Annotated in this window: 56 protein-coding genes, 1 pseudogene and 1 riboswitch (2 of these 58 cut by a window edge); of the genes and pseudogenes, 36 read left to right on the top strand and 21 right to left on the bottom strand. The window is 61.8% G+C overall.

The genetic code is table 11. The features are described 5' to 3' along the window. The 8 genes from RL_RS32200 to RL_RS32165 all read left to right on the top strand — a co-directional run. Nucleotides 1-697 carry the 3' portion of a LysR family transcriptional regulator gene (locus RL_RS32200; RefSeq protein ID WP_011655217.1) on the top strand. 278 nt of this gene lie to the left of the window's left edge, so the window shows 697 of its 975 coding nt (coding positions 279-975); the start codon falls outside the window, past its left edge; the stop codon is at nucleotides 695-697. 37 nt (nucleotides 698-734) lie between these two features. Continuing rightward, nucleotides 735-1,640, top strand: coding sequence for a LysR family transcriptional regulator (locus tag RL_RS32195; protein WP_011655216.1), 906 nt, complete (start codon nucleotides 735-737; stop codon nucleotides 1,638-1,640). Nucleotides 1,641-1,818: 178 nt separating this feature from the next. After that, entirely contained in the window at nucleotides 1,819-2,763 is a 945-nt protein-coding gene (locus RL_RS32190; protein WP_011655215.1) for an ABC transporter permease, read from the top strand. Then, entirely contained in the window at nucleotides 2,760-3,578 is an 819-nt protein-coding gene (locus tag RL_RS32185; protein ID WP_011655214.1) for an ABC transporter permease, read from the top strand. Before RL_RS32190 ends, RL_RS32185 begins: the two co-directional genes overlap by 4 nt. Next, nucleotides 3,575-5,203, top strand: coding sequence for an ABC transporter ATP-binding protein (locus RL_RS32180; RefSeq protein ID WP_011655213.1), 1,629 nt, complete (start codon nucleotides 3,575-3,577; stop codon nucleotides 5,201-5,203). Before RL_RS32185 ends, RL_RS32180 begins: the two co-directional genes overlap by 4 nt. Before the next feature lies 1 nt (nucleotide 5,204). Continuing rightward, nucleotides 5,205-6,068: a serine hydrolase gene (locus RL_RS32175; protein ID WP_011655212.1), complete on the top strand. Its 864-nt coding sequence runs from the start codon at nucleotides 5,205-5,207 to the stop codon at nucleotides 6,066-6,068. A 24-nt stretch (nucleotides 6,069-6,092) separates the two neighbouring features. Beyond that, nucleotides 6,093-7,637: an ABC transporter substrate-binding protein gene (locus RL_RS32170; RefSeq protein WP_011655211.1), complete on the top strand. Its 1,545-nt coding sequence runs from the start codon at nucleotides 6,093-6,095 to the stop codon at nucleotides 7,635-7,637. A gap of 132 nt (nucleotides 7,638-7,769) precedes the next feature. Beyond that, nucleotides 7,770-9,218, top strand: coding sequence for a M20 family metallopeptidase (locus tag RL_RS32165; protein WP_041936929.1), 1,449 nt, complete (start codon nucleotides 7,770-7,772; stop codon nucleotides 9,216-9,218). A gap of 117 nt (nucleotides 9,219-9,335) precedes the next feature. Here the strand turns inward: RL_RS32165 and RL_RS32160 are convergent, their stop codons facing one another. Then, entirely contained in the window at nucleotides 9,336-9,776 is a 441-nt protein-coding gene (locus RL_RS32160) for a DMT family transporter (RefSeq protein WP_011655209.1), read from the bottom strand. Next, nucleotides 9,773-10,255, bottom strand: a complete 483-nt coding sequence (locus RL_RS32155) for a DMT family transporter (protein WP_011655208.1) — start codon at nucleotides 10,253-10,255, stop codon at nucleotides 9,773-9,775. Before RL_RS32155 ends, RL_RS32160 begins: the two co-directional genes overlap by 4 nt. A 289-nt stretch (nucleotides 10,256-10,544) precedes the next feature. On the opposite strand from RL_RS32155, the gene mug reads away from it, so the two are divergent. The 4 genes from mug (at nucleotide 10,545) to RL_RS32135 (ending at nucleotide 14,135) form a co-directional block, all read left to right on the top strand. Next, complete coding sequence (gene mug, locus RL_RS32150; RefSeq protein ID WP_041936928.1) at nucleotides 10,545-11,102, top strand: G/U mismatch-specific DNA glycosylase; 558 nt, start codon at nucleotides 10,545-10,547, stop codon at nucleotides 11,100-11,102. A 52-nt stretch (nucleotides 11,103-11,154) separates the two neighbouring features. Beyond that, the gene (locus RL_RS32145; protein ID WP_041936927.1) at nucleotides 11,155-12,915 is read left to right on the top strand and encodes an MOSC and FAD-binding oxidoreductase domain-containing protein; all 1,761 of its coding nucleotides are present in this window, start codon (nucleotides 11,155-11,157) and stop codon (nucleotides 12,913-12,915) included. Between the two features lie 95 nt (nucleotides 12,916-13,010). Further along, nucleotides 13,011-13,856 carry a pirin family protein gene (locus tag RL_RS32140; protein ID WP_041936926.1) on the top strand — a complete coding sequence of 282 codons (846 nt, stop codon included), beginning with the start codon at nucleotides 13,011-13,013 and terminating at the stop codon, nucleotides 13,854-13,856. A gap of 60 nt (nucleotides 13,857-13,916) precedes the next feature. Then, nucleotides 13,917-14,135 (top strand): hypothetical protein, encoded by a 219-nt coding sequence (locus RL_RS32135; RefSeq protein WP_003547964.1) that lies wholly within the window; start codon nucleotides 13,917-13,919, stop codon nucleotides 14,133-14,135. 247 nt (nucleotides 14,136-14,382) lie between these two features. Here the strand turns inward: RL_RS32135 and RL_RS32125 are convergent, their stop codons facing one another. The 4 genes and pseudogenes from RL_RS32125 to RL_RS40915 all read right to left on the bottom strand — a co-directional run. Continuing rightward, complete coding sequence (locus RL_RS32125; RefSeq protein ID WP_011655204.1) at nucleotides 14,383-14,793, bottom strand: TIGR02588 family protein; 411 nt, start codon at nucleotides 14,791-14,793, stop codon at nucleotides 14,383-14,385. Between the two features lie 6 nt (nucleotides 14,794-14,799). Continuing rightward, on the bottom strand, nucleotides 14,800-15,726 hold the full coding sequence (locus tag RL_RS32120; protein WP_011655203.1) for a TIGR02587 family membrane protein: 927 nt from the start codon (nucleotides 15,724-15,726) through the stop codon (nucleotides 14,800-14,802). Nucleotides 15,727-15,839: 113 nt separating this feature from the next. After that, on the bottom strand, nucleotides 15,840-16,727 hold the full coding sequence (locus tag RL_RS32115; protein WP_041936923.1) for a DUF1206 domain-containing protein: 888 nt from the start codon (nucleotides 16,725-16,727) through the stop codon (nucleotides 15,840-15,842). A gap of 179 nt (nucleotides 16,728-16,906) precedes the next feature. Then, nucleotides 16,907-17,090: pseudogene (locus tag RL_RS40915) on the bottom strand (GNAT family N-acetyltransferase); the annotation flags it as partial. Nucleotides 17,091-17,175: 85 nt separating this feature from the next. On the opposite strand from RL_RS40915, the gene RL_RS32110 reads away from it, so the two are divergent. Next, complete coding sequence (locus RL_RS32110; RefSeq protein WP_011655201.1) at nucleotides 17,176-17,490, top strand: helix-turn-helix domain-containing protein; 315 nt, start codon at nucleotides 17,176-17,178, stop codon at nucleotides 17,488-17,490. 16 nt (nucleotides 17,491-17,506) lie between these two features. On the opposite strand, the gene RL_RS32105 is transcribed toward RL_RS32110, so the two are convergent. The 4 genes from RL_RS32105 to RL_RS32090 form a co-directional block, all read right to left on the bottom strand. After that, on the bottom strand, nucleotides 17,507-17,881 hold the full coding sequence (locus RL_RS32105; protein WP_041936922.1) for a type II toxin-antitoxin system RelE/ParE family toxin: 375 nt from the start codon (nucleotides 17,879-17,881) through the stop codon (nucleotides 17,507-17,509). A 21-nt stretch (nucleotides 17,882-17,902) separates the two neighbouring features. Further along, complete coding sequence (locus tag RL_RS32100) at nucleotides 17,903-18,424, bottom strand: GNAT family N-acetyltransferase (RefSeq protein WP_011655199.1); 522 nt, start codon at nucleotides 18,422-18,424, stop codon at nucleotides 17,903-17,905. A 19-nt stretch (nucleotides 18,425-18,443) separates the two neighbouring features. After that, nucleotides 18,444-19,262, bottom strand: coding sequence for a bifunctional allantoicase/(S)-ureidoglycine aminohydrolase (locus tag RL_RS32095; RefSeq protein WP_011655198.1), 819 nt, complete (start codon nucleotides 19,260-19,262; stop codon nucleotides 18,444-18,446). A gap of 115 nt (nucleotides 19,263-19,377) precedes the next feature. Further along, on the bottom strand, nucleotides 19,378-20,031 hold the full coding sequence (locus tag RL_RS32090) for a glutathione S-transferase (RefSeq protein WP_011655197.1): 654 nt from the start codon (nucleotides 20,029-20,031) through the stop codon (nucleotides 19,378-19,380). Between the two features lie 122 nt (nucleotides 20,032-20,153). Between RL_RS32090 and RL_RS32085 the strand changes: the two genes are divergently transcribed. After that, a complete protein-coding gene (locus RL_RS32085; RefSeq protein WP_028741824.1) occupies nucleotides 20,154-21,368 on the top strand; it encodes a polyhydroxyalkanoate depolymerase in 1,215 nt (404 codons plus the stop codon). A 31-nt stretch (nucleotides 21,369-21,399) separates the two neighbouring features. On the opposite strand, the gene RL_RS32080 is transcribed toward RL_RS32085, so the two are convergent. From RL_RS32080 to RL_RS32055, 6 genes are all read right to left on the bottom strand, one after another. Further along, nucleotides 21,400-23,235, bottom strand: coding sequence for an ABC transporter ATP-binding protein (locus RL_RS32080; protein WP_011655195.1), 1,836 nt, complete (start codon nucleotides 23,233-23,235; stop codon nucleotides 21,400-21,402). A 35-nt stretch (nucleotides 23,236-23,270) separates the two neighbouring features. Further along, complete coding sequence (locus RL_RS32075; RefSeq protein WP_011655194.1) at nucleotides 23,271-24,467, bottom strand: aminotransferase class V-fold PLP-dependent enzyme; 1,197 nt, start codon at nucleotides 24,465-24,467, stop codon at nucleotides 23,271-23,273. Between the two features lie 68 nt (nucleotides 24,468-24,535). Then, nucleotides 24,536-25,048, bottom strand: coding sequence for a RidA family protein (locus tag RL_RS32070; protein WP_011655193.1), 513 nt, complete (start codon nucleotides 25,046-25,048; stop codon nucleotides 24,536-24,538). Nucleotides 25,049-25,098: 50 nt separating this feature from the next. Further along, nucleotides 25,099-25,968 carry an ABC transporter permease gene (locus RL_RS32065; RefSeq protein WP_011655192.1) on the bottom strand — a complete coding sequence of 290 codons (870 nt, stop codon included), beginning with the start codon at nucleotides 25,966-25,968 and terminating at the stop codon, nucleotides 25,099-25,101. Next, nucleotides 25,968-26,909: an ABC transporter permease gene (locus tag RL_RS32060; RefSeq protein ID WP_011655191.1), complete on the bottom strand. Its 942-nt coding sequence runs from the start codon at nucleotides 26,907-26,909 to the stop codon at nucleotides 25,968-25,970. The genes RL_RS32065 and RL_RS32060 overlap by 1 nt, the downstream gene beginning before the upstream one ends. Nucleotides 26,910-26,989: 80 nt before the next feature. Further along, nucleotides 26,990-28,516: an ABC transporter substrate-binding protein gene (locus RL_RS32055; RefSeq protein ID WP_028741822.1), complete on the bottom strand. Its 1,527-nt coding sequence runs from the start codon at nucleotides 28,514-28,516 to the stop codon at nucleotides 26,990-26,992. Between the two features lie 225 nt (nucleotides 28,517-28,741). Here RL_RS32055 and RL_RS32050 point away from each other — a divergent pair, with 225 nt between their 5' ends. From RL_RS32050 to RL_RS31950, 21 genes are all read left to right on the top strand, one after another. After that, entirely contained in the window at nucleotides 28,742-29,326 is a 585-nt protein-coding gene (locus RL_RS32050; RefSeq protein WP_011655189.1) for a DUF1349 domain-containing protein, read from the top strand. A 224-nt stretch (nucleotides 29,327-29,550) separates the two neighbouring features. After that, complete coding sequence (locus RL_RS32045; RefSeq protein WP_011655188.1) at nucleotides 29,551-30,684, top strand: transporter substrate-binding protein; 1,134 nt, start codon at nucleotides 29,551-29,553, stop codon at nucleotides 30,682-30,684. Then, nucleotides 30,681-31,262 (top strand): ANTAR domain-containing response regulator, encoded by a 582-nt coding sequence (locus RL_RS32040; protein WP_011655187.1) that lies wholly within the window; start codon nucleotides 30,681-30,683, stop codon nucleotides 31,260-31,262. The genes RL_RS32045 and RL_RS32040 overlap by 4 nt, the downstream gene beginning before the upstream one ends. Further along, complete coding sequence (locus RL_RS32035) at nucleotides 31,262-32,110, top strand: ABC transporter permease (protein ID WP_011655186.1); 849 nt, start codon at nucleotides 31,262-31,264, stop codon at nucleotides 32,108-32,110. Before RL_RS32040 ends, RL_RS32035 begins: the two co-directional genes overlap by 1 nt. After that, complete coding sequence (locus tag RL_RS32030; RefSeq protein ID WP_011655185.1) at nucleotides 32,110-33,030, top strand: ABC transporter permease; 921 nt, start codon at nucleotides 32,110-32,112, stop codon at nucleotides 33,028-33,030. Before RL_RS32035 ends, RL_RS32030 begins: the two co-directional genes overlap by 1 nt. A gap of 25 nt (nucleotides 33,031-33,055) precedes the next feature. Next, the gene (locus RL_RS32025; protein ID WP_011655184.1) at nucleotides 33,056-34,675 is read left to right on the top strand and encodes an ABC transporter substrate-binding protein; all 1,620 of its coding nucleotides are present in this window, start codon (nucleotides 33,056-33,058) and stop codon (nucleotides 34,673-34,675) included. A 67-nt stretch (nucleotides 34,676-34,742) separates the two neighbouring features. Then, nucleotides 34,743-35,687 (top strand): acetamidase/formamidase family protein, encoded by a 945-nt coding sequence (locus RL_RS32020; RefSeq protein ID WP_011655183.1) that lies wholly within the window; start codon nucleotides 34,743-34,745, stop codon nucleotides 35,685-35,687. Then, nucleotides 35,684-37,372 (top strand): ABC transporter ATP-binding protein, encoded by a 1,689-nt coding sequence (locus RL_RS32015; protein ID WP_011655182.1) that lies wholly within the window; start codon nucleotides 35,684-35,686, stop codon nucleotides 37,370-37,372. Before RL_RS32020 ends, RL_RS32015 begins: the two co-directional genes overlap by 4 nt. Before the next feature lie 134 nt (nucleotides 37,373-37,506). After that, nucleotides 37,507-39,183, top strand: coding sequence for a S8 family peptidase (locus tag RL_RS32010; RefSeq protein ID WP_011655181.1), 1,677 nt, complete (start codon nucleotides 37,507-37,509; stop codon nucleotides 39,181-39,183). Between the two features lie 9 nt (nucleotides 39,184-39,192). After that, nucleotides 39,193-40,521, top strand: coding sequence for a hypothetical protein (locus RL_RS32005; RefSeq protein WP_011655180.1), 1,329 nt, complete (start codon nucleotides 39,193-39,195; stop codon nucleotides 40,519-40,521). Nucleotides 40,522-40,612: 91 nt separating this feature from the next. Further along, nucleotides 40,613-40,709: riboswitch (TPP riboswitch) on the top strand. Nucleotides 40,710-40,759: 50 nt separating this feature from the next. Further along, nucleotides 40,760-41,563 carry a hydroxyethylthiazole kinase gene (thiM, locus tag RL_RS32000; protein WP_011655179.1) on the top strand — a complete coding sequence of 268 codons (804 nt, stop codon included), beginning with the start codon at nucleotides 40,760-40,762 and terminating at the stop codon, nucleotides 41,561-41,563. Continuing rightward, entirely contained in the window at nucleotides 41,560-42,195 is a 636-nt protein-coding gene (thiE, locus tag RL_RS31995) for a thiamine phosphate synthase (RefSeq protein WP_011655178.1), read from the top strand. Before thiM ends, thiE begins: the two co-directional genes overlap by 4 nt. After that, nucleotides 42,192-43,001 (top strand): bifunctional hydroxymethylpyrimidine kinase/phosphomethylpyrimidine kinase, encoded by an 810-nt coding sequence (gene thiD, locus RL_RS31990; protein WP_011655177.1) that lies wholly within the window; start codon nucleotides 42,192-42,194, stop codon nucleotides 42,999-43,001. The genes thiE and thiD overlap by 4 nt, the downstream gene beginning before the upstream one ends. A gap of 218 nt (nucleotides 43,002-43,219) precedes the next feature. Then, nucleotides 43,220-43,699: a GNAT family N-acetyltransferase gene (locus RL_RS31985; protein ID WP_041936921.1), complete on the top strand. Its 480-nt coding sequence runs from the start codon at nucleotides 43,220-43,222 to the stop codon at nucleotides 43,697-43,699. A gap of 24 nt (nucleotides 43,700-43,723) precedes the next feature. Continuing rightward, entirely contained in the window at nucleotides 43,724-44,746 is a 1,023-nt protein-coding gene (locus RL_RS31980; protein WP_011655175.1) for a glycoside hydrolase family 3 N-terminal domain-containing protein, read from the top strand. 42 nt (nucleotides 44,747-44,788) lie between these two features. Next, nucleotides 44,789-46,435: an ABC transporter substrate-binding protein gene (locus RL_RS31975; RefSeq protein WP_011655174.1), complete on the top strand. Its 1,647-nt coding sequence runs from the start codon at nucleotides 44,789-44,791 to the stop codon at nucleotides 46,433-46,435. Between the two features lie 55 nt (nucleotides 46,436-46,490). Further along, nucleotides 46,491-47,468, top strand: coding sequence for an ABC transporter permease (locus RL_RS31970; protein ID WP_011655173.1), 978 nt, complete (start codon nucleotides 46,491-46,493; stop codon nucleotides 47,466-47,468). A 1-nt stretch (nucleotide 47,469) separates the two neighbouring features. After that, entirely contained in the window at nucleotides 47,470-48,348 is an 879-nt protein-coding gene (locus tag RL_RS31965; protein WP_011655172.1) for an ABC transporter permease, read from the top strand. Then, a complete protein-coding gene (locus tag RL_RS31960; RefSeq protein ID WP_011655171.1) occupies nucleotides 48,345-49,148 on the top strand; it encodes an ABC transporter ATP-binding protein in 804 nt (267 codons plus the stop codon). Before RL_RS31965 ends, RL_RS31960 begins: the two co-directional genes overlap by 4 nt. Next, complete coding sequence (locus tag RL_RS31955; protein ID WP_011655170.1) at nucleotides 49,145-50,044, top strand: ABC transporter ATP-binding protein; 900 nt, start codon at nucleotides 49,145-49,147, stop codon at nucleotides 50,042-50,044. The genes RL_RS31960 and RL_RS31955 overlap by 4 nt, the downstream gene beginning before the upstream one ends. A 70-nt stretch (nucleotides 50,045-50,114) precedes the next feature. Continuing rightward, a complete protein-coding gene (locus tag RL_RS31950; RefSeq protein WP_011655169.1) occupies nucleotides 50,115-50,795 on the top strand; it encodes a spermidine synthase in 681 nt (226 codons plus the stop codon). Between the two features lie 3 nt (nucleotides 50,796-50,798). Here the strand turns inward: RL_RS31950 and RL_RS31945 are convergent, their stop codons facing one another. The 3 genes from RL_RS31945 to RL_RS31935 all read right to left on the bottom strand — a co-directional run bounded on the left by RL_RS31945 (nucleotide 50,799) and on the right by RL_RS31935 (nucleotide 52,917). After that, on the bottom strand, nucleotides 50,799-51,590 hold the full coding sequence (locus tag RL_RS31945) for an HpcH/HpaI aldolase family protein (protein WP_011655168.1): 792 nt from the start codon (nucleotides 51,588-51,590) through the stop codon (nucleotides 50,799-50,801). A 97-nt stretch (nucleotides 51,591-51,687) separates the two neighbouring features. After that, a complete protein-coding gene (locus RL_RS31940; RefSeq protein ID WP_028741808.1) occupies nucleotides 51,688-51,891 on the bottom strand; it encodes a hypothetical protein in 204 nt (67 codons plus the stop codon). 120 nt (nucleotides 51,892-52,011) lie between these two features. Beyond that, complete coding sequence (locus tag RL_RS31935) at nucleotides 52,012-52,917, bottom strand: choline sulfate utilization transcriptional regulator (protein WP_011655166.1); 906 nt, start codon at nucleotides 52,915-52,917, stop codon at nucleotides 52,012-52,014. Nucleotides 52,918-53,059: 142 nt separating this feature from the next. Between RL_RS31935 and betC the strand changes: the two genes are divergently transcribed. Continuing rightward, nucleotides 53,060-54,568, top strand: coding sequence for a choline-sulfatase (betC, locus tag RL_RS31930; protein WP_011655165.1), 1,509 nt, complete (start codon nucleotides 53,060-53,062; stop codon nucleotides 54,566-54,568). Between the two features lie 131 nt (nucleotides 54,569-54,699). Here betC and RL_RS31925 read toward each other — a convergent pair whose 3' ends face one another. Continuing rightward, nucleotides 54,700-55,560 (bottom strand): sugar phosphate isomerase/epimerase family protein, encoded by an 861-nt coding sequence (locus RL_RS31925; RefSeq protein WP_011655164.1) that lies wholly within the window; start codon nucleotides 55,558-55,560, stop codon nucleotides 54,700-54,702. A gap of 64 nt (nucleotides 55,561-55,624) precedes the next feature. Beyond that, nucleotides 55,625-56,594 carry the 3' portion of an amidase gene (locus RL_RS31920; RefSeq protein WP_011655163.1) on the bottom strand. The gene runs 401 nt beyond the window's last position, so only the last 970 of its 1,371 coding nucleotides appear in the window; the start codon falls outside the window, past its right edge; the stop codon is at nucleotides 55,625-55,627.

Here is a 56,594-nt window from a genome sequence, read left to right as displayed (position 1 = left end):
GCAGCTCGGCCCGGAAATTCGTGCCATTTCCGACCGGCTACGCGCCTTGAAAACGGCGGCGATGGAGCTCGAGAGCGGTCGATCGCGCGAGATCATGCTGCGGCTCGCCTTTCCCTCCAGTCTTTCCTCGACGCGCATTCCGAAGCTGGTGAAGAACTTTCTCGCGGCGAATGGTCCGATGCGCGTCGAAGTCGCATCCGGCAGCTATCTGGCAATTGAACGGATGGTGGCCGACGGCGAGGCCGATCTCGGCTTCGCACGCCTGCCGCTGATGAGCCCGGGATTGAAACAGGAGAAGATCCTGTCGTCGCGGGTCATTTGCGCCCTGCACAGTGATCATCCCAAGTCTGGCAGCCGCCAATTGTCGGTCGGCGAGCTGAAGGGGCAGGATCTGATCATGCTGAACAGGGAGCGGCCGGTTCGTCATGAGCTGGAGGCGTTGTTCTACAAGGCCGGCATCCGGCAACGCCCCTTGCTCGAAGCGCATTCGGTGGCGAGTGCCTGCGCGCTGGCCGCGCAGGGTCTCGGCATTGCACTGGTCGGCGAGATCATCGCTCGCGAATATGCGGCGCTGCCGCTGCAGTTCATTCCGCTCGAACCGGAACTGCCGGTTGCCTACGCGCTGATCAGCGGCGAGAAATTTCCGATGCCCAAGGCCGCCAGCCTCTTCCTTCAAAGCATTTCGGACTGGACATGATGACGGTGCCTGAACCGTACCGGGGGATCGCAAACGCATGAATATCAAGCAACTGGAAGTCCTGCGCACGCTTCTGGCGACGGGGTCGACGATTGCCACGGCAAAGACGATGGGGCTCAGTCAGTCCGGCGTCAGCCGCCTTCTCCAGCAGCTCGAGGCGGACCTTTCGATGTCGCTTTTCGTGCGCGACAAAGGCCGTCTCATCCCCACCCCCGAGGCCCTGCTTCTTGCCCGCGATGCCGAGACCATCTTGCTGGCGGTCGATCGGATGTCGGGCCACGCGGAGGACTTAAGAAGCGGCGCCGCCGGCCCGGAGATCGTCCGCGTCGGCCTGCCGAGCAGCATGTGGGAGCATTTCGCGCCGGCAATGCTGGCCGATTACATCAGCGATTTCCCCGGTGTGCGGATCGAAACCTTCTTCGAGACGACGACCGCGATCAACAAGCTCGTCGAGCAGAGGGTGATCGATTTCGGCTTTCTGCGCATGGAGGGCGAGAGCGGACCGGGCATCGAGGTCGAGCGGGTCGCCACCGGCGAAAGCGTCTGCGTCGTTCCGAAGGATCATCCTCTTGCGAAACTGGAGGAAATCACGGTCAGGAATTTGCGCGACGTGCCCCTCATTCTGATCGGCCGCCAACGGCCGAACCGCATGGCGCTCGACCAGACCTTCCGGCGCGCCGGCGTCAAGCAGATCGTCAAGATCGAGACGCATACCAACAGTTCCGCCTGTTCCTACGTCGCGCATGGCCTGGGTGTCACGATCATCAGCAGCTTTTATGCGAATCTCTATCGCCACCTGCCGGTGGTTCACCGTCCTTTCGTGCCGCGCGCGACCCAGGAATTCGGATTGGCGAGGGCGGTCGGAACGCCACTCTCGATTGCTGCCCATGCTCTGAGCGATGCTTTGAAGCGACAGATCCGGCTTTCGCAAAAAGACATTTGAAATCAAATTTTTAGCCTGAACTCTTACGCCAACGCAGCCGCTTTGGTTGCGGTCGTATTCCGCATAGACTTATGACAAAATCGCATAATATTGCGGATATTTCTTCATTCGATCATAGTCTGCGGCAACGAAACCGATGGCGCCGGGCACTCTCCGTCGCCCATCGCGGGGAACAAAAATGCTGAAATTCGTTCTGAACCGCCTGTTGATGGCATTGCCGACAATCGTCCTCGTTTCGGTGACCGTCTTCACGCTGATCCGCTTCATACCCGGCGATCCGGCGGCACTGATGCTGGGTGATATGGCTGAGCCGGCCCAGATCGCGGCGATGCGCTCGGAACTCGGCCTCGACAAGTCGTTGCCGCAACAGTTCCTGATCTGGACCGCCAATGTCGTCCAGGGTGACTTCGGCCGCTCGATCGTCAATGACGAGCCGGTTCTGCCGCTCGTCGCATCGCGCTTTCTGGTCAGCGCCGAAGTCGTCATCGTCGCCGTTCTTCTGGCGAGCCTCATCGCCGTGCCGGCGGGTGTCATCGCCGCCTGGCGACAGAACAGTCTGACGGACCTGGCGCTGGTCGGCACGGCCACGATCCTGCTGTCGATCCCGACATTCTGGCTCGGCCTCCTGCTTCTGCTTTTCTTCGGCTTGAAACTCAGCTGGCTACCGGTCCTCGGCTATGTCTCGATCGGCAGCAACCTCACCGGCGGCCTGCTCTACCTCGTGCTGCCGATCATGACCCTGGTCATTCACGAAATGGGTGTGTTGATCCGTATGGCACGCGCCTCGACGCTGGAAGTGCTGCGTCTCGACTATATCACCCACGCCCGGGCCAAGGGGCTTTCCGAGAGCGCCGTCCTCTGGCGGCACGCCTTCAAGAATTCCTTCGGCCCGACCTGGACAGTCATCGGTCTGATCCTCGGCAATCTGCTCGGCGGCATTGCCGTCATCGAGACGGTCTTCACCATTCCGGGGCTCGGGCGACTGATGGTCGACAGTATTTTTGCCCGCGATTACCCCGTTATCCAGGGTTGCCTGCTGTTCGTCTCGCTTTCCTATGTGCTGGTCAATTTGGTCGTCGACCTGCTCTATCCCTTGTTCGATCCGCGGGTAGTCGCCGAATGAAAAACGTCACGTTCAACGGTTTCATCGGCAGCATTCTGATTGCCGCATTGCTGATCTCCGCCGCGATCGGCATTTTCTGGACCCCCTATGATCCGATGAAGCTCGGCTTCACGACCCGGCTGGCGGCACCAAGCAGCACCCACTGGCTCGGAACCGACGAATTCGGCCGTGACGTGCTCAGCCGCCTGATCGTCGGCGCCCGGGCGAGCGTCTGGATCGGCACATTGACGGTCACATTCGCGACGGTCTGCGGCACGCTGATCGGTCTCGTCAGTGGTTACGCCCGCGGTTGGATCGATGCCGTCATCATGGCCGTCAACAATGCGCTTCTCGCCTTTCCAGGCATCCTTCTGGCGCTGGGATTGCTCGCCGTCTTCGGCGCCAATCAATATGGCATCATCTTCGCGCTGGGCATTGCCTATTCTCCCTCGATGGCCCGCGTTGTCCGAGGTGCCGTCCTATCGCTGCGCGAGCGGGAATTCATCGAGGCCTCCAAGGTGATGGGCAATGGCGAGATCTACACCATGTTCCGCCATATCCTCCCTAATTGCATCGCCCCGATCACCGTGCTTGCGACCTCGATGTTCGGCTGGGCGATCCTTTCGGAAAGCGCGCTCAGCTTTCTCGGCCTCGGCGTTCCGCCACCGGCGCCGACCTGGGGCAACATGCTGGCTGCCGGGCGACCTTTCATCGAGCAGGCTGTCTGGCTGGGTCTATTCCCGGGCCTGGCGATCGCCCTGACGCTCCTCGGCATCAATCTTCTGGGCGACGCTCTTCGGGACAAGCTTGATCCGCGGATGAGGGGGCTGAAATGACCAATAGAACACTTTTGAATGTCCGCAACCTGACGCTTCAGGTCACCGGAACCGGTGTGCAGGTCGTCAAGAACGTCAGCTTCGACATCGCGCCGGGCGAGATCTTCGGCATCGTCGGAGAAAGCGGATCGGGCAAGACGCTGGCAACACGCGCCCTGATCTCGCTGCTGCCGGCGCCCATCAAGGTGATCGGCGGCTCCGTTGCCTACAAGGGACGCGACGTGCTTTCCATGAACGGCGCGCAATTGCGCCAATTGCGTGGTGCGGAAATCGGTGTCGTCTTCCAGGAGCCGATGACCTCGCTCAATCCCTCGATGACCGTCGGCCGCCAACTCGAAGAAGGGTTGCAGCTGCATACGAGACTTTCGCAGGAAGAACGGCGCAGCCGGATCCTCGATATGCTGAACCGGGTCGGGATCCGCGATCCCGCCGGGGCGCTTACTTCCTACCCGCATGAATTCTCGGGCGGCATGCGCCAGCGCATCATGCTGGCGTCGGTGATGCTGCTGAAACCGGCGCTCTTGATCGCCGACGAGCCGACGACGGCGCTCGATGCCGTGATCCAGCGCGATGTCATGGAATTGATGGTGGAACTGACACAGGCGGAAGGCACCGCCGTGCTGCTGATCAGTCACGATCTGCCGATGGTAGCGCGTTACACAAACCGCATCGTCGTCATGGAAAAGGGCGTGATCGTCGAAGAAGGACGCACCGCCGATCTGCTCGACGCACCGCAGCGCGCCTATACGAAGAAACTGCTTTCCTCCCTGCCGTTCCGCGGAGAGACGCGGACGATCGACAAGACCAGGGCGCCGATGGTCTCGGCGCGGGATATCGTCGTCGACTATCCGGGCCGACGGTCGCTGATGAAGAAGGCAAAGCCGAAACGGGCGCTGCATGGCGTCAGCATCGATATCCACGAGGGCGAAGTCGTGGCGCTGGTCGGCGGTTCGGGTTCCGGCAAGACCACGCTCGGGCGCACCATTGCCGGACTGGTCCGGGAGAGCGAAGGCGATATCCGGTTCAAGGGACGCAGCCGCGACGACGACTGGATGGATTATCGGCTGAATTGCCAGATGGTGTTTCAGGATCCTTATTCCTCGCTCGATCCGCGCATGACCATCCTCGCACTTGTGGAAGAAGCGCTGCGGCTCGTTACCGATCTCGACGCCATGGCTAAGCGCAAGCGTGCCCTGGAGACGCTGGAGGAAGTCGGCCTTGGGGCCGACTATGCCGGGCGCTACCCGCATGAGCTTTCGGGCGGCCAGCGGCAGCGCGTGGCGATTGCGCGCGCCATTGCGCGCCGGCCGAAATTCCTGATCGCCGACGAACCGGTATCGGCGCTTGACGTGACGGTCCGCGCGCAGGTGCTCGAACTCCTATCCGATCTGCAAAAACGTTACGGCTTTTCCTGCCTGTTCATCAGCCATGATCTCGGCGTGGTCGAACAGGTGGCCGATCGCGTCGTCGTCATGCAGGACGGCCGGATCATCGAGGAGGGCGACCGCGATACGGTTTTCGACAGCCCGAAGGAGGCCTATACGCAAAGGCTTCTCTCGGCCATCCCCGCTCTGGACCACAATGCTCAGGGCGGCGTGATCCTCAAATGGCGCCTGGAGAACTGACATGACGACGATAATTGAACCCGCAAAGCTTGCCGAGCGATTGAACGCGATCTGCGATGCTCAACCGTTCGTGACGCGCTTCATGGTGCGTGCACTTGGCAGCGGCGAAACGATCGGCAGAGGCGCCGACGAGGAAACCCCTTCCGCCAGCACCCGAAAGACCTCGATCATGATGGCGGCCCTGAAGGCCGCCCATGAAGGCCGCCTGGATCTGGACGAACAGATCACCTACGAAAAACGTTTCGCCGAGGAAGTGGCGAGCGGGATGTTCCGCTACCTGACGCCGGGTATCGTCATATCGCTGCGCGACGCCATCACCGGCATGATGGTGCTGAGCGACAATGTCTGTACCAAGATGGTCTTCGAAAGGCTGACGCTCGAAGAGGTCGACAGCTATTGCAAGTCGATCGGCATGACGGGCACCAACCATCGCTTCCTCATCCCTCCGTTGGCGCTGTCGCCCGATCATTCATTGAAGGCCGTCACCACGACGACGGCGCGGGATCAGGTCTATCTGCTGCAGACCATCCTGGATGCGCAGGATTCGCGGGAAGCCGCGGACCGGCTCGGCTGCTCGCAGGCGCTTTGCGCTTATGCGCTTCAAACCCTGAAGAACCAGATCCTGCGTTATGCCATTCCCTCCCGGCTGCCCTTCGGTGTGCTCGTCGCCCACAAGGGCGGCACGGGAAAGCGCGGCCGCATGAATGCCGGTATCGTCTATCGCGACGGTTCCCCCTTCTACATCATCGCCGCCTATACCGACGACGTGCCGCAGGAGATGCCGGACGGCACCCCCGGCTATACGGTCGCGCTTGAAACCATCGGCAGGCTTTCACGCGCCTGCTGGGATGAATTCCAATCCTGACGATCATAAAAAGAGGGTAGAACAATGCATAAGCTTCTTCTTGCAGGCACCATGTTGATGGCGATGACCGGCGTGGTCGACGCCCGCGACATCGTCGTGGCGCAAAGTTCCGATCTGCGCAGCAACAATCCGGGCGTCAATCGCGACGGCAATACCGATGGCGTCATCCTGCATATCGTCGAAGGGCTCGTCGGCTATGCCAATAACGGCGAGGTCAAGCCGCTGCTGGCAAAGAGCTTCGAAGTCTCGGCGGATGGGTTGACCTACAGCTTCAAACTGCGTGACGACGTCAAATTCCACAACGGCAAGACATTGACCGCCGATGACGTCGTGTGGAACTGGAACCGCTATCTCAAGCCCGAAACGAAATGGACCTGCCTTCCTGACTTTGACGGCAGCGGCTCCGTGCATGTTACGGGCGTCAAGGCAGTCGATGCTTCCACAGTCACCATCGTGCTGGAAAAGCCATCCGCGGTTTTCCTCGGCCTGATGTCGCGCCCCGAATGCGGTTACACCGGGATGATCTCCCCGGAATCGGTCGGCGCGGACGGAAATTTCGTCAAGCCGATCGGCACCGGTCCCTTCAAATGGGATGAATGGAAGAAAGGCGAGTATATCCATCTCGCCAAGTTCGACGATTATGTCTCGCCCCAGAACGACGGCAAGCCCGACGGCATGGTCGGCTCCAAGCGCCCCCTCGTCGATGGCATCAAGTTCATGGTCATTCCCGATGCTTCGACGGTAAAGGCCGGCCTTCAGTCCGGCGTGCTCGATACCGCGGAGATTTCGCCGGATCTCATTCCCGAATTCAAGACGAGCGACACGATGCAGCTGATCGTGGCTCGCAACAACGGCAAGAACCTCTTCTACATCCAGACGCGCGACAAGGTTCTGAGCAATCCCGGGGTGCGCCGCGCCATGGCGATGGCACTCGATCTCGACCAGCTCGTCGAGGCCGCCTCCAATGGCACCGGCGCAGCCAACGGTTCGATGGTTTCGCAAGACTCGCTCTATTTCGACGATGTCCAGAAGGAGCGTCTGCCCTACGACATCGAGGCCGCAAAGAAAGAGCTTGCGACGGCCGGCTACAAGGGTGAGCCAATTACCATCATCGCCAACAAGCGCAGCAACGTGCCGAGCTTCCCGGCTGCGGTCATGGCGCAGGCCATGATGCAGCAGGCAGGTCTCAATGTGCAAATCGAAGTGCTCGACTATGCGACGCAGGTCGATCGTCGCCGGTCCGGCAACTACCAGATCATCTCGCAATCGGTCGCGCCGCGGCTCGATCCGGCGCTGATGTACGGCTTCTATGTCGGCAACAAGGACAAGAACGCTTCCTTGATGTGGGATGATCCGAAGGCTGTCGAGCTGATGAAGGCCGCCTATGCGGAAGCCGACCAGACGAAGCGTCAGGCGATCTTCGACGAGTTTCACACGCTGATGCTCAAGGAAATGCCGGGCATCTTCCTCTATGACATGGTCGATGTCTGGGGCGCGACCAAGAAGCTGAAGGGCCAGCCCGTCTGGCAATCGAATGCCCGTCTTTGGGAAGTTTCGCTCGACAATTGAGCCTGAACTGCCGCGCCCGGTGGGTCGGGCGCCGCCATCCCGTTACGACAGTCAACAGGAGATCCGGCAGGCAGTCTGCCGGGTCCGGTGCAACACGTCCCTGTGGCGGCAGGGCCGACAGCGAGGAATACCATGAATCTTGACGCGATCAGCTCCATTGCCGCGACGATCGAAAGGATGAAGCCGGATTATATCGCCCTCAGCGACAGTATCTGGGACTTCGCGGAACTGAAATTCGAGGAGCGGCGCTCGTCGCAATTACTGGCAAGGACACTCGAGGAAAACGGCTTTGCCGTGCGCCGCAACGTCGCAGGCATGGAAACGGCCTTCATCGGCGAAGTCGGCAGCGGCAAGCCGGTGATTGCTTTCCTCGGAGAATTCGATGCCCTGGCCGGAATGAGCCAGACCGCCGACCTGGCCGAGCCTCTTCCCGAGGCGGCGGGAGCAACCGGTCACGGCTGCGGGCACAATCTGCTTGGCGTCGGATCGCTGATGGCGGCGGTTGCGCTTGCCCGCCACCTCAAGGAGAACAACCTGCCCGGAACGGTGCGCTATTACGGCTGCCCGGGAGAGGAGGGCGGTTCCGGCAAGACCTTCATGGTTCGTGCCGGCGCATTCGACGACGTCGATGCCGCCCTGACCTGGCATCCGGCTCCGTTCAACGGTGTTCGCTCGACGAACAATCTTGCCGTTCTCGAATATTACTATCGCTTCAGGGGTGTCGCGGCACATGCTGCCAACAGCGCCCATCTCGGCCGTTCGGCGCTCGATGCGGTCGAACTCATGAATGTCGGCGTCAATTTCCTGCGCGAACACATGCCGCAGGATTGTCGCGTTCACTACGCGATCACCGACACCGGCGGCAGGGCCGCCAATGTCGTGCAGGCCAGCGCCGAAGTTCTCTATCTGATCAGGGCGCCTGACATGCCGCAGGCGCTCGAGCTTGCCGGGCGCGTCGAGAAAGTTGCACGAGGTGCGGCGATGATGACCGAAACAGCAGTCGAGATCGTGTTCGACACCGCCTCGACGAACCTTCTTCCCAACATCACGCTTGAAACGGCGATGCACGAAAACATGGTCGCGCTCGGGGCGATAGCCTTCGACGAGGCCGACATCGCTTTCGCCAGGAAAATCCAGGATACCTTCACTGAGGAAGCGATCAGGAGCAGCATCCGCCTCTATCAGATCAAGGGCGATGTGTTCTCCAACGCCAAGGTCGATGGCTCGACGCCCTTGCACACCGGACTGCGCGATTTCGAGGGACAATCGCATTTCCGGGCCGGATCGACCGATGTCGGCGACGTCAGTTGGGTGACGCCAACCGCGCAATGCTGGGCGCCAGCCTGGGCGATCGGCACCAATCCCCATACTTGGCAAGTCGTTGCGCAGGGAAAAAGCCCGGCCGCGCACAAGGCCATGGCGCATGCGGCCAAAACGCTTGCGACAACGGGGCTCGCATTGATGTCGTCATCCGACCTCCTGGCAGCCGCGAAGGCCGAGTGGCGGGAAAAGACCAGCGGCAAAGCCTATGTGTGCCCAATCCCCGACAATGTGATGCCTGCATCGGTTCACAGCCGGTAACCTAAAAAAGATGCTGCGGGGGCGGGGAGGGATTCCCCGCCGTCCATCCGTCCCTTGGCTTGCGATCGGTCGATGAAATTGCCCGCTCGACCATGGCGTCGAAAGCCATCCGTTTGGCTATTGCGAACCGCCGGTTTTGCGTCGTCCGCGGCTGACCATCATTCCGCCGACGATGAGAACAATTCCGCTCGCGTTCGCCCAAAACGACGCTGGAACGTCGCTGATATAATCAAACGCCACCCCTGTCACCATCTGGCCACCGATGATCAGCAGAGCCGAATTCACCGCTCCTATTCGAGCAATGACCCAACTGCCCGCCGCCACGAAGATGACGCCGATGGGACCACCCAGATAGGCATACCAAGGCGCCTCGGCAGCGCCCGCAGGAAGCAAACCTCCGACAAAAAGACCAAGGCAGGTGAGGGCAGCAAAGCCTATCGCATGGTTCCAGAAGGATGCGATCAGCGGCGTCGTCGATATGCTCAACCGTCCATTGAGCTGACGACTGAGGCCGACGAGCACACCGCCCAGGCACGCCAGGAGAATGAACACCGTCACGCCGCACCTCGCCCAAACAGGATGATGAGTGCAGCCCCGGTGACGACCAAGCCGAGTGCTGCGATGTCTCGTCTATCTGGGCGTCGCTTTGGCAGACCGAACAGTCCCCAGCTGTCGGCCGCGACGCTGAAGGCGACCTGGCCTGCCAAACCCAAAGCCAAGGTGCCGGAGAGCCCGAGCGGTGAGTTGACCGCGGTCGAGGTCAGAATGACCGTTGCCGCGCCGGATATCCCACCGAGATAAGCCCATAAAGGCGCGTTGGGGGCTTTTTCCACCAACGGCGTGCGCCGGCGGTGGACCACCAGGAGAAGAATGACGGCTGCGATGATGCCTGTGCCGTGCGCGGTCCAAGATGAGAACAGGGGATTGCCATAACGGGCCAACTCGCCGTTGAGGTGCACCATGAAAGTCAGGAGTCCGCCCGTGGCAAACGCTCCGATGAAGTAGATGGGATGCGAATTACGTGCTTCGGTGGTCATTGCAGATCCTGTCAAAGAATCGATTGCGCCCGATATTTCAGATTGCCCTTAGCGCCGCGCGTCTTTTCAGACGCGCAAAGGACGCTGTAGCACTTTGAATGGCTGCATAATTCCTGAAATCGATTCCGATTTCAGGAATTATGCAGTAGGGCCATCCATCGGCATTTTCAGCAAGATGATTGACACCGTGTCTGTTAGACCGGCCTCTCCTTGATGGTGTTCAGGAAGCTCGTTTCGATCGATGCAGGGTTGGCGGATTTGACGGGTTTAATACAAGCGATGTCCCATAATGCAAGATGATGCCACGTCCGCGGAGTTCGATGGTCCTGACGCCCCCACGATGCCGAAAGCCGGATTGTCGGAAATCCTCTCTCCCGGCCTTTCCGTGGTTTTCTGCGGATTGAATCCTGCTCTGTCCGCCGTTCGCGACGGCCATAATTTCTCGAACCCGAGCAACCGTTTTTGGCGCGTCTTGCATCTGGCCGGATTTACACCGCGCCTGCTGCGGGCGGATGAAGAGCGCGAGTTGCTGCAATATGGCTGTGGCCTGACATCGGCGGTTTCACGTCCCACGAAAAGCGCAAGCGAGCTCAAGAGGCAGGATTATCTCAGCGCCGCGCCCGTCCTGGAAACCAAGATACGAAAGTTTGCGCCAGCCAATTTGGCCTTTCTTGGAAAGGCGGCATACGCGGCGATCAGCCTTCGAGCCGATGTTGGATGGGGTCGGCAGCCCGAGGAATTTGCCGGCGCCGTCATCTGGCTGTTGCCAAATCCGAGCGGCCTCAACAGAGCCTTCACCTTGACGACCTTGACCGAACACTATCTCGAGCTGAGATTGACGCTGTAGCCATCCTCCGTCGATCTCGAAATTGCGGTGATCGTCATTCGGGAGAAATGTCATGGTACACTTGCTTTCGGTCAATGTGGGCCTGCCGCGCGACATCACCTGGCAAGGCAAGATCGTCAACACTGCAATTTGGAAGACGCCGGTCGACGGCACGCGTATGGTGCGGCGCCTGAACGTGGATGGCGATGGACAAGGCGACCTGGCTGGCCACGGCGGCGAACGCCGCGCAGTCTTTGTCTATCAAATCGATTCCTATCGGTACTGGCAGGAGCAATTGCGCCGAGACGACTTCGTCTACGGGCAGTTCGGCGAGAATTTCACCGTCGATGGCTTGCCGGACACAGAGGTATGCATTGGAGACCGTTTCCGGATTGGCGGCGCTTTGTTCGAAGTGACGCAACCGCGCGTCACCTGTTACCGGCTCGGCATACGCATGGACGAGCCGGAGATGGCCGCGCTGGTGGTCAAGCACGGCCGACCAGGTTTCTATTTCCGTGTGCTGGAGGAAGGCGAAGTGCAGGCCGGTGACGAGATCACGAAGGTCGCGTCCGGACCGGAGGGCATGAGCGTTTTCGAGATCAACGCGCTGCTCTATATGCCGGGCCACCCCCGCGATCAGTTGGAACGCGCGCTACGCATCCCGGCGCTGAGCCCAGGCTGGCGTCATTCTTTCGAGGCGCTGCTCAAGCAGGAGCGGAAGCAGGGCGCGCCGACAGGAAATGACGGGCTGACAGCCACGTCCGGCCCACCTCCGGCATGGCGCGGGTTCCGCCCGCTGCGTGTGTCGCGCAAGGTGCGCGAAAGCGGCAGCGTCGTTTCCCTCGTGCTCGAACCGGCAGATGGCCAACCTGTTGCCGCTGCACTCCCCGGGCAATTCGTGGTGCTGCGGCTTGGGCCGGCTTCTGCGCCTGCGCTGATGCGCAGCTATTCGCTGTCAGGCGAGCCCAGCGCCACCCGCTACCGCGTCAGCGTCAAGCGGGAGGCCGATGGTACAGCCAGCGGCTACATCGACGACGAGCTCCAGGTCGGCGACATCGTGCAGGCAAGTGCCGCACGCGGCAGTTTCACATTGCGGCCGGGCGATACGCCGGTCGTTCTGATGAGTGCCGGGATCGGGGTGACGCCGGTGCTCGCGATGCTTCATGTTTTGGCGGCCGAAGCATCGACGCGGGAAGTCTGGTGGTTATATGGAACCCGCAATGGCCGCGAACATCCGTTTGCCGAGGAGGCGCGCGGGCTGCTTAAGGCGCTCGCTCACCATCACAGCCACATTTGCTACAGCTCTCCCGAGCCCATGGATCGGCCCGATATCGATTTCGACGCTCGCGGCCATCTGGACGCGCAGGCGCTCAAATCGCTTAACCTGCCGCGCGATTGCGACGTCTATGTCTGCGGACCGTCGAGCTTCATGAGCGATCTGAGCGTCGGCCTTGCAGCCTTGGGCATCGCGCCGGATCGCATCCACACCGAGATGTTCGGCGCCGGTCCGTCGATCACACCCGGTATAGTTGCTTCATCTCGCCGGCCGCCACATTTGCCGGCAGGGCCTCCAGGTTCCGGGCCGCTGGTGTCGTTTGCCCGCACCGGTCTCAATGTGCGCTGGGATCAGACATTCCAGAGCTTGCTCGAACTGGCCGAGGCCTGCGACGTACCTGTGCGATGGTCGTGCCGAACCGGCGTCTGTCACACTTGCGAGACCGGACTTGTGGAGGGAAGCGTCGGCTACCGACCGGACCCTGTCGATGCTCCGGCGGATGGCAATGTGCTGATCTGCTGCGCGAAGCCAGAGGGCGACATCGTGATTGATTTGTAGTGCCTGGACGAACGCGCCGACCGTGATTCTTGATCACGACGCGCGGCGCAGTAATGGCCTGGTGTCGTCATTGCCTTGCAAGCATGGAGGATGCGATGCTGCTCAAGGGCGAACGAACATTCGTGGTGCGGGATATGGGAGGCTTCGTCGCGCACCTCAACATGCCGGGCTGGTTGAAGCCCAAGCCGACCGATCACGGCCGGGGCCCTCTCGCCATGATCGTTGAATCCATCCTCGATCCTGGCCGCGTGATCGCCATGCACGAGCACAGGAACGACGAGATTATTTCCTGGGTGCCTGAAGGCGTCATGCGTCACGATGACAAGGCCGCTGGCCGGTTGGTGATCGACCGTGACCATCTGATGGTGATGAATGCCGGAGCAAGCTTTTGGCATTCCGAAGAGACGCTGGCATCCGACCCGCCTCTGCGAATGCTGCAGATCCTCGTTCGACCTTATGCGGTCGATCTCGAGCCGAAGATCCAGCACGGGCCGATGCCAGCTGCAGCGGCAAACGTCTGGCGACACCTGGTCGGGCCGGAAGGAGAGGGCGCCCCCTTCTATGTCCGCAGCGCAATCGACTTCTTCGACATGCGGCTGGACGCGGGCCTACGGGTGGAATTCCCGCAGAAACAAGGCCGAGATCTCTATTTCTATGTCTTTAGCGGTTCCGTTGTCGTCGATAAGCAGACGTTCGCCGAAGGCGAGCAGGGGCTGCATTTATCTGATGACAAGCTCGAAGTAGAGGCGCAGAGTGCAAGCACGTTGGTCGCGTTTCTGCTCGACCCGAACGCATCTATCACCAGGCAGGGGACTGTCGGCGACCACAAGAAGATCCCGCCGGCAATCATCATTCGCGCGTTCCTGCGATGGAGGAAATTTCGCCATATGTGGCGTCGTCATCTTTCGCATCGCCGCTCGAAGACCGAAAAGGCGATATGAATGGAACAAGGATGCCCCTAACGGGTTTCGAACCTTAGCGTTCAATAGGAGGAGCATTTCATGCCTACGGTTGCCGCCACACCCATCACCCCACCAGACCAGCACGTTGTAACAGCGCGCGAAGCCATCGAGCCGCTTTATGAGAAGCTTGAGCTGCAAACGGAATCGCTGGTCCTGTCTGCGGCGCTGGAAGCGGGATGGTCTTCGGATGAGGCAACCGAGGCGCTGGCCGCGCTCAGACTGCAGGATGCACTTTCCACCCTTGGACGAACGGCCTGACCGAAAAACTCCGAGAATAATCGACGATTCCTGTCGTAATGGGCGACCATCGGTTACTCAACGGTCTCGCGCGGCGTGCTGACCAGCACGGCGGCTGCGTGATTAGCGGCGTGGAGTGCGCCCTCCAGTCCAGTCCCACCTGCGATTTCAGCGGCCAGCAGCCGCGCTACCTGCCGTCAACAGCGCTATCTAAGAGCAGCGGAGGCATCACCGGCGGCGAGATGGACGTCGAAACGTAGCATCTCGACTATGGCTCATCAAATGAGGACGCTCTGACCGTCAAAGTCTTCCCGGCGGGGTCTTGCTGGAATATCAGCCCACCTTTGGCTTTCGAGTGTCCCGGGACATAGTCCAAGACGGTCTCGACGTTTTCAAGCACCGCACCCTGTTCTCGTATCTCACCCTGGACGGTTACTTGCGACGCGGTCGCGCTTGAATCGTTTCTGATTTCGAAGAGAACTTGAAAGCCATCGCCGCGCTTTTCGGTTTGCAGCACGACCCCGACCAGGTTCGGCGAAGAGTCACGGTCCACCAATGCATCCTTGCCAATCCAAGCAATCACGCCAAGGACAATTACGGCCGAGACGACGCCCGTGGCCCATTCAATCCAATGCGGTTCGCCTGCTTCCACATTTTTGTCGTTGAAGATTTTTGTCATGGTGCCTCACAGGATCAGACGAGCTGCTGCCGCGCCAATGGCACCGGGAAAGCTCAGAACGACAACGGCCATAAGGATTTGGGTAGACCCGATGTCATCGGTTCTATGGAACGTCCAGAGGCAATAGGCACTGATCAGACCGGCAATTACGTAGCCCGGCAGGGTGAAGCGAACGAAAGCGTGCCAGCTTGGCATACCCTCGGCGAGATCGTGGCTCCCCTTGAAAGAAAGGGCGTAAACGAACCCATGCATGACTGCCAGCGAGGCGGCGATCATGAGCAGGCCATGCCACGGCGTCATCTTGTACGAGAGCAAGATCATTTCCTCGGTGGGCGCGACGTTGAGATTGAGGAACAGGGCGCCGACCGCCATCAGGAATAGTTCACCGGCGTAGCTCGTTTCCCGTTCGTGGACAGGGTCATCACTATCGCCTTGCTTGGCATCGTCACCATCGTCCGATTGTCCGCCGAGCTGGCTCCTACCCAGCATCGCGCCGATGCTGGCAGGTATGGCTTGGATGGCGATTATTCCGATAATCTCGTGCGGAGATTGGTCGTATTTCAGAACCCCCATGGCGATGAGGATCAGTGCGCTGCCCAGAACCCCAAGGCCGTAGGCAATGCTTGCGTCACGGATCGCTTGTCGCCATGTCGACGTCCGCTCAAATCCGATCCGGTCCGAGAGAATAACGAGGAGGGGAATATTGACGATCAACAAGAGAAACAGGCGGCTGCGGTCCATGTAGAAGCCGAGCTCCCACATTTCCATGGTCATGAACATGGGCAGCGCGAAAAGCAATGCTCCAGCAATACCGCGTGCAATCCCTGCAAAAAATTTGCTGCTGTCGAAATCCTCATGCGCGGTCGCGACACTCAAGTTAGATCTCCCCCTAAATGAAAAACTCCCACCACCCGTAAACCGAGGCAGCGGCATTCAAAGCGCACGCGCTCGCTGCAGAAGCGCGGGTTGGACGCATGAGCACCAGCGCCGCCGAAGCCAAAGCCGTCATGGACATCAAGGTTGACATGACTCTTCTCAAATGCTTCTCACTTGTGAGATAGTGGCAGTTCCGAGCGTACCTGCGAGAGTTTTGGTGTCGACACGGTTCGATATCGTGCCTCGACCAAATTATAGATCCCGAACGCCGCCAAGCCGATAGCCACGACGAGGTAGAGAACAGCTCCGAAAGGAAGCTGTCTCACGAAGGTCAAGGCATCACTTATGCTTCCCGCCTGGCCCGGATCGACGGTGAAGGCCGCATAGCAAAAGAAGATGCCGACGATCACGAAAACGACCCCACGGGAAACCAGCCCATAGACGCAAACCAATAACAGAGGTCGGCTTTGACCGAGCGTAAGATATCGCTCAAATCGCCGTGTGATACCTTTCAGCGCGGTAACAACACCACCAACGACAAACCCGAGACCAATCGCACCAGCTAGGAATCGACCAAACGGTTGCGACATGGCCCAGGCCGCTAAGCCCTTTTCTCCGCCGTCGCCACCGGCTCCAAAACCAAGGGCGTCCTGAAAGGCGTATATCGCCAACCCCATGTACGTCACGGCGCTCCCGAGGAGGGCGACGCGGATCAGGTAGCTTTTCACACTGTGATCATGGTTGTCTGCGTTTGCGATGGACTGGGCAAGCCGCCATGCTACAAAGCCGAGTAGCCCGAGCCCTATCAAGCCCAGCCACACCCGGCCCAATGGCTGTTCCAAGACAGCGTCGAGCGCTGACTTGGTATCGGCCTTTCCGCCGCCGAAGCTCGAAAAAACTGCCAGCGCAGCAACGAGCAAAAACACAATGCCTCGGGCGCTATATCCAGCCCGCGCAAGCCATTCAAACTTCGACCTGGTCATCTCTGGTTCCCCCGCCGCGGATTTAACGAGCGCCCAGCAAAACAGTTCCGACTTCTCCGCGATCAATGTCTTCAACCAGGTAAGGTCCTCGAACTTTTATCGCAATTTTGACTGTCGGACGCCAACAGGGGTTTCCAATGAAACAAGAGTACGACCAGCGCTATTTCAGTTCCATAAGATAGATTATGCCACTTTGCCACTATAGATTGATAATTAATAAATACGCTCTCAAAGGTTGATTTGGAATGTGGGGCAATGCCGTTTGATAATCGCAGTTCGTAAAGCACGTGATCGCGCAACCGATGCACCTCGGCGAAATTGGGATGATTGAACTCACCGATCCCAGCTCATCCCCCGTCGTCTCATCAACCCCCAGAATTTGATGTTTGCCGGCACCGTAAAGCTGACGGTGCGATGAAGCATGAGCTTTTCGTAGGCGGGGGCGAAAAGCGATTTACGGAACCAGCTTGACGGTCCCGTCATTTTGGCCTATATACTGGAACCTGTATAAAGGGGTTATCATATGGAACGGCTTGTCTACGACAACGTCTTCGAGTCACTCGTCGACGACAAGGATGAAGCCGCCGACTTGAGCTTCCGCGCATCGTTGATCTCCGCTCTCGTCGATCTCTTCGAGGATCGCGGTTGGAAGCAAGCAGATGTAGCAGAAGCACTAGGCATCCCACAGCCACGAGTTAGTGAGCTGATGCGGGGGAAGGTTCATCTGTTCTCCGCTGATCGGCTCATAGGCTACCTGGCTCGCCTCGGCGTTCGCTTCAAACCATCCTTTGAACATCACAGAATCGTCTGTGATGTGGAAATGACAGAGGCCGCCTAACGCGGCCTCAGTTGTCTCACTTCTTCTTTTGCTTCTTTCGCGCGTTCACCTCGGCCATCATGGCCTTGTAGCGCTCCTCCACCGTCTTCATTGCAGCCCTGTCTACCCCGTTCGTGGTCTTGGTGAATGCGTGCAATACGAACACCGTATCTTCATACTTGGCGCAGTAGACTGCCCGATAAGCCGGGCTGCCGTTTTCGATTAATTCGATTACCCCGCCCTGCCCGATACCCTTCAAATGTTTAAAATCCGACAGGGGGCTCTTGCCTTCTTGCACCCTCTGCAGGTCCGTCGCAAATTGGAGTGCGATCTCCTTTGGGAGAGCCTTCATCGCCTTCAGCGCGGAGTTATTCACATACTCTAAATTCATTTTTTTGACATTTTCCCTCATCACTTCACGATAGCCCTCTTTCTAGCTGACCTTCTCGTAGAGCACGTGACGGCGCAACGGATGCCCTTCGGCCAAATTGGGATGATCGAACTCACCGATCCGGTTCATCCCCAGTCGTCTCATCAAACCCCAGGAATTGCTGTTTGCGGGCACCGTGAAGCTGACGATGCGGTCAAGCTTCAGCGTGTTGAACGCAAAGTCGAGAGACCGTTCCGCGGCCTCGCGCGCATATCCGGCGCCGTGCCGAGACGCTGAAAGCCGCCAGCCGATTTCGACTGCCGGGGCAAATGGCAAAGTAGGTGAAACCTTGGCGAGGCCGCACATGCCGATCAACTCGCCGCTTGCCTTCTCTTCCAACGCCCAGAATCCCCAGCCATGGTCCTCGAAGTGAAGGTCGATACGGTCGAGCATCGCATTCGACTGTTCGTCGGTCAGAGGATTGAGATATCTGACAACGTCGGGCTCGGCATTGATCGCAGCGAAGGGCTTGCGATCCTGCTGTTGCCAGGGTCTCAAAATCAGGCGTTCGCTTTCGAGCCTCATCGTCCCTCTGCGATAGCTCCTACCAGAGCGTCATGTGACGGTTGACATCCTTGTAGAGCAAATAGCGGAACCGGCCGGGGCCGCCGGCGTAACATGCCTGCGGGCAGAAGGAGCGCAGCCACATGAAGTCGCCGGCCTCGACCTCGACCCAATCCTGGTTCAGCCGATAGACGGCCTTGCCTTCCAGCACATAGAGACCGTGCTCCATGACATGGGTTTCCATGAAGGGGATCACGGCACCCGGCTCCAAAGTCACGATATTCACGTGCATATCGTAGCGGACATCGGCCGGATCGATGAACCGGGTCGTCCCCCAGCGTCCATCGGTATCAGGCATTGCCGAAATGGGGTGCTCGTCCTCATGCGTGACGATCGCCGGTGGCGGCTCCAGCCCCTCGACCTCCTGAAAGGCCTTTCGAATCCAGTGGAATTTTGCCGCAGTCGAGCCGCCGTTTTTCAGGCGCCAGACCGAACCCGCCGGAATATAGGCGAACGAGCCGCTGCGCAGCGCATGGCTGACGCCTTCGAGTTCCACTGTCATCTCGCCTTCTACGACGAACAGAACCGCTTCGGCCCGCTTGTCGGGCTCCGGCCGGTCGCTTCCGCCGCCGGGCTGAACCTCCATCACATATTGCGAGAAGGTCTCGGAGAAACCGGAAAGCGGCCGGGAGAGAACCCATGCCCGTGTCCCCGTCCAGTGAGGAAGAACACTGGTGACGATGTCAGTCATGACGCCGCGCGGGATGACCGCGTAGGCTGTGGTGAATACGGCTTTGCTGGAAAGCAGCTCGGTTTGCGGCGGCAATCCGCCGAGTTTGGAATAATAATCTCTGTTCATCGGTCCAGATTTCGCGGCATGTGGCACTGCATCTGATTTATGCGCCGCTCACCTTGCAGGCAACTCTTAATTCGTCGCGTGAAAGTCGATGCGGAGCCGCACCGCCGCGTTCCCTTCAGAACTCGACTTCCAACTCGACGATCTCGTCCGGCTCGGCCATCGCCCCTTCGGTCCATTCGCCCATCAGCGGCCAGGACAGCACCGTTTCCACATAGGCTTCGAGCTGCGGTTCGAGCTCCACCGCATAGGTGCGGAAGCGGGTGCAGACCGGCGCATACATCGCATCGGCCACGGTCGGCGCGGTGCCGAACAGCCAGGGGCCGCCGCTTGCGTCGAGGCATTCGGTCCAGATCGCCTTGACGCGCTCGACATCGGGCCGCGCGCCCGAAAATATCTTGAAGCTCGCATGCCGCGCCTTGAGGTTCATCGGCAAGGCCGAACGCAGGTTATGGAAACCCGAATGCATCTCGCCCGAAACCGACCGGCAGCGGGCGCGCGCCGCCCGCTCGGCGGGCCAGAGCCCGGCAGTCGGCGTCACTTCGTGGAGATATTCGGCGATCGCCAGCGTGTCCCAGACCGTCACGTCGTCATGGGTCAGCCTCGGCACCAGAACCGATGGTGAAAGCAGAAGCAGTTCCTGACGCGCCTCGTCATCCATCTCCACAAGGACTTCGGCGAAGTCCAGCCCGGCCATCCGGCACAGCAGCCAGCCGCGCAGAGACCATGAGGAGTAGTTCTTCGAGGAAATCGTCAGTGCCGCCTGCGACATCGCGCTCGTATCCTTGCCGGACAATGTTGCTTCTTCCTCGATAATCTTCTCGCATGGCAGGACATATTCCACTAGCATTTTTTGCACCGCCGCATCGATGCGGCAGTGCGGGAGTTTCGGCCATGCTCTACCAGGCCTACCAGTTCCAGGATGATCTCATCGCGCCGCTGCGCGATCTGGCGCGGCGCTTGCAAATCTTCTCCGCGACAGCGCTCTGGGGATCAGGCAGCGAAATGGGACGGCACTTCGCCGCCGCGCTGGAGATGATCTCACGCTTCGAGATCACCCACCAACGTCCGGATTTCGCTATTACCTCGGTCATGATCGGCAATCGCGTGGCGCCCGTCACCGTCGAGACCGTACTCGACCTGCCTTTCGGCACGCTGCTGCGCTTTGCAACGGACACCGATGCAAAGCGGCCGCGGGTGCTGGTCGTCGCCCCGCTGTCCGGCCATTTCGCGACGCTCCTGCGCGGCACGGTGCAGACCCTGCTGCGCGATCACGACGTCTATATTACCGACTGGGCGAACGCCCGCGACGTGCCGCTGTCGGCCGGACGCTTCGGCATGGACGACTACGTCGATTATATCATGCATTTCCTGGAGGAAATCGGCCCCGGCGCTCATATCCTCGCCGTCTGCCAGCCCTGCGTACAGGCGCTGGCCGCCGTTGCCGTGATGTCGGAAGAGCGGCATCCCGCCACCCCGCGGACCATGACGCTGATGGCCGGGCCGATCGATCCGCGCGAAAGCCCGACGAAGGTCAACGAGCTTGCCGTATCGAAGTCGCTCGCCTGGTTCGAGAACTCGCTGATCACGGGCGTTCCCTGGCGTTATCGGGGCGCCGGGCGGCGGGTCTATCCCGGCTTCCTCCAGCTCGTCGCCTTCATGTCGATGAACATGCAGCGCCACCAGGACGCCCATCGCAAGCTTTACGACCATCTGGCGAAGGGCGAGACGGCCGAGGCCGGCAAGATCAAGAAGTTCTACGACGAATATTTCGCCGTGCTCGACCTGACCGAAGAATTCTACATCGAGACCATCGAACGCGTCTTCCAGAAGGCGGAACTCGCGACCGGCGACTTGACCCACCATGGCCGCAAGGTCGACCCTGGCCAGATCCGCAACACAGCGCTTTTGACCGTCGAGGGCGGCCGCGACGACATCTGCGCGCTCGGCCAGACCTCGGCCGCGCACGATCTCTGTCGTGCACTGCGCCCGCATCTGAAACGCCATCATCTTCAGGCCAATGTCGGACATTACGGCGTCTTCAGCGGCCGCCGCTGGGAGGGGGAAATCTACCCCGTCGTGCGCAACATGATCCTGGCGATGGAATAGCGCCCGTCAGATCCGAAACGCGATGGCAAGTCTACCGATTGGCCATGACCAGGTGGCCCGGTCCGACTTCGCGATAAGACGTGCTTGCAGGCTGATAGTCGACCGGGCGCATCGGGCTCTTGATCTCGTCATTCGCCACCATCCGCTTTTCGTGGCGACGGTCCGGATCGGGCACCGGCACTGCCGCAATGAGTTTCTTCGTATAGGGATGCTGCGGATTTTCGAAGACTGCGGCCCGCGGGCCGATCTCGACGATCTCGCCGAGATACATCACCGCCACGCGATGGCTGACGCGCTCGACGACCGCCATGTCGTGCGAGATGAACAGGAAGGCAAGGTTGAGGCTCTGCTGCAAGTCGAGCATAAGGTTGATGACCTGTGCCTTGATCGAGACGTCGAGCGCCGAGACGCTTTCGTCGGCGACGATAACCTTCGGCTGCAAGGCGAGCGCGCGGGCGATGCAGATGCGCTGGCGCTGGCCGCCGGAAAACTCATGCGGGTAACGCGCGGCCATATCCGCCGACAGACCGACCTTCACCAGCAGATCGGCGACGACGTCCTTTGCCTGCTTCGAATTGCCCATCTTGTGTTCGAGATAGGGTTCGGCGATCGCAGCACCAACCGTCATGCGCGGATTGAGGCTAGCAAAGGGATCCTGGAAGATCATCTGCACGGACTTGCGCATCTCGCGCAGATCCTTCCTGTCGAGGCCGAGCACCTCCCTGCCCTCGACGAGAACGGAACCGGCCTGCGGCTCGATCAGCCGCATGATGGCGCGGCCGGTCGTCGATTTGCCGCAGCCGGATTCGCCGACGAGCGACAGCGTTTCGCCGGCGTGAAGATCGAAGGAGACGTTTTCGACAGCGTGCACCCGGCTGGTCAGCCGGCCGAACAGGCCGGAATGAATGTCGAAGCGCTTGGTGAGGTTCTTCACCTGCAGGACCGGCGTCGCTGCCACCGTATCGGCGACCTCGGCGGGAATGTCCGATTCACCCGTCGCGGTATTGACCACGGGAAAGCGCAGCGGCCTTTGCCTGCCCTGCATCGAGCCGAGCACCGGCACGGCTGAAAGCAGCGCTCTCGTATAGGGATGTTTGCCGCGGTGGAAGATATCGGCGGTGGCGCCGCTTTCCACCTGTTCGCCGCGATACATCACCACCGTCCGGTCGGCGATCTCGGCAACGACACCCATGTCATGGGTGATGAAGAGAACAGAGGTCCCCTCCTCGTCCTGCAGCATCTTGATGAGATCGAGGATCTGGCCCTGGATGGTGACGTCGAGCGCCGTCGTCGGCTCGTCGGCGATCAAAAGTTTCGGCCGGCTGGCGAGCGCCATGGCGATCATCACCCGCTGGCGCATGCCGCCGGAAAAACGATGCGGATATTCGCCGAAGCGCGAGGCGGCCGAGGGGATGCGGACCTTTTCCAGCAGCCTGATCGTCTCTGCTTTGGCATCGGCCCTGCTCATATCGGAATGGCAGAGCAGCGCCTCGGAAATCTGGTCGCCGATGGTGAAGAGCGGATTGAGCGATGTCATCGGCTCCTGAAAGATCATCGCCACCTCGTTGCCGCGCACCTGCCGCATGGCATTTTCCGGCAAGGCCAGCAGGTCGCGTCCGCCGAGCATGACGCGGCCCTCGACACGGCTCGTATCCGCCTGCAGCAGCCGCATGATGGAGAGCGAGGTGACGCTCTTGCCCGAGCCGGATTCGCCGACGATCGCCACCGTTTCCGCCGGAGCGACGGTGAAAGAGACGTCGCACACGACCGGTTTCCAGACGCCGTCCACCAGGAAGGATGTCGTCAGACCTTCGACGGAAAGAACGTCGCTGGTCGTCTGGATCGGTTGGGTTTGGACACTGGCCATTGTGGTTCCTCTAGCGACAGATGAGCGTCGGCGGATCAATCCGGCCAGCGCAGCGCACCGTCGAAGCGGTGCCTGCTGCGGTTCTCGATCGGCGTTGCGATAATCTCGTTGGAGGCGCGCGCCTTGTCGAGCTCCTGCGCCAGGCGCTCCGCGACAATCGTCTCCTCGCCCGGATGCAGGTTGCACGGGTCGAGGTAGAAATAGCGATGCTCCACCTCATGGTCGCGCACGATGATCGGCGGGCTGCCCTTGGCAAGCGCATCGGCCAGATCCCAGGCGGTGATATGGGCCTGGTCCGGATCGACGATCAGGCGCAGTCGATCGAGCGGATTGTTGGTCGGATCGGGCTCGATCAATGCGGTGAGGCCAGGGCGGCCGTCGAGCGTGCGTTTCCACAGGTTGAGATAGCCGGTCTCGCGTTCCCGGATGCCGGCATGGTCGCGGTTTTCCCAGGCCTCGAGTGCTGCCATGACGCCGAAGATGCTCTCCTTGCCGACCTTCATGCCACGGCCGATACCCATATTCTGCAGGAAGGCATGGCGCACCAGCTCCTTCCTGCCGGCAACGATACCCGAGGTCGGGCCGCCGAGAAATTTATGGCCGGAGTAAAGGGCGATATCGGCCCCCTGCTCCAGGAAAATCTTGAGATCATATTCCGAGGCCGCATCGACGATGACGGGCACGCCCTTGGCATGGGCAATCTCGACGAATTCCTTCAAGTTCAGCAGGCCGTAATCGACGACATGATGGGAGACGACATAGACGGCGGCGGCGGTCTTGTCGGTGATGGCGTTTTCCATGTGGAAGCGATGCGTCGAGGTCGCCTGCCCGACAAGCACGGCCTTGCCGCCGGCAAGCCGGATCGCCTGGTCGACCGGGGCCCCGTAACTGACGACATGGCCCATCTGCACCAGCACTTCGTTCTTCTCCGGCACCACATCCGGCAGCTTCTCGATCGCCAGCAGGTTATTGCCGGTGATCGCGCCAGCGACGGCGAGCGAAATGCCGGCCGAGCAGGAGGCGGTGACAAAGCCCGCCTCGCCGCCGGTCAGTCGGGCGATGACGGCGCTTGCCTTGCGTTGCAGGTCGTTGATCTCGACGAAGTGCGGCAGGATCGATGCCATCGCGCTGATCGCTTCGGGAACGACGATCGAGGCGCCGAGGCTGGTCATCGTGCCCGATACATTGATGACAGGGCGAAGGCCGAGCGACGGGCGGATATCAGTGGACATGGAGATCTCCAGGAGTCTGGGTCGAAAAAAGAAACATGGGGCGGTCGATCAACTGTGTCGAGCTCCCGTCAACCGTGCAAGGCGACGATCGCCTCGATCTCGACGGTGATGTTGCCGGGCAGCGAGCCGAAGCCTACAGCCGAGCGGGCATGTTCGCCGGCCGGCCCGAAGACTGCGATCAACAGATCCGAGCAGCCGTTGATGACGCTCGGATGATCCTCGAACTCAGGCACGGCATTGACCATGCCGAGCAGCTTGACCACCCGCTTGACGCGGGAGAGATCGCCGAGCGCATCCTGCATGACGGCAAGCAGGTTGATGCCGGTCAGCCGCGCGTGACCATAGGCCTCCTCGACACTGACGCCGGCGCCGACCTTGCCGGCATGCATGAAGCCGTCGGCCTCGCGCGGGCCCTGGCCGGAGAGGTAGAGCATATTGCCTTCGATCACGTGCGTGACGAAATTGGCGATCGGCGGCGGCGGCGGCGGAAGCGCAATGCCGAGGGCGGCAAGCCGTTCGTAAGGCGAGCTTTCGACCTTGCCGGCGGCGGTAGGAAACTGATTCACGCAAACTCCTGTCATGCAATTTTCGATTTGGCGAATTTCGATTGGGCCGACGCTTGGTCGGCGGATTAAAGATCCTTGCGCAGTCTGGGATCGAGCATGTCCCTGAGGCCATCGCCGACCATCTGCAGCGACAGCACGGAGAGGATGATGGCGACGCCTGGAAACAGCGTCATCCAGTCGGCCTGGCCGATATACTGCCGGCCGGCGGCAATCATCGTTCCCCAGGTCGGAATTTCCGGGCTGACGCCAAGGCCGAGGAAAGACAGGCCGGCTTCGGCAAGCATCGCGCTCGCAAAAAGGAAGGTGGCCTGCACCAGGATCGGCGACAGCAGATTGCGCAGCACATGCCGCGTCATGATGTGGAAGGTCGAAATGCCGAGCGCCCTCGCCGCCTCGACATAGGGGAGTTCACGAATGACCAGCGTCGAAGCGCGGACAATGCGGGCAAGGCGTGGCGCATAGACGATCGACAGCGCGATAATGACCGTCGTCAGCGAGGGACCAAGGGCAGCAACGAGCGCGATCGCCAGCAGAATATCCGGAAACGCCATCATCGCGTCAATCAATCGGGCGATCGGCGTGTCGAGCTTCTGGAAGAAGCCGGCAAGCAGGCCGAGCGTCACCCCGATCACGGCCGACAAAGTCACGACCGCAACACCGACAAGCAGCGACAGGCGGCCGGCGAAGATCGTACGCGAAAAGACGTCGCGGCCGAACTCATCGGTGCCGAAGAAAAAGGTGCCGCTCGGCGGCTTCAGCCGATTGACGATGGAAAGCGTCGACGGCGAATAGGGTGCGACAACAGGCGCGAAGACCGCCAGAAGCACGAAGATCGTCAGGATCAGCAGACCCAAGGCGACCGTCTTGCGCTTCAGCAGGCGCCTGGCGAATTTGCTGCCCTCGCCTTCGACTGATTTGATTGCGATATCGGCCATCAGTAGCGCACCCTCGGATCGATCAGAAGATAGAGCATGTCGATCGCAAAATTGATCAGCACGTAGAGGGCGGCGATGACGAGCAGCGCCCCCTGGATGACGGGATAGTCGCGGCGCAGCACCGCCGAGACGACGAGATTGCCGACACCCGGCAGGCCGAAGACGGTCTCGGTGACGACGGCGCCTGAAATCAGCACCGCTGCCGTCAGGCCGATCACCGTCAGGATCGGGATCAGCGCATTCTTCAGCGCGTGCTTGAGAATGACCCGGCGCTCGATCAGCCCCTTGGCGCGCGCCGTACGGATATAATCGTCGCCGAGCACATCGAGCATCGACGCGCGGGTGAAGCGCAGGATCAGCGCCGAGGAGACGATGCCGAGCGCAAAGGCAGGCAGCGTCAGGTGATACATGCGATCGAGAAAGGTCGAGCCCGGACCGCCATAACCCGAGACCGGGAAGAGGTTGAGCCTGACGGCGAAGAACTGCATCAGGATCAGGCCGAGCCAGAAGCTCGGAATGCTGGCGGCAAACATCGCGAGCGTCGTTGCCGCCTGATCGATGAAGGAACCGCGCCGATAAGCGGCATAGATGCCGATCGGCAGGGCGATGATGCTGGCGATTGCGAGCGAGAACAAAGTCAGGAAGAAGGTCGGCTCCGCCCGGTCGAGCAAGGCCGAGGTGACAGGCATGTTGAGGAAGATCGACTGGCCGAGATCACCTCTCAGCATCTGGCCGATATAATAGACATATTGCAGGCCGAGCGACTGATCGAGGCCGAGCCGGGACCTGAGATCGGCAATATCCTGCGGCGTCGCATCCGGCCCGAGCATGACGGCGGCCGGATCTCCCGGCGTCACGCGCACGATGACGAAGACGATCGTGACGACGAGAAACATCACGACGATCATGCCGAACAGGCGTTGGAGGATGTAGCGTATCATGAATGCCTGGCAAACCTTTGCAGATGCTGCAAAAAAGAAGACCGATACCGGCCACGGCGGGCCGGCATCGGTGGCGATGTTTACTTCTTGATCGAAGCATTCCAGAAATACGGCCACGGAGCCGGATCGACGCCCTCAAGCTTGGTCGATTCTGCCGAAACGGCGTTGAAGTCGCCGATCTTCATGAAGGGGGCGTCGGCATAGATCGCCTTCTGGACATCGGCCCAGAGCGCCACGCGCTTCTTCGGATCGACTTCCGAGGTGAAGGCATCGACGGCGGCCTTGCGAGCCGGCGTATCCCACCAACCCGGCGAACTGGTCGAGAGCGAGCCGATCAGGGCAGGCTCCGGCAGGAAGGGGCTATGGGTGATGTAGATATCCCAGAGCTTCGGATCGGTACGGCGCTGCGTCAGTGTCGCCCAGTCCACAACCTGCATATCGACGGTGAAGCCGGCAAGCTTCAAATATTCGGCGGCAACCTGCGCCATTTTGTAGTGGAACTCATACTGGCGGCTGGTCAGGATACGGATCGGCTCACCATTGTAGCCGGCCTTCTTGGCGGCAGCGGCCGCCCCTTCCGGATCGGCAACGTTATAAGCGCCTTCGACGCCGGCATCCGTATGCCAGGAATAAGATTCCGGATAGATGGCGCCGTCGAGCGCGTAAAAATCCTTGCTGCCGAAAGCTGCGGCCAGCATGTCTTCCATGCTGAGCGCCTGGCGGACCGCCTTGCGGACTTCGACATTCTTGTTGACGCCATCGGCCGTGTTGAAGACGAAGACCGGATAACCGAAGGGCTTCAGGATGATCGGCTGCGAGGCGGTGGAGGCCTTCAGCTTGTCGTAGGATTCGACAGGGATCGAGTCGACATAATCATACTGGCCGGAAACGGCGGCCTCGACGCGAGTGTTCGGATCCGGCACCGGCACGAAGCGGATTTCATCGAGATACTGGTGGCGGGCGCCGCCATAACCATTGCTGTCGCCCTCACGTGACTTGTAGCCGTCGAAGCGGACGAGCTGGATATACTGGTCGGCCTTGCGCTCCTTCAGCATGTAGGGACCGGTGCCGATGAAGTCTTTCATCGGCTCGTCCTGCTTTTCGGACGGGATGATGATCGCAGCCGAATTGTTGAAGGCGAGCAGCGAGGTCAGCGGCGCATAGGGCTGCTTCAGCGTGATCGTCACGGTTGCCGGATCGGCCGCGGTGACCTTATCGATGAAGCCGGCCACCTGCTTGCCGCGCGAGGCGATCTTCATCCAGCGGCCAAGCGAAGCGACGACATCTTCCGAGGTCATGTCGGTATTGTCGTGGAACTTGATGCCGGTCCTGAGCTTGATCGTATAGGTTTTGCCGTCAGCACTGATCTCGGGCAGGCTTTCGGCGAGCAGCGGCGTGACGTTCCAGCTCTTGTCGAAGGTGTAGAGCGTTTCGAAAATGTGCTGCGTGACGATGCCGACGAGATCGGCCGTCGACGACATCGGATCGAGCGTCGGCGGCTCGCCGATCGTCGCGACATTGATGACACCGCCCTTTTCCTGGGCAAGGAGCGTCGAAGGCAGGGCGACGAGCGCCGTGCCGAGAAGGAATGCGACCAGTGTTTTCATGTGAGGGCTCCCGTTTAGTTCCACAATTATGTAATTCATCTTTTTGTAACAGAATAGGAGATGGATCGATCCTGTCAAGCAGGAGCGACGGATTATGCGCTCGGCGGATACCGAGGCTGGAAAAACACACAATCTTTGGCTGCACCCGCCTGCACCACGGCCGCGCATTATGCCAAGGTGAGTCAATCGCACTGCGGTGAGGCTTCAACGGAACGGGAGAACAGGATGAGCATCGATTTCAACGACGGCAAATGGCTGAACGAGCCGGCACACTGGCAGGCGACCGAAACCGGCCTCATCCTGACCACCGATGAGAAGACCGATTTCTGGCGGGAGACCCATTACGGCTTCACCCGTGACAGCGGCCATTTCCTCGCCTTTCCCACCACCGACAGCTTCACCGCACAGATCCGCGTCCGGGGCGAATTCCGCACGCTCTACGACCAGGCCGGCCTGATGGTGCGCATCGACGAGAGACGCTGGGTGAAAACAGGCGTCGAATTCACCGACGGCGAAGCCTACCTCAGCACCGTCGTCACCGACGGCAAGTCCGACTGGTCCGTCGCTCAGCCCTTCAGGGAATTGGAAGATTTCCGCATCCGCGTCACCGTCGCCAACGGCGCGATGCGCATCCAGGCTTCGCGCGATGGCAGCTTCTGGCCGCTGCTGCGGCTCGCCCCCTTCCCGGCTGCCGATCACTACGAGGTCGGACCCACGGCCTGCACGCCGGAGCGCAGCGGACTGACGGTCCGCTTTTGCGAATTCTCGATCGGCCCGGCGATTACCACCGATCTGCATGATTTGAGCTAGAAGAACGACCTTTGGCGGCTCTACCGGAAGAACAAGATCAAATGACTGCGAGTGCAGTGCCGCACACTTGACAAAGACAAGCTGCCTGTATTTTACTCAGGCCTGCGGATTAGGCAAAGAGCCTTCCACATTACATGACTTCAATAGTCCCCGGGCAGTTTCGCCCCATGACGCCTCATCGCTCGATGGGATCTGCGTCGTGGGGTTTTTGATGTGGTCACTTGATGAACGACGCGCTGAAAATCGGCATCCTCTTTTCGACCACCGGGCCCTACGGCTCGATGGGCCGCGACGCGCGCGACGGCGCCGATTTCGCGATGGCCGAATATGCCGGCGTCGAAGGGGTGGCGATCGAGCCCATCTTCTTCGATCCGCATGCTGATCTTGCCGCCTATCTCGATGGCGCGCGCCATCTTCTGCGCGCCGGCTGCCGCCATATCGTCGGTACGATCACCTCTGCGGCGCGCAAGGAAGTCATCCCGCTCGTCGAGAAACATGACGGCCTGCTCTGGTACATGTGCCCCTATGAAGGTTTCGAGGCCAACGAGAACGTCATCTATGTCGGCGGCTGCCCCAACCAGCATCTGCTGCCGCTTTTCGAGCACCTGATCCCGCGTTACGGCGCAAGGCCCTACCTCGTCGGCGCCAACTACGTCTGGGGCTGGGAGATGAACCGGCTCGCCCGCGAACTCATTACCAATGCCGGCGGCGAAGTACTTGGCGAACGCTATCTTCCGCTCGAGGAGACCGCCGTCGAACGCATCGTCGCCGAGATCGCGCAGCGCCGCCCGAGCTTCATCCTCAACAATCTGATCGGCCCCTCGAGTTATGCCTTCCTGGAGGCGATCAAGGCCCTCGGTGATCGCGATCCGGCCTTCCACGCGGAAAATTGCCCGGTGGTCAGCTGCGACCTGATGGAATGCGAACTCGACGATATCGCCGCCGGAGCTGCTGCCGGCCAGCTTTGCGCCGCTTCCTATTTCGACAGTATCGCGACCCCCGAGAATGCCGCCTTCAAGGCCCGTGTCACCGAGCGTCACGGCGCCGAGCGGCGTGTCTCCAGCGTCTTTGCCAGCGCCTATACGGCCGTCCGGCTCTGCGTCGACGCGATCGTCGCTGCCGGTAGTGACGAGCCCGACGCCGTCCGGCGCGAGCTCTACAATCGATCCTGGCCGACCCTGTTCGGCGCGCTTTCGATCGACCGCGACACCAATCATGCCGCCCTGCCCTTCCATCTCGGCCGGATCAACGCCGACAACGGCTTTGATGTCGTCGCCTCGCGGCCGCCGCTCGCCGCCGACCCCTATCTGACCGGCCGCAACCGACAGGCCTTTCCACGGCTGAGGGTGGTGTCATGAGAGAGACGCCCAATTTCACCGGCTGGCAGGCGATGGTCCTGCACCGCGAGGACGGCAACACCGAAAAGCTGATCCGCCAGCTTCGCCTGCTCGGCATCCATGCAACGCTGCAATGGGCGCCGCTCTCGGCCGCGGCACTGCCCGATCTCGTCATCGTCGATGCCGACCAGGGCTGGGACGATCTACTGCCCTGGAACGGCGAAACGCCTGCCTGCCCTGTCGTTGCCTTGCTTGGTTCGGAAGCGCCCGGCCGCATCGCCTGGGCACTTGGACAGGGCGCCGGCGCGATCATCGCCAAGCCGATCGCCACATCGGCCGTCTATCCGGCGCTTGTCATGGCCGTCTCCATTCATCAGGAGCGAAAGGCGACTGCGGAAAAGCTGAAATATCTCGAAGAGCGCGTCCGGCTGCGGCCGCTCGTTCACGCCGCCGTCGAAAAGCTTCAGGTCGCACACGGCATCGACGAGGAGAGCGCCTACGCAATCCTGCGCAATTGCGCCATGCGCCGCCGCCTGCCGATGGAACAGATATCAGCCTTCATTCTGGCGGGTGCCGAACCTCTGCCGGAGGCGGGCTGATGCATGTCTTGAAACAGATGATCCGCCAGCCGACGGCCCTTTTCGGCCTCATCGTCGTCACGCTCGTCATCGGGCTCGCCATCGCAGCGCCGTGGATCGCACCGTTCAGCCCCGACGAGCAGATGTTTGACGGCCTCTCGCTCGAAGGCGCGCCGCTGCCGCCGGGCGGCCCCTATCTGCTAGGCACCGACACGCTCGGCCGCGACCTCTTCTCGCGCTTGCTCTTCGGCGCCCGCACTTCGCTGATCATCGGCCTTGTCGCCAATGGCATCGCGGTGACGATCGGCCTCTTCGTCGGCATCGTCGCCGGTTATCTCCGCGGACTGCCGGGCAACATCCTGATGCGCTTCACCGATCTGATGATGGCCTTTCCGGCATTGCTTCTCGCCATCGTGCTGGCAGCCCTTTTGAAGCCGAGCCTCTGGATCGTCGCCATGGTGATTGCGCTCGTCAACTGGGTGCAGGTCGCCCGCATCGTCTATACCGAAACCCGCGGGCTGGTGGAGCGGGATTTCATCATGGCCGAACGCTCGCTCGGCGCCGGCCATATGCGCGTGCTCTTCATGCATATCCTGCCGCACCTCATGCCGACGGCAATCGTCTGGGGAACGCTCGGCATCGCCACCACCGTGCTGCTCGAGGCCACACTCTCCTTCCTCGGCGTCGGCGTCCAGCCGCCGCAGCCTTCCTGGGGCAACATCATCTTCGAGAGCCAAAGCTATTTCCAGGCCGCCCCCTGGCTGGTCTTCATTCCGGGCGCGATCATCCTTCTGACGGCGCTTTCCTTCAATCTGGTGGGCGACGCGCTACGCGACATTCTCGACCCGACCCAGCGCGGGAGGGGCTGATGGCGTCACTCATGTTGCGCAGGCTGGCGCAGGCGGCCCTCATCCTGCTCGGCGTCGCGGCAATCACCTTCGTGCTGCTCTATGCTCTTCCGGCCGATCCGGCCCGCATGATCGCCGGCCGCAGCGCCACCGCCCAGACGGTCGTCAACATCCGCCATGAGCTTGGCCTCGACCAACCGTTGCTGGTCCAGTTCGGCACCTATCTCGGCAATCTGCTGCATGGCAATCTCGGCCGCTCCTATGCGCAGAAAACCGATGTCTGGACGCTGATCGCCGCCCGCCTGCCGGCGACGCTGACGCTGATGCTTGCCGGCATCTTCGTCGAGGTGGTGCTCGGCCTGACGCTCGGCACCATCGCCGCCGTGCGCCGCGGCGGCTTCGTCGACCGGCTGGTGATGATGGCCTCCTTTGTCGGCACCTCGGCGCCGCAGTTCCTCGTCGCCCTGCTGCTGCTCTACCTGCTGGCGGCAACGCTCGGCTGGTTTCCGATGAGCGGCTACGGCAGCTTCTCGCATCTCGTCCTGCCTGCTGTAACGCTCGGCATCTGCGGCGCCGGCTGGTACGCCCGCATGGTGCGCTCGTCGATGATCGACGTGCTGAACCAGGATTATGTCCGCACGGCGCGCGCCAAGGGTCTTTCCTCGAAACGCGTCATCCTGCGGCATGCGCTGCCCAACGCCGTGCTGCCGATCATCGCCATGATCGGCATCGATATCGGCCAGTTCATGGGCGGAGTGGTCGTGGTCGAAGCGGTCTATGGCTGGCCCGGCATCGGCCAGCTCGCCTGGCAGGCGATCCAGCAGGTCGACATCCCGATCATCATGGGCGTCACGCTAACCTCGGCGCTCGCCATCATCATCGGCAATCTGCTTGCCGACCTCGTCGCGCCGGTCATCGATCCGCGCATCCGCACACGCTGACAGCAACCAAAGAAGGGGAACCAAGATGTTCAAACGCTGGCTGCAACAGACGACCATGGCAACGATGGTGGCGCTCGCCCCATTATCCGTCATGGCGCAGGAAACGCCCAAGCAGGGCGGCGATATCGTCGTCACCTACAAGGACGACATCACCACGCTCGACCCGGCGATCGGCTACGACTGGGTCAATTGGTCGATGATCAAGAGCCTCTATTCCCGCCTGATGGACTATGCGCCCGGCACGCCGAACCCGGTTCCCTCGCTTGCCGACAGCTTCACCGTTTCACCCGACGGCTTGACCTACACCTTCAAGCTGCACAAGGGCGTGAAGTTCTCGAACGGCCGCGAACTCGTCGCCTCCGACGTGAAGTACTCGATCGAACGCGCCGTCGACCCGAAGACGCAGGGGCCTGGCGCCGGCTTCTTCGGCGCCATCAAGGGCTTCGAGGATGAAACCGGCGGCAAGACGACGACGCTCTCCGGCATCGAGACGCCGGATGACGGCACCGTCATCTTCAACCTCTCGCGTCCCGACGCCACCTTCCTGCACGTGCTCGCCATCAACTTCGCCTCGGTCGTGCCGAAGGAAGCCGTCGAGGCAGCGGCAGGCGACTTCGGCAAGAAGCCGGTCGGCTCCGGCACCTTCATCCTGAAGGATTGGACGATCGGCCAGCAGCTCGTTTTCGAGCGCAACAAGGATTATTTCGTCAAGGGCGTTCCCTATATCGACAGCTTCAAGGTCGAAGTCGGCCAGGAGCCGCTGGTGGCGCTCTTGCGCCTGCAGAAGGGCGAGGTTGATATTGCAGGCGACGGCATTCCGCCGGCAAAGTTCCTCGAAATCAAGAATTCGGCCGAGGGCGCGCAGATGATCGTCGACGGCGAACAGCTGCACACCGGCTACATCACGCTGAACACCAAGGTGAAGCCCTTCGATAACCTCAAGGTTCGCCAGGCGCTGAACATGGCGATCAACAAGGACCGCATCACCCGCATCCTCAACGGCCGCGCAACGCCCGCCAACCAGCCGCTGCCGCCGCTGATGCCGGGCTACGACAAGTCCTTCACCGGCTATGCCTATGATGTGGCGAAAGCCAAGGCGCTGCTTGCCGAAGCCGGTTATCCCGACGGTTTCGAGACCGTGCTCTACTCCACCAACACCGACCCGCAGCCGCGTATCGCCCAGGCGATCCAGCAGGATCTGGCCGCTGTCGGCGTCAAAGCCGAAGTCCGGGCGCTCGCCCAGGCAAACGTCATCGCGGCCGGCGGCACGGAAGGCGAAGCGCCGATGATCTGGTCGGGCGGCATGGCCTGGATCGCCGACTTCCCGGATCCGTCCAACTTCTACGGCCCGATCCTCGGTTGCGCCGGCGCGGTCCCGGGCGGCTGGAACTGGTCATGGTACTGCAACGCCGATCTCGACAAGCGCGCCGTTGCCGCCGACTCCATGTCCGATCCGGCAAAGGCCGCCGAGCGCACCGCCGCCTGGGACAAGATCTTTACCGATATCATGGCCGATGCGCCGTGGATCCCTGTCATCAACGAACGCCGCGTCGTCGCCAAGTCGCTGCGCATGGGCGGTGCCGACAACATCTACATCGATCCGACCCGCGTCATCAATTACGACGCGATCTACGTCAAGCAATAAGCCCTGAAGAAACAAAGCCTTCCCGGTCCATGCCGGGAAGGCATCATAAAATCGAGGGAGACATGACATGTGCATCGCCTGCACCCACACCATCCACCGCGCCCAGCATAATTTCGGCTGGAACAAGGATTTCCCCCCCGCCGTCGTCGCCAAGCCCGGCGAGACGATCCACTTCGAATGCATGGATTCATCGGGTGGCCAGCTCGGAAGCGACGCGACCCTGGAAACGCTGAACACGCTCGATTTCGGCAAGATCAACCCGGTCTCCGGCCCGGTCTATATCGAAGGCGCCAAACCCGGCGATGCGCTGAAGGTGACGCTGCGCAAGTTCATTCCGTCGGGCGTCGGCTGGACGGCCAATATTCCAGGCTTCGGCCTGCTTGCCGACCAATTCAAGGATCCGGCGCTGCACGTCTGGTCTTATGACGCCAACAGCATGGTGCCCGCCCTTTACGGTCCGGGCGGCCGCGTGCCGCTGAAGCCCTTCGCCGGCACGATCGGCGTCGCACCCGCCGAGCCCGGCACCCATTCCGTCGTTCCCCCGCGTCGCGTCGGCGGCAACATGGACATCCGCGACCTGACGGCAGGCGTGACGCTCTATCTGCCCGTCGAGGTCGACGGCGCACTGTTTTCGATCGGGGATACCCATGCCGCCCAGGGCGATGGCGAAGTCTGCGGCACGGCGATCGAAAGCCAGATGAACGTCGAAGCGACGATCGAGCTCGTCAAGGACGCCAAGCTGCAGACGCCGCGCTTCACCACGACCGAACCGGTAACCCGCCATCTCGACGGCGCCGGCTACGAGGTGACGACAGGCATCGGCCCTGACCTGATGACCGGGGCGCGCGAAAGCGTCATGCGCATGATCGATCTTCTCGGCGCCGAACACGGCATGAGCGCCGTCGATGCCTACCTGCTCTGCTCGGTCTGCGGCGATCTCCGGATCAGCGAGATCGTCGACCAGCCGAACTGGGTGGTTTCCTTCTACTTCCCGAGGATCGTGTTCGCGTGAACGAAGCCACGCCCGCCGCAGCACCGGTGCTCAGCCTTCGCAATCTGAGCGTCGATGCCCGCACACCCGAAGGCCGCAAGCCGGTGCTCGAGGATGTCAGCTTCGAGCTTGCAAGCGGCGAAACGCTCTGCATCGCCGGCGAATCCGGCTCCGGCAAGTCGGTCACCTCGCTGTCGATCATGGGGCTCTTGCCGAAAGCCTCGCTACGGGTCGCCTCCGGCAGCGTGCTGCTTGGCGAGCGCGACCTGCTCAAACTTTCCGATCGGGCGATGCGCAGCGTGCGCGGCGGCGATATCGCCATGGTATTCCAGGAGCCGATGACCTCGCTCAACCCGGTCATGTCGGTCGGCAGCCAGCTGACCGAGGCAATCCGCGCGCACCAGGGCAGCGACAATGCCGAGGCGGTGGCGCTGAAGATGCTCGATGCCGTGCAGATCACCGAGCCGGCCCGGCGGCTGAAGCAATATCCGCACGAGCTTTCCGGCGGCATGCGCCAGCGGGTGATGATCGCCATGGCGCTCTCCTGCCGGCCGAAGGTGCTGATTGCCGACGAGCCGACGACGGCACTCGACGTCACCGTGCAGGCGCAAATCCTCAAGCTGATGCGCGAGTTGAAGCGCGAATTCGGCGCCTCGATCATCCTGATCACTCATGACATGGGCGTTGTCGCCGAAATGGCCGACCGCGTCGTCATCATGCAGAATGGCAGGATCGTCGAGCAGGGAACGGCGCTCGCCGTCTTCCAACGGCCGAAGGAGGCCTATACACAACAATTGCTCGCCGCCGTCCCGCGGCTCGGCGCGCTTACCGGCACCGACCGTCCGCCGCGCATCACCCAGCGCGCCGTCGAGACGCTGCATCCGAACCGCACGCCGGTGCTGAACGTGCGCGACCTCACCGTCACCTATGGCAATGCCGCAAGCCGGTTTTTCAAGGGCAAGCCGCCGGTCGCAGCCGTCGATGGCGTTTCCTTCGATATCCTGCCGGGTGAAACGCTCGGCCTCGTCGGCGAAAGCGGCTCCGGCAAATCAACGACCGGCAAAGCCGTGCTCGGTCTCATCCCCTTCAAGGGCAACGTCCTGATCGACGGCCGCAATATCGCCGGCCTCAGCCAGCGCGAGATGCGGCCTGTGCGCCGCTCGGCGCAAATGATCTTCCAGGATCCCTATGCCTCGCTCGACCCGCGCATGGCCGTCGGCAAGGCGATCGGCGAACCGATGCTCATCCACGGCATCGGCAACCACAGCGAACGGCAGGACCGCGTCGCCGAACTGCTGCGCCGGGTCGGCCTGACGCCTGATGCGGCGACGCGCTATCCACACGAGTTTTCCGGCGGCCAGCGCCAGCGCATCTGCATCGCCCGGGCGCTGGCGCTGGAGCCCAAGCTGATCGTTGCCGACGAAAGCGTCGCAGCGCTCGACGTCTCCGTCCGCGCCCGCGTGCTCGACCTGCTGCTCGAACTGCAGGAAACGATGGGGCTCGCCTATCTCTTCATCTCCCACGACATGGCGGTGGTCGAGCGCATGTCCCACAACGTCGCCGTCATGCGCGCCGGCCGCATCATCGAAACCGGCACGCGGCGGGATATCTTCGAGAACCCCAGGGATGACTACACCCGCGCGCTGATCGCCGCGGTTCCGATCCCCGATCCCGAGGTCTATCGCGTGAAAGGGGTTCATGCATGAGCGCATTGCCGGAGCGAGTGTAGATCGGCGATTTTAAAGTCATTCGGATATTTAGTAAATATAGAGCTGCATTTCAGAAATATATTGCACCTATGGTTGTCGCTGTTATTCTTTCCAAAGAGGGAGGAGACCGCATGGCGAGAGGGCCGCAGCCAGCACGGCCTCGGAGAAAATCCGAGGGCAACATTCAAGAAAACCTCGTCAAGACGCGGATCGGGGGCGATCTCTCGTCGTTCATGAAGGGCAAGACGGATCCCCCCAAGGGGATGGGCAAGGCGAAGCACTTCGATGTCATCATCGAATTCAACCGCGACTTTCCGGGCGGCGGCACGGCGGCGCGGCAACTATTGTTCGAAGCATTCCTGTTGTACCTCAACAGGATTGGGGCGACTGACGAGAGCAACAACCTGTGGCGTTTCGGCATGTCGCCGCCGCTCGGCATGCCTGCGGTCTCGGAGGACAGCAAACTGGACCTCTCGCAGATGTTTTCGAACGGCGGCAGGATTGCCGCCAAATCCCTCTGGACCGACAGCTACGCCTTCGCGACCCTGACCCGGGAAGCCATTGACCGGCTTTCGAGCTGGACAATGCCCCAAAAGGATGACGACAAGAATAAGGGTGAAACCAAAAGCGGCAGCAAGAATAAGAAGATACCACTCGTCTACAAGATCTGGTGCGATCACCAGATCAAACGCTGCGTCTACGAATCCGTCAGGACAATCAAATGCGATGCGGCGCATGCATCCTTCGCAGCCAGCGGAAAAGGCATTGTCTGGGCAGTGGCCGATACCGGCATTGACGGGACGCATCCGCATTTCAAAACACTGAGAACGCTCGATCTGCCGGACGGCCTCTTTCATCGGGATTTCACGGCCGACAATCCGGACCCGGCCGTGGCGTCGGCTGCGGCGCTGATCGACAATGCCGGCCATGGAACCCATGTTGCCGGCATCATCGCCGGCCGCACATCGGTGCTGGACGAACCGAAAACGGACGCGGTCAAGAAGATCTGCGTGAAATCGGAGGTGCGCAACGAGGACGGGACCAAATCAACCGTCAAGGATACTCATGACGGCGTCATCACCGGTATGGCACCGCACTGCAAGCTGTTGAGCCTGAAAGTGCTGGCCAATGAGAAGCAAGGCAAGCTCAGCAATCTGCTGGCTGCGATCGGCTATGTCCAGCGCTCGAACGACTATGGGCGCAACATCAAGATCCACGGCATCAATCTCAGCCTTGGCTATCCGTTCGATCCGGTCTGGTTCGCGGCAGGGCAAAGCCCGCTCTGCGTCGAGGTCGACAGGCTGGTGCGTTCGGGCGTCTGCGTCGTGGTCGCGGCCGGCAATGCCGGCTACGGTACGGTGACGCAATTCTCAGGCGCGCCGGAGCGCGCGGCCCATAGCGGCACGATCATGGATCCCGGCAACGCAGCGCTCGCCATCACCGTCGGCTCGACGCATCGCGACATGCCGCATACCTACGGCGTCTCCTATTTTTCCTCCAAGGGACCGACCGCGGATGGGCGGATGAAGCCAGATCTCGTCGCACCTGGCGAGCGCATCATCTCATGCGCGCTCTACAACGGTGCCAAGTCAGGCGAAGCGCCGTTCCGGGAGGATACCGGAACGAGCATGGCGACGCCGCATGTCTCCGGCGCGATCGCCGCGTTCCTCTCGGTTCGGCGTGAATTTCTCGGCCAGCCGGAACGCGTCAAAGAGATCTTCGTCAGTGCTGCGACCGATCTCAAGCGGCGGCCGGAGTTTCAGGGCGCCGGCCTGCTCGATCTGATGCGAACGCTACAGGCTGTGTAAGGAGGACATATGGACACGCTTGGACCCTCGCCATTCCTATGGCTCGAATTCGACAAGACTGGCGCGATCGATCCCGCGACGGCGACAAGTCTCGCGGCGTTGCTCAACCAGCCCGGAACGACCGATCTGGTGGTCATGTCGCATGGCTGGAAGAATACCAAGGACGATGCCCGCAAGCTCTACGGAACCCTGTGGGCGAACGCCCGCAAGAAGCTTGCGCCCGACAAGGCGAGCCACACCGTCGTCGCCGGCGTCGTCTGGCCCGCCAAGGCCTATCGCACCGATTTCGACGAGCAGACACTGGTGACGCCAGGCGGCGGTGGAACTCTGGCAGCAGATGGGACGGCGGCAGGCCCTGAGGATCTCGACGATCAGGCCTTCAAAAACGTGCTGAAGGATTTCAAGGATCTCTTCGGGCCGGATGGCGCCGCGACGGCCCAGACGGCGCGGGCTGCAGCGAAGACGCTCGATGAAACGACGTCGTTTTTCCTCGTCAAGAACGGCAACGAAGCACTCGGTTCTCCGGGAACGGATTCCGAACTCAAAGCGGATTCAGCGCCGATTGCGCTCGCCACGGACGATGCCACCAGCGCCAAAATGCTGATGGAAGCTCTCATCGCGGCGCCGACATTTAACCTCGAACGCTCCGTCGGCAAGGCTCAAGGGCTCGGCGACGTCGTCTCGGGCCTGATCTCCGGCCCGAGAGCGGCGGTGGCGCGGTTCCTGAACCAGCTGACCTATTACGAAATGAAGAAGCGCGCCGGCATCGTCGGCGAGGCGTTGACGAAAAGCGTGCTGTCGAAGCTCGTGCTGCAGCAGCCGATCCGCCTGCATCTCGTCGGCCACAGCTTCGGCGCCCGGCTGGTCGCGGCGGCGGCAAACGGGCTCGCCCCGGTCCCGAAGCTGGAATTCTTCTCGCTCACCCTGCTGCAGGGCGCCTTCTCGCACAATGGCTTCGCCAAAGAGATCAAGCCGGGCCTTGCTGGCGCCTTTCCCGATGTCGTTGGCAAACCGACCGGCCCGATCTGTATCACCCACACCCACAACGATCTCGCCTGCACGCTCGCCTATGCGCTGGCGTCGCGCCTGTCGCGCGATATCGCCAAGAGCATCGGCGATGCCAACGACGAGTTCGGGGCGATGGGGGCGAACGGTCCGCAGCACCTGAAGGCGGGACAGGCTGTCGAGGACGATACGGATGCCGTCTTCGCGCCGCAGGCCGGCAAGGTCAACACCTTCCTGGCGGACAAGTACATCATCAAGACAGCGGCGTCGGACGCCCATAACAATGTCGCCAACGAGGATGTCGGACGGCTGTTGGCAAAGATCGTCGGCTGACCGCCTTTTCGTAAAAAACGCGCGGCGCTGTCAGTCGTGGAATTGTCATTTTCAGGATGACATCAGTCCCGTTCTCTGCGAAAAAGAGCGCGATGAGAGACAGGGGCGCCCGTCGACAGATGGGCTGAGAAGCACCCTTCGAACCTGAACCGGATAATGCCGGCGGAGGGAGTCGCTCGGGGTCGCGGCATCGCCCGCACGAACCGCCCCGTGCCCGCCCCCGCCTGAAAGGGGCCATATGCAGACCAGGACCACACCAGGAGCGATGTTGAAGGCGATGCGCGAGAAGCCGCCGCTCGTTCAGTGCATCACCAATTACGTCGCCATGAATATCGCCGCAAATGTCCTGCTCGCCGCTGGCGCCTCGCCCGCCATGGTGCATGCGGCGGAAGAAGCCGGCGAATTCGCCGCGATCGCCAGCGCGCTGACAATCAATATTGGCACGCTGTCGACGCAATGGATCGACGGCATGCAGGCGGCCGCGAAGGCGGCGACATCCGCCGGCAAACCGTGGGTACTCGATCCGGTCGCCCATTATGCGACGGCCTTCCGCCGCAATGCGGTCGCCGAGCTGCTCGCCCTCAAGCCCACGATCATCCGCGGCAACGCCTCCGAGATCATCGCGCTTGCCGGCGGAGAAAGCCGTGGCCAGGGCGTCGACAGCCGCGATCCGGTCGAACAGGCGGAAGGTTCGGCGCGATGGCTGGCTGAGCGGCAGCGGGCGGTGGTTGCCGTCACCGGTGCCGTGGATTTCGTCACCGACGGCGAGCGGGCGGTGCGCATCGAAGGCGGATCGGCCTTGATGCCTCAGGTCACCGCGCTCGGCTGCTCGCTCACCTGCCTCGTCGGCGCCTTTGCCGCGACGGCGCCAGAGGATATCTTCGGCGCGACGGTCGCTGCACTTTCAACCTTCGCCATCGCCGGCGAGGAGGCAGCCCTTGGGGCGGCCGGGCCCGGCTCCTTCTCCTGGCGTTTTCTCGATGCGCTGGCCGCGCTCGACGCCGAAACGCTTGACGCCAGGGCAAGGATATCAGCTGCATGAAGGCTTTCGACCTTTCGCTCTATCTCGTCCTCGACCCCGATCTCTGCGCCGGGATCGGCATGGTCGAAACCGCGCGCCTTGCCGTTGCCGGCGGCGCGACCATGGTGCAGTTGCGTGACAAACATGCCGGCACCATCAGGATGATCGAGACCGGCCGCGCCTTGAAACAGGCGCTGGATGGGACCGGCGCCCTGCTCATCGTCAACGATGACGTCGAGGCGGCAATCGCCATCGGCGTCGACGGCCTGCATATCGGCCAGGAAGACATGGATGCGATGAGAGCGCGGGCGATGATCGGCCCCGAGATGATCCTCGGCCTATCGGTCGAGAGCGAGGCGCTTGCTAACGCCGTCGATCCTGGCTTGGTCGACTATACCGGCGTCGGACCGGTATTTGCGACACCGACAAAGGCCGATCACAAGCAGCCGATCGGTTTTGACGGCCTTGCAAGGCTGGTAAAGGCCTCGCCGGTGCCATCGGTCGCGATCGGCGGGCTCAAGGCGGATCATGTCGCCCAGGTGTTTGCCGCAGGCGCCAGTGGGCTTGCCGTCGTCTCCGCCATCTGCGGCACGCCCGACCCTGAAGCGGCCACGCGCCGCATCGCTGCAGAAATCCGAAAGGTCCGCGCATGATCCGCAATGTTCTCTCCATCGCCGGCTCCGATCCCTCCGGCGGCGCCGGCATCCAGGCCGATCTCAAGGCCTTTTCCGCCCGCGGCGTCTACGGCATGGCGGTGCTGACCGCGCTGACGGCGCAGAACACGCAAGGTGTCAGCGGCGTGCACCTGGTGCCGCCGCAATTCGTCGCCGATCAGATCAATGCCGTCTTTGCCGATGTGCGCGTCGACGCCGTCAAGATCGGCATGATCGCCAATGCCGGCATCGCCGACGCCGTTGCCGGTGCGCTGACTGACCACCGCGACATTCCGATCGTTATCGACCCTGTCATGATCGCCAAGGGTGGAGCCGCCCTGCTCGCGCCCGAAGCGGTCGACGTGCTGACCCGCCGGCTGCTGCCGCTTGCGACACTGCTGACCCCGAACCTGCCCGAAGCCGCCGCCCTGCTGCACCAGCCGGTGGCGACTAACCGCGCTGAGATGGCGGAACAGGCCGAGCGCCTGCTCGCGCTTGGTCCGGCCGCGGTGCTGGTCAAGGGCGGCCATCTCGACAGCGACGAGAGCCCTGACGTGCTTGCCACGGCCGCCGGCCTGCACTGGTTCGAAGCCAGACGCGTTCCGACCAAGAACACCCACGGCACCGGCTGCACGCTCTCCAGCGCGCTGGCGGCCGAGCTCGGCAAGGGCGCTTCGGCGCGGGAGGCCGTCGCCATCGCCAAGGACTACCTCGCCGGCGCGGTCGCGGCTGCCGGACGCCTCACCGTCGGCTCCGGCCACGGCCCGGTGCAGCATTTTCATGCGCTCTGGAAAGACAGCGAATAGGCGTTCGCTCAGCCAACATACCGCCAATCGAAAACGGCCCGGTCTTCCCGGGCCGTTTTGCGTTCGGCACCTACTTTGCGTTGAAACCGCGGAGGGCAGCGGCAGGTCGTGCCTTTGGCCGTCGAAAAACCTTGTTGACAAGCCCGGCCAGATGGCCAAGTCTATGACATTAAAAGGGGATATATTCCGCAATAAAGGAATAATTGGAGGAGTGACAGGTGCCAGACCTGCTTGTGAGCTTATATTCCACTGAGCTCGCCGACCTGAAACGCAAAGCCGACGATGTCGGCGTCTCCATCCGTCCGGCCCTCCCCCCGGAACTGCATCTCGTCGTCAGCTGGGTTCGCGAACGGTTCAGCGAGAACTGGGCAAGCGAAGTCGCGGTCGCCTTCTCCCGCCAGCCCGTTGCCTGCCTGATCGCCGTCGACGGCGGCAAGCTCCTGGGCTTTGCCTGTTATGACACGACGGCGCGCGGCTTCTTCGGCCCGACCGGCGTCGATCCCGACGCACGCGGCAAGGGCATCGGGCTCGCCCTCTTTTCCGCCTGCCTTCAGACCATGAAGACGCTCGGCCACGCCTATGCCTTCATCGGCGATGCCGGCCCGGTCGATTTCTACGCCAGGACCGCAGGCGCAACCATCATCCCCGCCCCCGACAAGGGCATCTACGAAGGCATGCTGAGAAGCGCGCCGAAATGATCATCTGATACCGGAGCTACAGAATTGTCCTCGACCCCGCTCGCCCTTTTCGTCGGCCTTCCGAATCCCACTATTTCGGATGACGAATTCGCCCTCTTTCGCGAAACCAATCCGCTCGGCCTCTTCGTCGGCCGGCGCAATCAGCGCGAGCCGGAGCAGACGAGGCGCCTGATCGAGCGTTTCCGCGAAGCCGTCGGCCGCGACGACGCGCCTGTCTTCACCGACCAGGAAGGCGGCCGCGTCCAGCATCTCGATGCCGGCCCCTGGCCGCTCTTCCGCAGTTTCGGCCAGTTTGCCGAACTGGCACGCCGCGATTTCGATCTCGGCAAAAAAGCACTGCGCCTTTCCTCCCAGGCCATGGGCGCGATGATGACGGAACTCGGCCTTTCCAGCGGCTGCTCGCCCGTTCTCGACCTCGTCTTCGAGACGACGAGCGCGGTCATCGGCGCCCGCTCTTTCGGCCCTGATCCCGATTTCATCGCTGCCCTCGGCCGCGAGGTGGTCGATGGCCTGCTCGAGACCGGCAACATGCCTGTTATCAAGCACATTCCCGGCCATGGCCGTGCGACGCTCGACTCCCACAAGGAGCGTCCTGTGGTCAATGCCAGCCGCGAGACGCTCACCGCGACCGACTTCAAGCCCTTCGTGGCGCTGAAGGATACGCCCTGGGCGATGGTCGCCCATGTCGTCTATTCGGCCTATGACGCCGAGCTGCCGGCGTCCGTCTCGCCTGTTATGCACGACGTGATCCGCAAGGACATGGGTTATGACGGCGTGCTGATATCAGACTGCATCTTCATGGAATCGCTCTCCGGCACCCTGCCGGAACGCGTCAAGCAGGTGCTCGACGCAGGTTTCGATATCGCGCTCCACAGCCACGGCGACATCCCGGAAAGCGAAGCCGCCGCCAAGGCCGCCCGCCCGCTGACGGAAGGCGCCCTGCAGCGGATCGCTGCCGGCAAGGCCCGCCTCGGCAATCTCAAGATCGATTTCCGCGCCGCCCATGCTGAAGTCGAAGACATGTTTGCAAGCGCGCTGGTCTCCTGACCGGCACCTCATCTCTCACCGCATAAGAAAAGGGGAATAAACATGAAAAAATATCTTCTTGCCGCCGCCGCACTAACACTGCTTTCGGGTTCCGCCATGGCGCAGACGGTCCTCACCGTAAATATCGAACCGGCGACGACCTGGGTTCGGAACTTCAACCCGTTCAACCAGACCTCGTCGCGCCAGTCGACACTCGATTTCATCTACGAGCCGCTGGTCGTCTTCAACCGCTTCGACAGCAACAAGCCGGTCTATCGCCTGGCCGAAAGCTTCAAACTTTCCGACGACCTGAAGAGCATCGATTTCAAGCTGCGCCCGAACCTGAAATGGTCTGATGGTAAGCCGCTGACCGCAGCCGACGTCAAATTCACCTATGACTACCTGAAGAAGTTCCCGGCGCTCGACTTCGTCAGCATCTGGACCTTCGTCACCGATGTCCAGGCCGTTGACGGCCAGACGGTGCGCTTCACGCTCGCCAATCCGAGCTCACTCGCCGCCGAGCAGATCTCGCAATTGCCGATCGTTCCGGAACATGTCTGGAAGGACGTCGCTGATCCCGTGACCTTCGCCAACGAGACCCCTGTTGGCAGCGGCCCGTTGACAGAAGTGCCGCGCTTCACCGGCCAGACCTACGACCAGTGCCGCAACCCGAACTACTGGGACAACGAGCACCTGAAGGTCGATTGCATGCGCTTCCCGCAGCTTGCCGACAACAATCAGATGCTGACGGCAACGGCCGACGGCACGCTCGACTGGGGCGTCTCCTTCATCCCCGATATCGACAATGTCTATGTTTCCAAGGATCCGGCGCATTTCCATTACTGGTATTCGCCGAGCAGCATGGTCGCCTTCCTGTTCAACCTGGAAACGGCGAACGAGAACAACAAGAAGGCCTTCAACGACCTGAAGTTCCGCCGTGCCGTCTCGATGGCGCTCGACCGCAAGACGATGATCGACGTCGCCGGCTACGGCTATCCGACGCTCAACGAAGACCCCGGCCTGATGGGCGAGCTTTACAAGAGCTGGGCGGACCCGTCCGTCAAGGCCGACTTCGGCAAATTCGCAACCTATGATGCCGATGCCGCCAAGGCCCTGCTGGACGAGGCGGGCTACAAGGACAAGGACGGCGACGGCTTCCGCGACAATCCCGACGGCACCAAGATTTCCTTCTCGATTATCGTCCCCAGCGCCTGGACGGACTGGATCGACACCGTCAACCTCGCCGTCGAAGGCATGCAGGCGGTCGGCATCGACGCCAAGATCGAAACGCCGGAGGAAGCCGTCTGGACCGGCAACCTCATCAACGGCACCTTCGATGCGGCGATCAACAGCCTGCCGGCATCGGCCTCGCCCTATTACCCCTATAAGCGCGCCTTCAGCGCCTCGGACAAGGGCAAGACCCGCTTCACCGCGCAGCGCTGGTTCAACCCGGAGGTCGAGAAACTCGTCACCGAGTTCACCCATACCGCCGATCTTGCCAAGCAGAAGGACGCGATGAACAAGGCGCAGCGCATCGTCGCTGAAAACCTGCCGATGATTCCCGTCTTCAACAATCCGAACTGGTATCAGTACAACACCAAGCGCTTCACCGGCTGGTCGACCAAGGAAAACCCCTTCGTCAATCCGTCGATCTCGCGGACCAATCCTGCACGCCTGCTGAACCTGCTCGCTCTCGAGCCGGTCAAGTAAGCATCGCAATCCTCGGGAGCGGCGTAAAGCGCCGCTCCGTCACGACGGAGTCCCTATGGCTTTCCTGCTTCGCCGCCTCGTCTTCTACATGGCAGCCTTCATCGCGGCAGCGACGATCAATTTCTTCCTGCCCCGTCTGATGCCGGGCGATCCCGTGCAGATCATGTTTTCGAGTGCCGGCACCGAATTGCCGCCGGAAAGCCTGCAGGCGCTGAAGCTTACCTTTGGTTTCGTCGACGGTCCGCTCTGGCAGCAGTACCTCACCTATCTCGGCAGCATCTTCACCGGCGATCTCGGCCGCTCGATCAAATATTTTCCGCTGCCCGTTACCTCGGTGCTCGGCCATGCACTCGTCTGGACCGTCGGCCTGATGGGCACGGCGACGATCGTCAGCTTCGCGATCGGCACCCTCCTCGGCATCGTCGCTGCCTGGCGCCGCGGCAGCAAGTTCGATGTCGTCGTCTCCGTCGGTGCCATCTTCGCAACCTCGGTACCCGCCGTCGTCACCTCGCTGATCGTGCTCTTCATCTTCGGCTTCACGCTCGGCTGGTTTCCGAACGGCTATGCCGCCGACCCGTCGCTCGATCCGGCCTTCAGCCTGCAATATATCAGCAGCCTCGCCTATCACGGCATCCTGCCGATGGTGACGCTCTGCACCGTGCTGATCGGCGGCTTCACCGTCACCATGCGCAACAACATGATCAACCTGCTCGGCGAGGACTATATCGTCATGGCCCGCGCCAAGGGCCTTTCGGACCGGCATGTGATGCTCTGGTACGCGGCGCGCAACGCCCTTCTGCCGACCGTCTCCAGCCTTGCCATCGCCATCGGCACCATCCTCGGCGGCTCGCTGGTGACGGAGGTCGTCTATAACTATCCCGGCCTCGGCAACATTCTCTACCAGGCGATCCTCGCCCGCGATTACCCCGTCATTCAGGGCCAGCTCCTCATCATGACCGCGACCATGCTGATCGCCAATTTTATCGTCGACGTCAGCTATGTGCTGCTCGATCCCAGGCTGAAGGGAGCGTGAGATGAAGACCCTGCTTCGAAACCGCAAGGCGCTCACCGGTCTCGCCATCATCGCCTTCATCGTCCTCGTCGCGATCGCAGCGCCGCTGCTAACGCAATACGATCCCGCCGCCCGTACCGGGCGGCCGCATCAGGCTCCGTCGCTCGATCATATCCTCGGCACCACGCGCATCGGCCAGGATGTCTTCGCCCGGCTGATCTACGGTGCCCGCACCTCGCTTGCCGTCGGCTTCGGCGCCGGCCTGCTGATCACGCTCGTCGGCACCGCACTCGGCATCATCTCCGGCTATCGCGGCGGCAAGACCGACGAGATCATCAGCTTCTTCACCAATATGGTGCTGGTCGTTCCCAACCTGCCGCTGCTCTTAGTGCTTGCCGCCTTCATCGGCCAGGCAAGCCCCCTCGTCATCGCCCTCATCCTCGGCGCCACCTCCTGGGCCTGGGGCGCACGCGTCACCCGCGCCGAAACGCTCTCCGTCAAGCAGAAGGATTTCGTCAAATCGGCCGAGATGATGGGCGAGCCGCAATGGCGCATCATGACATTCGAGATCTTTCCCAACGTGATATCGATCGTCGGCATCAATTTCATCGGCAGCGTCATCTTCGCAATCATCACCGAGGCGACGCTGGAATTCCTCGGCCTCGGCGATCCGAGAGCGATCTCCTGGGGCACCATGCTCTACAATGCGCAGAAGGCTTCGGCCCTTTCGGTCGGCGCCTGGTGGGATATCCTCACCCCCTGCTTCGCGCTCGCCTTCCTCGGTATCGGCATGTCGCTCTTGAACTTCGCCGTCGACGAGATCGCCAATCCGCGGCTGCGCACCGGTAATCATCTAAAGCGCTGGTCCCTGCTCGTCCGCTCCGGGGAGGGCCGCCTGTGACGCAGCCGCTGCTCTCGGTGAGGAACCTCACCATCGACTATATCGGCGAGGAGAAGGATTTCCGCGCCGTTGACGATGTCAGCTTCGATGTCGCGCCCGGCGAGGTCTTCGGCCTTGCCGGCGAATCCGGCTGCGGCAAGAGCACGATCGCTTTTGCCATCAGCCGCCTGCATAAGCCGCCGGCGCTGATCCGCAAGGAAAGCCGCATCCTGCTCGACGGCCGCGACGTGCTCGGCCTCGACCGGCAGGCGCTCAGCGCCTTCCGCTGGCGCGAGGTCGCCATGGTGTTCCAGAGCGCCATGAATTCGCTGAACCCGGTGCTGCGCATCGAAACGCAATTCTACGACATGCTGCGCACCCACAAGAACATGAGCCGTGCTTCAGCCCGCGAGCGCACCGCCGAGATGCTGACGCTCGTCGACATCGCGCCGGATCGCATGCGCGACTACCCGCACCAGTTTTCCGGCGGCATGCGCCAACGTATCGTCATCGCCATCTGCATGGCGCTCGATCCGAAGCTCGTCGTCATGGACGAGCCGACGACGGCGCTCGACGTCGTCGTCCAGCGCGAGATCCTGCAGCGCATCAATGAATTGCGCCGCAGCTTCGGCTTTTCCGTGCTGTTCATCACCCATGATCTCGGGCTGATGGTGCAGTTCTGTGACCGCATTGGCATCATGCTATCAGGCCAGCTGGTGGAGCAGAACACGGCCGAGGCGATCTACAGGACGCCAAAGCACGACTACACGAAGAAGCTCTGGGCCTCCTTCCCCTCGCTGCATGGAGGAGCGCTGCTATGACCGACGCCATTCTCGCACTCGACACGGTGACCAAGACTTTCGGCCATGGCTCCGGGGCCGTGCATGCGGCGCGCGCCATCTCGTTTTCACTGCATGCCGGCCGGGCACTGGCGCTCGTCGGCGAATCCGGCAGCGGCAAGACCACCTGCGCCCGCATGGCGATGCGCGAATATCTGCCGACATCGGGCCGGATTCTCTATAAGGGCCGGCCTGTCGAGGCGGCAAAATCCGCCGAGATCGCCCGCTACCGCCGCTCGGTGCAGATGATCTTCCAGGACCCCTTCGCCTCGCTGAACCCTGCCCACACCATCGCCCATCATCTCCGGCGGCCACTGAAACTGCACCGCCCGGAGATCAAGGGGGCAGAGATCGACGTCGCGGTCCGCGAACTGCTGCAGCGCGTCAGGCTCGATCCCGATCTCGTCGCGCCGAAATATCCGCATGAACTCTCCGGCGGCCAGCGCCAACGCGTCAACATCGCTCGCGCCTTGGCCGTCAAGCCGGAGGTGATCGTCGCCGACGAGCCGACCTCGATGCTCGACGTTTCGGTCCGCCTCGGCGTGCTGAACCTGTTGAACGAGATGAAGCAGGAGATGAATCTCGGCCTGCTCTACATCACCCATGATATCGCCACCGCCCGTTATGTCGCCGAGGACATCGCCGTGATGTATGCCGGCCAGATCGTCGAATGGGGCAGCGTCGCCAAGGTAATCGACAATCCGCTGCATCCCTATACAAGGCTGCTGCTCTCGGCCGTGCCCGATCCCGAGGTCCGGTTCGACGACCCGAAGGCCCGGCTGAGGCCAGAAGAGGTGGAGGACATCCGCCGCCGTTCGGCCGTGCCGCAGGACGAGATCATCGAAATGGAGCAGGATCATTTCATGCGGATGATCTGAGGCCGGCTTGCTGGCCTCGTCGTCTGCCCTATGCTAGGGGACGCTTCCCTTCATATGAGGCGAAACCGTCATGCTGCCCTGGATCCAGCTCGATTCCGCGACCATTCCCGGTGAAAACGGCGAATTGCGGCTGAAGCAGCGCGGCAGCGAGTTCTCGATCATGCTCGGCGCCAACGAGCTGATGAACAGCCGCCTCAGCGGCTCGGAAGAAGCGCTGGCGACCCTTTCCTGGGATCGGATCAAGTCGCACGCCAAGCCAAGGATGCTGATCGGCGGGCTCGGCATGGGCTTTACCCTGCGCGCCGCTCTCGCTGTCCTTCCCGAGGATGCCGGCGTCACCGTCGCCGAACTGGTGCCTTCAGTCGTCGCCTGGGCGCGCGGGCCGATGGCCGAGGTCTTCAAGGGCTGCCTCGACGATCCGCGGGTCGGCATCCATCAGGGCGATGTCGGCGAAGCGATCCGCGCCGGCAAGGCTGCCTATGACGCCATTCTGCTCGATGTCGATAACGGCCCTGATGGCCTGACCCGCAAATCCAACGACCGGCTCTACGACTTCGCCGGCCTTCGCGCCGCCAGCGACGCGCTGCGCCCCGGCGGCGTGCTCGCCGTCTGGTCGTCCGGCCCGGATCCTGATTTCACGCGACGTCTCAAGGGCAGCGGTTTTGCCGTCGATGTGGTCAACACGCGCGCCAACGGCAAACGCGGCGGCGCCCGCCACGTCATCTGGCTGGCCGTCAAACCGGTGAAATGACGCTCAAGCAGAAGCGATCCTGCGGGCGGCATTGATGGCGCGGCGGGCGCCGGAGCGCAGCTGCGCTGTCTCGGCCCCGGCAATGACCAGATCGAAACCGAACTTCAGCAGTTCACCGGCCCGCTCGCCATCACCGGCGAAGGCGCAGGCGAATTTGCCATGGGCGCGGCAGCGCGAAACCGCATGCTGCATGGCGCTGTCGATCTCGGCGGCGTTCGGCGCCACCTGGTCGCCGTTCGAGAGTGCGATCGAGAGATCGGAGGGACCGATGAAAATGCCGTCGATGCCGGTAACGCCGAGGATGCCGTCGATCGCCTCGAGTGCCGCCCGGGTCTCGATCATGGCAATGGCGACGGTAAGCGCGTTGGCGTTCTTCAGATAATCATCGGCCGACAGGCCGGTATGGTTGAGCGCCAGCGACGGTCCCCAGCTGCGTTCGCCGAGAGGCGGGTATTTCGTGGCCTTGACGAAGGCTTGCGCGTCTTCGGCCGAATTGATCATCGGCGCGATGATGCCGGAGGCGCCGGCATCGAGCAGGCGCGAGGCGGAAGCGAAATCGCCGACCGGTATGCGAGCCAGCGCCGGCTTGCCAGCAAGCCGAACCTGGGCGACGGCGTTCGCGGCCGAGGGCATGTCCCACATGCCGTGCTGCATATCCAGCACGATGGTGTCGAAGGACTCCTGCGCCAGGTGATTGGCGAGCGTGGCGTCGGGAATACCGATCCAGGCGGAGATCATGCCGCCCCGGTGCTCCCTGATCCGGTCCGCAAAGCCGTCGATTTCAGCTGCGCTCATGCCATTCTCCTCAGTTCGACAGGCCGCCAGCGGCCAGATATTTCACCTCGGGGAACTCTTCATCGAATTCCCTCAAAGCCATGCACGGGTTGCCGGCTCATCCTCTCCGGCGCAACCGCGAAATAATGATTGTCACGGCGATCCCCGCTGCAGCCATGATGCCCCCCCAGAGAACCCAGATACTTTGGTTGATCATGAAACTGGATGACGGATAGGGAAAATAGCCGCTTCCCTGTGCGATCCAGATCAGTCCCAGGAGGATCATGAGCAATCCAACGACGTATCCGACGGTTCGCGACATGCTTCGGCCCTTCCCTATGAATCGATGCCACAATGTCGATCGGCATCGGTCATGACAAGGCTTCTCTCCTGAGAGCGAACATATTCCGGATGCAATGACGCGCCAGCCTCGGTCCGAATGTCATGTCCTGCCGACTTGATCCACCAGCCAGGTGCTGAGCCTCTCGCTGTGAATGTTTGCCGATCGCGGCGGTATCAGCCAGTAACCGCGGTCGGGTGCATCGAGCGGCGGCCCGGCTTCCACCAGCATATGTGTGGAGAGAAGCGTATCGACCAGCCCCATCCAGCCGATCGCCACGCCCTGCTCGCTGAGAGCGGCCTGGACGACCAGCGAATAGGTGTTGAAACTGACATCACCGCGGCCGGCATGGAGATCGCGAGTAACGGAGAATTCGGCAAGATAACTTCGCCAGTCGAACCAGGGCGATGGCGTCGGCGAATCGAGGTGGATCAGGATCGCCTTGGCAAGAAGCTGCGGATTGTCGAACGGGCCATTGCGATCGAGAAAGCCTCGCGTGCAGACGGGCACGACCTTTTCCTGCAGCAGAAGCGACCCGATGGCGCCGAATTCCGCCTTTGTGCCGAAAACCACTACCACATCTGCGTCGTCACGAAAGCCGGGGTCAAGCCTCTGGGTCGCGACGATCTGTATATCGGTTTCGGGGTGAAGCAGGCGAAAACCGTGCATGCGCGGGATCAGCCAAAGCGCTGAAAAGGCATAGTCGGTTCTCAGTCTGACGACCGGCCTTTGAGCCTCAGTGCGGAAGCTGCGCGCCAGGGCATCAATGTCACCGACCGCCTTGGCCACGACCTGGAAAAGCCGCTCGCCTTCCGCGGTCAACTCGACGCCGCGATGCTGGCGGCGCAGCAGGGCGACGCCGAACTGCTCTTCCAGCCGCCGAATCTGATAGCTGACGGCAGGCTGCGTAAGGCCGAGACCTGCCGCCGCAGCCGAAAAGCTGCCGAGCCTTGCGACCTCCGCGAAGATGCGCATCCATCCCAGCTCAGGCAGCAGGCGGTCTGACATAAAAAATCCTTTTGGCAAACATCAAAAAAAGCCACCTTTACAAGCGGGATGATAGTGGTTTTGATAAGATCTGCAAATAGCAAGAGACGTCCCCTTCCAGCAAGACCGTCCCGGCCTTTGAGACCACAGGAGACAATTTCACATGGCGCGTCCGAATATCCTCATCCTGATGGTCGATCAGTTGAATGGCACGTTCTTTCCAGATGGCCCTGCCGATTTTCTGCATGCGCCGCATCTGAAATCATTGGCGGAGCGTTCCGTACGTTTCACCAACGCCTACACGGCAAGCCCGCTCTGCGCACCGGCGCGGGCCTCCTTCATGTCCGGACAATTGCCGAGCCGAACCCGCGTCTATGACAATGCGGCGGAATTTGCCTCCGACATTCCGACCTATGCGCATCATCTGCGCGCTGCCGGATACCAGACCGCACTTTCCGGCAAGATGCACTTCGTCGGCCCCGACCAGTTGCACGGCTTCGAGGAGCGCCTAACGACGGATATCTACCCGGCCGACTTCGGCTGGACGCCCGATTATAGCAAGCCCGGCGAGCGCATAGACTGGTGGTATCACAATCTGGGCTCGGTCACCGGCGCCGGCATTGCCGAGATCACCAACCAGATGGAATATGACGACGAGGTCGCCTACCACGCCGGCCGCAAGCTGTTCGATCTCGCGCGCGGACACGACGAGCGCCCCTGGTGCCTGACCGTCAGCTTCACCCATCCGCACGACCCCTATGTCGCGCGCCGCAAATTCTGGGATCTCTATGAAGATTGCCCGGCACTGGACCCGGCGGTTGCGCCGATTGCCTTCGAGCTGCAGGACGCGCACTCGCAGCGTCTGATGAAAGCCTGCGACCACGATGCTTTCAACATCAGCGATGAGCAGATCAGGCGGGCAAGGCGCGGCTATTTCGCCAATATCTCCTATGTCGACGAGAAGATCGGTGACATTCTCGGCGTCCTCGAACGGACCCGCATGGCCGAAAACACGATCATCCTCTTTGCCTCCGACCATGGCGACATGCTCGGTGATCGCGGCCTCTGGTTCAAGATGAACTTCTTCGAAGGATCGGCCCGCGTTCCGCTGATGATCGCGGCACCCGGCTGGCAGCCCAAACGGATCGACCAGCCTGTCTCCACGCTCGACGTGACGCCGACGCTGGCAGGTCTCGCCGGGATCGATATCGCCTCGCTGAAGCCCTGGACCGAGGGCGAGGATCTGGCAGCGCTGGCCGAAGGCACCGGCAGCCGCAGCCCCGTGCCGATGGAATATGCCGCGGAAGGTTCCGAAGCACCGCTCGTCTGCCTCAGGGATGGCCGATACAAGCTCTCGCTCTGCGAGAAGGACCCGCCGATGCTGTTTAATCTCGAGGCCGATCCCCAAGAACTCGACAATCTGGCGGCCGACCCGGCGCATGCCGAGATCTTGGCAAGGCTTGTCGAACAGGCCGGCCGACGCTGGAATCTTGCCGATTTCGACGCCGCCGTGCGCGAAAGCCAGGCGCGCCGCTGGGTGGTCTATGCGGCGCTGCGCAATGGGGCCTATTATCCATGGGACTACCAGCCGCTGCAGAAAGCCTCGGAGCGCTATATGCGCAACCACATGGATCTGAACGTGCTGGAGGAAAACCAAAGGTTCCCGCGCTAGAACAGGATGATTTTAGGCCGGGTCGGCCTAAAATCTGAATCCTCTTCTACATTATATAGTGAGAGCATGATGTCGTCCGAAAACCGCGCGCACTTTTCGGCATCTAGGAATGAGCGAGAAGTGCTTCTGATTTACGCCGTCTTGCGCGCCGGCGCCTCGCGCAGGAAATCCTCGATGAACGCCTTCTGCAGCAGGATGCCGTCCCATTCGTCCGGGAAGAAGGGTGAGTCGTAGATCAGCGTGAAAGGACCGTCGTAACCGGCCTTCTCGCACATCTCCAGGCACCTGCGGTAATCCTCGGCATCGAGGCCGGTAACGCCATAATCGGCCTTGGCATGGCAGATTTCCGCCCGGCCCATGATATCGGCAAGGCCCTGATATTTCGCCGGCGCCGCCCAGTTGCCGAGGTCGCCGTTGAGGCCGATCTTGCCGTCCAGCCGGTTCAGCAGCCAGTTCATTTCGACCGGCGACGGCAGCAGGTCGAACCAGTTCTCGACGACGACACGCACGCCGCTGCCTTCGGCCTTTCCGGCCAGCCAGTTCAGATGGTGGGCGGCGCGGATAAGGTTTTCCTCCGTCGGCTTCTGCTTGCCGGCGATGACCCGCATCCTCTCAGCCCCGAGGGCTGCGGCGATGTCGATCCACTCCGCCATCCATTCGACATCGCGTTCGGCCGTCTCCGGATGGCTCGGATCGCCGTCCTCGACGAGCAGCGTCTGGAACAGCACGTTCGAGGCCGCCATCGCACCACGCAAGTCGCTTATATAGCCGGCGTCGAGGCTCGGCAGATGGAAGGAACAGACCTCCAGCCGGTTGACGCCGCGCGCCGCGAGCGCCGCCGGCACGTCGATCAGCGCCGCGGCACCGGGGCCATATGGCTCTTTCGCCACAGCGCTTTTGTCGGGATCGGGACTATAGGCATGAACGGCGCCGAGCAGCCGATGCAGCGACCACGACGAAACCGCGAAACGTCCGTTTTGCAAAACCTGCACGTGTCTTCCTCCAATCTCCTCATGCCATCAATGGCAACTAAATCCCGGCGGTTCAATTGCCAATTCAGGCAAAATCATCGCGGATAACCGCCTCGGCGGCAAGCGCTGCACCCAGCAGCGCCTCGTCGCGATGGGGGGTGGCCGAAAGCAGCAGTCCAACAGGCATGCCAGCCTCGCCCGTACCGCAGGGAATGGAAACGCCGCACCAGTCGAGGAAATTGCCGAGCGCAGTATTGCGCAACGTCTTGTTGTTCGTCGCGAAGAACAGCTCGTCATCCTGCTCCAGCGGCCCGATCGGCGGAGCGACGTGGGCGACAGTCGGAAAGGCGAGCAGCCGGTCGCCGACGAGGCGCTCGACAACGGCAATCAGGCGGCTGCGCGCCTCCAGGATCGCCAGGTAATCCGGTAGCGTCGTCTTGCTTCCGAGACGCGTGCGCATGACGACGCGGTGATCCATCCTGTCCGCGTCCGCTCCCGCCAAGCGTTCCTGATGAAGCGCGAAAGCCTCCGCCGTGACCAGCGGACCATATCTCGTCATCAGCTCGAATATCTCGTCGAAGGCGGGGATGACGGTGCGGGCAACTTTGGCGCCAGCCTTTTGAAGACGCTCTAAAGCTGCTTCGAACGCGGCGACGACACCAGCTTCAGCGCCATCGAAGACGATATTTTCAGGCACGATGAGTTCCAGCCCTTGCAGGGGATGCGCAACGACATCGGGCGCCGTCAGGCCACGCATCGCCGCATCGATCCAGACCGCGTCCGTGACGCTGCGGCAGAGCGGTCCCAGCGAATCCAGGCTCTTTGCCAGCGGATAGACGCCTGCCATCGCATGGCGGCCGCGTGTTGCTTTATAACCGACGATACCGTTGAAGGCGGCGGGAATACGCACCGAGCCGCCGGTATCGGTGCCCATGGCGACCGGCACCAGCCCGGCCGCCACCGCGACACCGGCGCCGGAAGACGAGCCGCCCGGAATGCGCGGAAGATCAGTGCCGCGCGGATTTACCGGCGTGCCGTAATGCGGATTGATGCCG

The sequence above is a fragment of the Rhizobium johnstonii 3841 genome (genome assembly GCF_000009265.1).
Classification (GTDB): Bacteria; Pseudomonadota; Alphaproteobacteria; order Rhizobiales; family Rhizobiaceae; genus Rhizobium; species Rhizobium acaciae.
Note: the sequence above shows the minus strand (reverse complement) of the source record. Positions and strands in the feature narration are given on the sequence as shown.

What these genes read in the sequence shown, in the direction of transcription:
- RL_RS32195 (WP_011655216.1), top strand. Translation starts at nt 735, where the DNA reads ATGAATATCAAGCAACTGGAAGTCCTGCGCACGCTTCTGGCGACGGGG.
- RL_RS32190 (WP_011655215.1), top strand. Translation starts at nt 1,819, where the DNA reads ATGCTGAAATTCGTTCTGAACCGCCTGTTGATGGCATTGCCGACAATC.
- RL_RS32185 (WP_011655214.1), top strand. Translation starts at nt 2,760, where the DNA reads ATGAAAAACGTCACGTTCAACGGTTTCATCGGCAGCATTCTGATTGCC.
- RL_RS32180 (WP_011655213.1), top strand. Translation starts at nt 3,575, where the DNA reads ATGACCAATAGAACACTTTTGAATGTCCGCAACCTGACGCTTCAGGTC.
- RL_RS32175 (WP_011655212.1), top strand. Translation starts at nt 5,205, where the DNA reads ATGACGACGATAATTGAACCCGCAAAGCTTGCCGAGCGATTGAACGCG.
- RL_RS32170 (WP_011655211.1), top strand. Translation starts at nt 6,093, where the DNA reads ATGCATAAGCTTCTTCTTGCAGGCACCATGTTGATGGCGATGACCGGC.
- RL_RS32165 (WP_041936929.1), top strand. Translation starts at nt 7,770, where the DNA reads ATGAATCTTGACGCGATCAGCTCCATTGCCGCGACGATCGAAAGGATG.
- RL_RS32155 (WP_011655208.1), bottom strand. Translation starts at nt 10,255, where the DNA reads ATGACCACCGAAGCACGTAATTCGCATCCCATCTACTTCATCGGAGCG.
- mug (WP_041936928.1), top strand. Translation starts at nt 10,545, where the DNA reads ATGCAAGATGATGCCACGTCCGCGGAGTTCGATGGTCCTGACGCCCCC.
- RL_RS32145 (WP_041936927.1), top strand. Translation starts at nt 11,155, where the DNA reads ATGGTACACTTGCTTTCGGTCAATGTGGGCCTGCCGCGCGACATCACC.
- RL_RS32140 (WP_041936926.1), top strand. Translation starts at nt 13,011, where the DNA reads ATGCTGCTCAAGGGCGAACGAACATTCGTGGTGCGGGATATGGGAGGC.
- RL_RS32135 (WP_003547964.1), top strand. Translation starts at nt 13,917, where the DNA reads ATGCCTACGGTTGCCGCCACACCCATCACCCCACCAGACCAGCACGTT.
- RL_RS32125 (WP_011655204.1), bottom strand. Translation starts at nt 14,793, where the DNA reads ATGACAAAAATCTTCAACGACAAAAATGTGGAAGCAGGCGAACCGCAT.
- RL_RS32120 (WP_011655203.1), bottom strand. Translation starts at nt 15,726, where the DNA reads ATGCCGCTGCCTCGGTTTACGGGTGGTGGGAGTTTTTCATTTAGGGGG.
- RL_RS32110 (WP_011655201.1), top strand. Translation starts at nt 17,176, where the DNA reads ATGGAACGGCTTGTCTACGACAACGTCTTCGAGTCACTCGTCGACGAC.
- RL_RS32105 (WP_041936922.1), bottom strand. Translation starts at nt 17,881, where the DNA reads ATGAGGGAAAATGTCAAAAAAATGAATTTAGAGTATGTGAATAACTCC.
- RL_RS32100 (WP_011655199.1), bottom strand. Translation starts at nt 18,424, where the DNA reads ATGAGGCTCGAAAGCGAACGCCTGATTTTGAGACCCTGGCAACAGCAG.
- RL_RS32095 (WP_011655198.1), bottom strand. Translation starts at nt 19,262, where the DNA reads ATGAACAGAGATTATTATTCCAAACTCGGCGGATTGCCGCCGCAAACC.
- RL_RS32090 (WP_011655197.1), bottom strand. Translation starts at nt 20,031, where the DNA reads ATGTCGCAGGCGGCACTGACGATTTCCTCGAAGAACTACTCCTCATGG.
- RL_RS32085 (WP_028741824.1), top strand. Translation starts at nt 20,154, where the DNA reads ATGCTCTACCAGGCCTACCAGTTCCAGGATGATCTCATCGCGCCGCTG.
- RL_RS32080 (WP_011655195.1), bottom strand. Translation starts at nt 23,235, where the DNA reads ATGGCCAGTGTCCAAACCCAACCGATCCAGACGACCAGCGACGTTCTT.
- RL_RS32075 (WP_011655194.1), bottom strand. Translation starts at nt 24,467, where the DNA reads ATGTCCACTGATATCCGCCCGTCGCTCGGCCTTCGCCCTGTCATCAAT.
- RL_RS32070 (WP_011655193.1), bottom strand. Translation starts at nt 25,048, where the DNA reads ATGACAGGAGTTTGCGTGAATCAGTTTCCTACCGCCGCCGGCAAGGTC.
- RL_RS32065 (WP_011655192.1), bottom strand. Translation starts at nt 25,968, where the DNA reads ATGGCCGATATCGCAATCAAATCAGTCGAAGGCGAGGGCAGCAAATTC.
- RL_RS32060 (WP_011655191.1), bottom strand. Translation starts at nt 26,909, where the DNA reads ATGATACGCTACATCCTCCAACGCCTGTTCGGCATGATCGTCGTGATG.
- RL_RS32055 (WP_028741822.1), bottom strand. Translation starts at nt 28,516, where the DNA reads ATGAAAACACTGGTCGCATTCCTTCTCGGCACGGCGCTCGTCGCCCTG.
- RL_RS32050 (WP_011655189.1), top strand. Translation starts at nt 28,742, where the DNA reads ATGAGCATCGATTTCAACGACGGCAAATGGCTGAACGAGCCGGCACAC.
- RL_RS32045 (WP_011655188.1), top strand. Translation starts at nt 29,551, where the DNA reads ATGAACGACGCGCTGAAAATCGGCATCCTCTTTTCGACCACCGGGCCC.
- RL_RS32040 (WP_011655187.1), top strand. Translation starts at nt 30,681, where the DNA reads ATGAGAGAGACGCCCAATTTCACCGGCTGGCAGGCGATGGTCCTGCAC.
- RL_RS32035 (WP_011655186.1), top strand. Translation starts at nt 31,262, where the DNA reads ATGCATGTCTTGAAACAGATGATCCGCCAGCCGACGGCCCTTTTCGGC.
- RL_RS32030 (WP_011655185.1), top strand. Translation starts at nt 32,110, where the DNA reads ATGGCGTCACTCATGTTGCGCAGGCTGGCGCAGGCGGCCCTCATCCTG.
- RL_RS32025 (WP_011655184.1), top strand. Translation starts at nt 33,056, where the DNA reads ATGTTCAAACGCTGGCTGCAACAGACGACCATGGCAACGATGGTGGCG.
- RL_RS32020 (WP_011655183.1), top strand. Translation starts at nt 34,743, where the DNA reads ATGTGCATCGCCTGCACCCACACCATCCACCGCGCCCAGCATAATTTC.
- RL_RS32010 (WP_011655181.1), top strand. Translation starts at nt 37,507, where the DNA reads ATGGCGAGAGGGCCGCAGCCAGCACGGCCTCGGAGAAAATCCGAGGGC.
- RL_RS32005 (WP_011655180.1), top strand. Translation starts at nt 39,193, where the DNA reads ATGGACACGCTTGGACCCTCGCCATTCCTATGGCTCGAATTCGACAAG.
- thiM (WP_011655179.1), top strand. Translation starts at nt 40,760, where the DNA reads ATGCAGACCAGGACCACACCAGGAGCGATGTTGAAGGCGATGCGCGAG.
- thiE (WP_011655178.1), top strand. Translation starts at nt 41,560, where the DNA reads ATGAAGGCTTTCGACCTTTCGCTCTATCTCGTCCTCGACCCCGATCTC.
- thiD (WP_011655177.1), top strand. Translation starts at nt 42,192, where the DNA reads ATGATCCGCAATGTTCTCTCCATCGCCGGCTCCGATCCCTCCGGCGGC.
- RL_RS31975 (WP_011655174.1), top strand. Translation starts at nt 44,789, where the DNA reads ATGAAAAAATATCTTCTTGCCGCCGCCGCACTAACACTGCTTTCGGGT.
- RL_RS31970 (WP_011655173.1), top strand. Translation starts at nt 46,491, where the DNA reads ATGGCTTTCCTGCTTCGCCGCCTCGTCTTCTACATGGCAGCCTTCATC.
- RL_RS31965 (WP_011655172.1), top strand. Translation starts at nt 47,470, where the DNA reads ATGAAGACCCTGCTTCGAAACCGCAAGGCGCTCACCGGTCTCGCCATC.
- RL_RS31955 (WP_011655170.1), top strand. Translation starts at nt 49,145, where the DNA reads ATGACCGACGCCATTCTCGCACTCGACACGGTGACCAAGACTTTCGGC.
- RL_RS31950 (WP_011655169.1), top strand. Translation starts at nt 50,115, where the DNA reads ATGCTGCCCTGGATCCAGCTCGATTCCGCGACCATTCCCGGTGAAAAC.
- RL_RS31945 (WP_011655168.1), bottom strand. Translation starts at nt 51,590, where the DNA reads ATGAGCGCAGCTGAAATCGACGGCTTTGCGGACCGGATCAGGGAGCAC.
- RL_RS31940 (WP_028741808.1), bottom strand. Translation starts at nt 51,891, where the DNA reads ATGTCGCGAACCGTCGGATACGTCGTTGGATTGCTCATGATCCTCCTG.
- RL_RS31935 (WP_011655166.1), bottom strand. Translation starts at nt 52,917, where the DNA reads ATGTCAGACCGCCTGCTGCCTGAGCTGGGATGGATGCGCATCTTCGCG.
- betC (WP_011655165.1), top strand. Translation starts at nt 53,060, where the DNA reads ATGGCGCGTCCGAATATCCTCATCCTGATGGTCGATCAGTTGAATGGC.